The 57,671-nt window shown below is 70.4% G+C and carries 49 protein-coding genes and 2 pseudogenes (1 of these 51 running past the window's edge); 34 read left to right on the forward strand and 17 right to left on the reverse strand.

Going from position 1 to position 57,671, the window contains the following annotated elements; translation table 11 throughout:
- Positions 1-208: 208 nt before the first annotated feature.
- From OTB19_RS21125 to OTB19_RS21140, 4 genes are all read right to left on the reverse strand, one after another.
- Positions 209-1,816: a glycerol-3-phosphate dehydrogenase/oxidase gene (locus OTB19_RS21125; protein ID WP_267799917.1), complete on the reverse strand. Its 1,608-nt coding sequence runs from the start codon at positions 1,814-1,816 to the stop codon at positions 209-211.
- Positions 1,817-1,860: 44 nt separating this feature from the next.
- Entirely contained in the window at positions 1,861-3,387 is a 1,527-nt protein-coding gene (gene glpK / locus OTB19_RS21130) for a glycerol kinase GlpK (RefSeq protein WP_267799918.1), read from the reverse strand.
- Positions 3,388-3,464: 77 nt separating this feature from the next.
- Complete coding sequence (locus OTB19_RS21135) at positions 3,465-4,247, reverse strand: MIP/aquaporin family protein (RefSeq protein WP_267799919.1); 783 nt, start codon at positions 4,245-4,247, stop codon at positions 3,465-3,467.
- Between the two features lie 314 nt (positions 4,248-4,561).
- Positions 4,562-5,329 (reverse strand): IclR family transcriptional regulator, encoded by a 768-nt coding sequence (locus tag OTB19_RS21140; RefSeq protein WP_267799920.1) that lies wholly within the window; start codon positions 5,327-5,329, stop codon positions 4,562-4,564.
- Between the two features lie 252 nt (positions 5,330-5,581).
- On the opposite strand from OTB19_RS21140, the gene metH reads away from it, so the two are divergent.
- The 4 genes from metH (at position 5,582) to OTB19_RS21160 (ending at position 13,645) form a co-directional block, all read left to right on the forward strand.
- On the forward strand, positions 5,582-9,094 hold the full coding sequence (gene metH / locus OTB19_RS21145) for a methionine synthase (RefSeq protein ID WP_267799921.1): 3,513 nt from the start codon (positions 5,582-5,584) through the stop codon (positions 9,092-9,094).
- Between the two features lie 111 nt (positions 9,095-9,205).
- Complete coding sequence (locus OTB19_RS21150) at positions 9,206-9,907, forward strand: HAD family hydrolase (RefSeq protein WP_267799922.1); 702 nt, start codon at positions 9,206-9,208, stop codon at positions 9,905-9,907.
- Positions 9,908-10,388: 481 nt separating this feature from the next.
- Positions 10,389-11,993, forward strand: coding sequence for an ABC transporter substrate-binding protein (locus tag OTB19_RS21155; protein ID WP_267799923.1), 1,605 nt, complete (start codon positions 10,389-10,391; stop codon positions 11,991-11,993).
- 74 nt (positions 11,994-12,067) lie between these two features.
- Complete coding sequence (locus OTB19_RS21160) at positions 12,068-13,645, forward strand: ABC transporter substrate-binding protein (protein ID WP_267799924.1); 1,578 nt, start codon at positions 12,068-12,070, stop codon at positions 13,643-13,645.
- A 79-nt stretch (positions 13,646-13,724) separates the two neighbouring features.
- Here the strand turns inward: OTB19_RS21160 and OTB19_RS21165 are convergent, their stop codons facing one another.
- Positions 13,725-14,399 carry a response regulator gene (locus tag OTB19_RS21165; RefSeq protein WP_267799925.1) on the reverse strand — a complete coding sequence of 225 codons (675 nt, stop codon included), beginning with the start codon at positions 14,397-14,399 and terminating at the stop codon, positions 13,725-13,727.
- A gap of 65 nt (positions 14,400-14,464) precedes the next feature.
- Positions 14,465-15,397: a RecB family exonuclease gene (locus OTB19_RS21170; RefSeq protein WP_420716880.1), complete on the reverse strand. Its 933-nt coding sequence runs from the start codon at positions 15,395-15,397 to the stop codon at positions 14,465-14,467.
- A gap of 166 nt (positions 15,398-15,563) precedes the next feature.
- Between OTB19_RS21170 and OTB19_RS21175 the strand changes: the two genes are divergently transcribed.
- The 3 genes from OTB19_RS21175 to OTB19_RS21185 all read left to right on the forward strand — a co-directional run bounded on the left by OTB19_RS21175 (position 15,564) and on the right by OTB19_RS21185 (position 18,508).
- Positions 15,564-16,763, forward strand: a complete 1,200-nt coding sequence (locus tag OTB19_RS21175) for a site-2 protease family protein (protein ID WP_420716879.1) — start codon at positions 15,564-15,566, stop codon at positions 16,761-16,763.
- 18 nt (positions 16,764-16,781) lie between these two features.
- Positions 16,782-17,696, forward strand: coding sequence for a tRNA (adenine-N1)-methyltransferase (locus OTB19_RS21180; protein WP_053678760.1), 915 nt, complete (start codon positions 16,782-16,784; stop codon positions 17,694-17,696).
- Between the two features lie 149 nt (positions 17,697-17,845).
- On the forward strand, positions 17,846-18,508 hold the full coding sequence (locus tag OTB19_RS21185) for a hypothetical protein (protein WP_385646531.1): 663 nt from the start codon (positions 17,846-17,848) through the stop codon (positions 18,506-18,508).
- Positions 18,509-18,512: 4 nt separating this feature from the next.
- Here the strand turns inward: OTB19_RS21185 and OTB19_RS21190 are convergent, their stop codons facing one another.
- On the reverse strand, positions 18,513-18,833 hold the full coding sequence (locus OTB19_RS21190; RefSeq protein ID WP_267799928.1) for a ferredoxin: 321 nt from the start codon (positions 18,831-18,833) through the stop codon (positions 18,513-18,515).
- 264 nt (positions 18,834-19,097) lie between these two features.
- Between OTB19_RS21190 and arc the strand changes: the two genes are divergently transcribed.
- From arc to prcA, 6 genes are all read left to right on the forward strand, one after another.
- On the forward strand, positions 19,098-20,864 hold the full coding sequence (arc, locus tag OTB19_RS21195; protein ID WP_267799929.1) for a proteasome ATPase: 1,767 nt from the start codon (positions 19,098-19,100) through the stop codon (positions 20,862-20,864).
- A 252-nt stretch (positions 20,865-21,116) separates the two neighbouring features.
- Entirely contained in the window at positions 21,117-22,628 is a 1,512-nt protein-coding gene (dop, locus tag OTB19_RS21200; RefSeq protein WP_267799930.1) for a depupylase/deamidase Dop, read from the forward strand.
- 192 nt (positions 22,629-22,820) lie between these two features.
- On the forward strand, positions 22,821-23,033 hold the full coding sequence (locus OTB19_RS21205; protein WP_030233608.1) for a ubiquitin-like protein Pup: 213 nt from the start codon (positions 22,821-22,823) through the stop codon (positions 23,031-23,033).
- A gap of 291 nt (positions 23,034-23,324) precedes the next feature.
- Complete coding sequence (locus OTB19_RS21210; RefSeq protein WP_267799931.1) at positions 23,325-23,558, forward strand: endonuclease VII domain-containing protein; 234 nt, start codon at positions 23,325-23,327, stop codon at positions 23,556-23,558.
- Positions 23,510-24,349, forward strand: coding sequence for a proteasome subunit beta (prcB, locus tag OTB19_RS21215; protein ID WP_267799932.1), 840 nt, complete (start codon positions 23,510-23,512; stop codon positions 24,347-24,349). Before OTB19_RS21210 ends, prcB begins: the two co-directional genes overlap by 49 nt.
- A gap of 46 nt (positions 24,350-24,395) precedes the next feature.
- The gene (gene prcA, locus OTB19_RS21220) at positions 24,396-25,160 is read left to right on the forward strand and encodes a proteasome subunit alpha (protein ID WP_267799933.1); all 765 of its coding nucleotides are present in this window, start codon (positions 24,396-24,398) and stop codon (positions 25,158-25,160) included.
- Positions 25,161-25,219: 59 nt separating this feature from the next.
- Here prcA and OTB19_RS21225 read toward each other — a convergent pair whose 3' ends face one another.
- Positions 25,220-26,215 carry a LacI family DNA-binding transcriptional regulator gene (locus OTB19_RS21225; RefSeq protein ID WP_267799934.1) on the reverse strand — a complete coding sequence of 332 codons (996 nt, stop codon included), beginning with the start codon at positions 26,213-26,215 and terminating at the stop codon, positions 25,220-25,222.
- Positions 26,216-26,349: 134 nt separating this feature from the next.
- Between OTB19_RS21225 and OTB19_RS21230 the strand changes: the two are divergent.
- The 13 genes and pseudogenes from OTB19_RS21230 (at position 26,350) to OTB19_RS21290 (ending at position 38,796) form a co-directional block, all read left to right on the forward strand.
- A pseudogene (locus OTB19_RS21230) lies at positions 26,350-27,661 on the forward strand (MFS transporter).
- A gap of 9 nt (positions 27,662-27,670) precedes the next feature.
- A complete protein-coding gene (pafA, locus tag OTB19_RS21235) occupies positions 27,671-29,032 on the forward strand; it encodes a Pup--protein ligase (protein WP_053678744.1) in 1,362 nt (453 codons plus the stop codon).
- Between the two features lie 130 nt (positions 29,033-29,162).
- Positions 29,163-30,167 (forward strand): FKBP-type peptidyl-prolyl cis-trans isomerase, encoded by a 1,005-nt coding sequence (locus tag OTB19_RS21240; RefSeq protein ID WP_267799936.1) that lies wholly within the window; start codon positions 29,163-29,165, stop codon positions 30,165-30,167.
- Between the two features lie 51 nt (positions 30,168-30,218).
- Complete coding sequence (locus OTB19_RS21245) at positions 30,219-30,614, forward strand: FKBP-type peptidyl-prolyl cis-trans isomerase (RefSeq protein ID WP_267799937.1); 396 nt, start codon at positions 30,219-30,221, stop codon at positions 30,612-30,614.
- Positions 30,615-30,766: 152 nt separating this feature from the next.
- A complete protein-coding gene (locus OTB19_RS21250) occupies positions 30,767-31,726 on the forward strand; it encodes a helix-turn-helix transcriptional regulator (RefSeq protein WP_267799938.1) in 960 nt (319 codons plus the stop codon).
- A 45-nt stretch (positions 31,727-31,771) separates the two neighbouring features.
- On the forward strand, positions 31,772-32,740 hold the full coding sequence (locus tag OTB19_RS21255) for a helix-turn-helix transcriptional regulator (protein ID WP_267799939.1): 969 nt from the start codon (positions 31,772-31,774) through the stop codon (positions 32,738-32,740).
- Between the two features lie 15 nt (positions 32,741-32,755).
- Positions 32,756-33,028, forward strand: a complete 273-nt coding sequence (locus OTB19_RS21260; RefSeq protein WP_267799940.1) for a hypothetical protein — start codon at positions 32,756-32,758, stop codon at positions 33,026-33,028.
- Positions 33,029-33,053: 25 nt separating this feature from the next.
- Positions 33,054-33,254 (forward strand): hypothetical protein, encoded by a 201-nt coding sequence (locus OTB19_RS21265; protein WP_266972279.1) that lies wholly within the window; start codon positions 33,054-33,056, stop codon positions 33,252-33,254.
- Positions 33,255-33,451: 197 nt separating this feature from the next.
- Complete coding sequence (tatA, locus tag OTB19_RS21270; RefSeq protein ID WP_267799941.1) at positions 33,452-33,757, forward strand: Sec-independent protein translocase subunit TatA; 306 nt, start codon at positions 33,452-33,454, stop codon at positions 33,755-33,757.
- Between the two features lie 56 nt (positions 33,758-33,813).
- Positions 33,814-34,770, forward strand: a complete 957-nt coding sequence (gene tatC / locus OTB19_RS21275; RefSeq protein ID WP_267799942.1) for a twin-arginine translocase subunit TatC — start codon at positions 33,814-33,816, stop codon at positions 34,768-34,770.
- An 88-nt stretch (positions 34,771-34,858) separates the two neighbouring features.
- Positions 34,859-35,116: pseudogene (locus OTB19_RS21280) on the forward strand (sphingosine kinase); the annotation flags it as partial.
- Between the two features lie 100 nt (positions 35,117-35,216).
- On the forward strand, positions 35,217-38,054 hold the full coding sequence (locus OTB19_RS21285) for a DEAD/DEAH box helicase (RefSeq protein ID WP_267799943.1): 2,838 nt from the start codon (positions 35,217-35,219) through the stop codon (positions 38,052-38,054).
- A 91-nt stretch (positions 38,055-38,145) separates the two neighbouring features.
- Complete coding sequence (locus OTB19_RS21290) at positions 38,146-38,796, forward strand: TetR/AcrR family transcriptional regulator (protein ID WP_267799944.1); 651 nt, start codon at positions 38,146-38,148, stop codon at positions 38,794-38,796.
- 69 nt (positions 38,797-38,865) lie between these two features.
- Here OTB19_RS21290 and OTB19_RS21295 read toward each other — a convergent pair whose 3' ends face one another.
- The 4 genes from OTB19_RS21295 to OTB19_RS21310 all read right to left on the reverse strand — a co-directional run bounded on the left by OTB19_RS21295 (position 38,866) and on the right by OTB19_RS21310 (position 43,501).
- Entirely contained in the window at positions 38,866-39,840 is a 975-nt protein-coding gene (locus OTB19_RS21295; RefSeq protein WP_267799945.1) for a pseudouridine synthase, read from the reverse strand.
- 39 nt (positions 39,841-39,879) lie between these two features.
- The gene (locus tag OTB19_RS21300) at positions 39,880-41,424 is read right to left on the reverse strand and encodes a serine hydrolase (protein ID WP_267799946.1); all 1,545 of its coding nucleotides are present in this window, start codon (positions 41,422-41,424) and stop codon (positions 39,880-39,882) included.
- A gap of 276 nt (positions 41,425-41,700) precedes the next feature.
- A complete protein-coding gene (locus OTB19_RS21305) occupies positions 41,701-42,546 on the reverse strand; it encodes a siderophore-interacting protein (RefSeq protein ID WP_267799947.1) in 846 nt (281 codons plus the stop codon).
- Positions 42,547-42,595: 49 nt separating this feature from the next.
- A complete protein-coding gene (locus OTB19_RS21310) occupies positions 42,596-43,501 on the reverse strand; it encodes a 5'-3' exonuclease (RefSeq protein WP_267799978.1) in 906 nt (301 codons plus the stop codon).
- Between the two features lie 161 nt (positions 43,502-43,662).
- Between OTB19_RS21310 and OTB19_RS21315 the strand changes: the two genes are divergently transcribed.
- Together OTB19_RS21315 and OTB19_RS21320 are read left to right on the forward strand one after the other, a co-directional pair.
- The gene (locus tag OTB19_RS21315; RefSeq protein ID WP_267799948.1) at positions 43,663-44,295 is read left to right on the forward strand and encodes a helix-turn-helix domain-containing protein; all 633 of its coding nucleotides are present in this window, start codon (positions 43,663-43,665) and stop codon (positions 44,293-44,295) included.
- A 5-nt stretch (positions 44,296-44,300) separates the two neighbouring features.
- Positions 44,301-45,044, forward strand: coding sequence for a helical backbone metal receptor (locus OTB19_RS21320; protein ID WP_267799949.1), 744 nt, complete (start codon positions 44,301-44,303; stop codon positions 45,042-45,044).
- A 15-nt stretch (positions 45,045-45,059) separates the two neighbouring features.
- Here OTB19_RS21320 and OTB19_RS21325 read toward each other — a convergent pair whose 3' ends face one another.
- A complete protein-coding gene (locus OTB19_RS21325; RefSeq protein ID WP_267799950.1) occupies positions 45,060-46,184 on the reverse strand; it encodes a TDT family transporter in 1,125 nt (374 codons plus the stop codon).
- Positions 46,185-46,254: 70 nt separating this feature from the next.
- Here OTB19_RS21325 and OTB19_RS21330 point away from each other — a divergent pair, with 70 nt between their 5' ends.
- Entirely contained in the window at positions 46,255-47,172 is a 918-nt protein-coding gene (locus OTB19_RS21330; RefSeq protein WP_267799951.1) for a LysR family transcriptional regulator, read from the forward strand.
- Between the two features lie 198 nt (positions 47,173-47,370).
- On the opposite strand, the gene OTB19_RS21335 is transcribed toward OTB19_RS21330, so the two are convergent.
- The 3 genes from OTB19_RS21335 to OTB19_RS21345 all read right to left on the reverse strand — a co-directional run bounded on the left by OTB19_RS21335 (position 47,371) and on the right by OTB19_RS21345 (position 50,517).
- A complete protein-coding gene (locus tag OTB19_RS21335) occupies positions 47,371-48,087 on the reverse strand; it encodes a gamma-glutamyl-gamma-aminobutyrate hydrolase family protein (protein ID WP_267799952.1) in 717 nt (238 codons plus the stop codon).
- 73 nt (positions 48,088-48,160) lie between these two features.
- Entirely contained in the window at positions 48,161-49,630 is a 1,470-nt protein-coding gene (gene eat / locus OTB19_RS21340; protein ID WP_267799953.1) for an ethanolamine permease, read from the reverse strand.
- Positions 49,631-49,770: 140 nt separating this feature from the next.
- On the reverse strand, positions 49,771-50,517 hold the full coding sequence (locus OTB19_RS21345) for a FadR/GntR family transcriptional regulator (protein WP_267799954.1): 747 nt from the start codon (positions 50,515-50,517) through the stop codon (positions 49,771-49,773).
- A 77-nt stretch (positions 50,518-50,594) separates the two neighbouring features.
- Here OTB19_RS21345 and OTB19_RS21350 point away from each other — a divergent pair, with 77 nt between their 5' ends.
- From OTB19_RS21350 to OTB19_RS21365, 4 genes are all read left to right on the forward strand, one after another.
- Positions 50,595-51,965, forward strand: coding sequence for a glutamine synthetase family protein (locus OTB19_RS21350; protein WP_267799955.1), 1,371 nt, complete (start codon positions 50,595-50,597; stop codon positions 51,963-51,965).
- 48 nt (positions 51,966-52,013) lie between these two features.
- On the forward strand, positions 52,014-53,393 hold the full coding sequence (locus tag OTB19_RS21355) for an aldehyde dehydrogenase family protein (protein ID WP_267799956.1): 1,380 nt from the start codon (positions 52,014-52,016) through the stop codon (positions 53,391-53,393).
- A 7-nt stretch (positions 53,394-53,400) separates the two neighbouring features.
- Positions 53,401-54,192 (forward strand): 3-oxoacyl-ACP reductase, encoded by a 792-nt coding sequence (locus tag OTB19_RS21360; protein WP_267799957.1) that lies wholly within the window; start codon positions 53,401-53,403, stop codon positions 54,190-54,192.
- Between the two features lie 127 nt (positions 54,193-54,319).
- Positions 54,320-55,621 (forward strand): haloacid dehalogenase-like hydrolase, encoded by a 1,302-nt coding sequence (locus OTB19_RS21365; protein WP_267799958.1) that lies wholly within the window; start codon positions 54,320-54,322, stop codon positions 55,619-55,621.
- A 24-nt stretch (positions 55,622-55,645) separates the two neighbouring features.
- Here the strand turns inward: OTB19_RS21365 and OTB19_RS21370 are convergent, their stop codons facing one another.
- Positions 55,646-56,839: an amino acid deaminase/aldolase gene (locus OTB19_RS21370; protein ID WP_267799959.1), complete on the reverse strand. Its 1,194-nt coding sequence runs from the start codon at positions 56,837-56,839 to the stop codon at positions 55,646-55,648.
- A 231-nt stretch (positions 56,840-57,070) separates the two neighbouring features.
- Here OTB19_RS21370 and OTB19_RS21375 point away from each other — a divergent pair, with 231 nt between their 5' ends.
- Positions 57,071-57,671, forward strand: the 5' portion of a protein-coding gene (locus tag OTB19_RS21375) for a hypothetical protein (RefSeq protein ID WP_267799960.1). It continues 179 nt past the right edge of the window; the window shows 601 of its 780 coding nt (coding positions 1-601); its start codon is at positions 57,071-57,073; its stop codon lies beyond the right edge, outside the window.

Consider the following 57,671-nt stretch of genomic DNA (forward strand, 5'->3'; position numbering starts at 1 on the left):
GGCACCCCCGAGGACGCACTCGACACCGCCTGCCACCTCCACCTCACCGGTCTCGACACCTGACACGGGCAAGCGCACGCCAAGCCCGACGTCAACCCCCGAAGGATTTACGACGCAGACCACTAAGCCTTGAAACGACACCAACCACAGCCCACGACAGAGGGGCGGTTCCCCTCGGAACCGCCCCTCTGCCCACCTGCCGAGCCGGCTATGCCTTGTCGGCCAGCATCTCCTGGACACGGGCGCGCACCGCGTCGTCGTCCAGGCCGCGGACCGTCACCGTGGTACGGCGACGCAGCACGTCGTCGACCGTCTCGGCCCACTCGTTGTCACGGGCGTAGGCGACCTGCGCCCAGATCTCCGGACCGTCCGGGTGGATGCGCTCGGCGAGCGCCGCGTCCTCGTTCGCCAGGCGCGCGATGTCGAAGGCGAGCGAGCCGTAGTGCGAGGCGAGGTGCCGGGCGGTCAGCGGGTCCATCCGCGTCCCGGGCTCCCGGTCCACCAGCAGCCGGTGCGCCACCGCGTTGGGGTTGGCGACACCGGGCAGGGCGATCCGGCGTACGAGCGACTTCAGCGGCTCCATGTCCTCGGTCAGCGGGCTGCCCGGGAGCTTCGCCAGCTTCTCCATCACGACACGGCCGATGTGGCGGTAGGTGGTCCACTTGCCGCCGGCCACCGACAGCATGCCGCCCGCGCCCTCGGAGACCACGGTCTCCCGCTTGGCCTTCTCCACCCCGCCGGGGCCGCCGGGCAGCACCCGCAGGCCCGCGAAGGCGTACGTCATCAGGGAACGGTCGAGGTCCGCGTCCTTCACGGAGAACGCCGCCTCGTCGAGGATCTGCTGGATGTCGGCCTCGGTGGCGCGCACGTCCGCCGGGTCGCCCTCGTACACCTCGTCGGTGGTGCCGAGCAGCAGCTGGTCCTCCCACGGCAGCGCGAAGGTGATGCGGTACTTGTCGATCGGGGTGGCCATGGCGGCCTTCCAGGGCGACTTGCGCTTCATCACGATGTGCGCGCCCTTGGACAGGCGGATCGACGGCATCGAGTGCTTGTCTTCCATGCGCCGCAGGTGGTCCACCCACGGGCCGGTGGCGTTGAGCACGACGCGCGCGTCGACCCCGAACTCGGTGCCGTCGAGACGGTCCTTGAGCTCGGCGCCGCTGACCCGGCCGCGCGTCATGCGCAGACCGGTGACCTCGGCGTGGTTCAGGACGACCGCGCCCGACTCGACGGCCGCGCGGACCGTCATGACGGCCACGCGGGAGTCGTTCATCTGGTGGTCGTAGTAGACGGCGACGGCCTTCAGGTTGTCCGTCTTGAGACCGGGGTTGTCGGCGACGGCACGGGCGGGGGATATGACCTTGCCGATGCCGTCACCGAAGGCGGAGAGCGCCGAGTACGCGAACACGCCCGCGCCCAGCTTCGCGGCGCCGACCGGACCGCCCTTGTAGACCGGGAGGTAGAACGTGAGCGGGTTGACCAGGTGCGGGGCCACGTCCTTGGCCAGCACCCGGCGCTCGTGGTGGTTCTCGGCGACCAGCTTGACCGCACCGGTCTGCAGGTAGCGCAGGCCACCGTGGACCAGCTTGGACGAGGCGGAGGAGGTGGCGCCGGCGAAGTCGCCGGCGTCCACCATGGCGACCCGCAGCCCCGACTGCGCGGCGTGCCAGGCCACCGAGGTACCCAGGATTCCACCGCCGATGACCAGCAGGTCGTACGTGGCCTTGGCCAACTGCTCGCGGGTCTCGGCGCGGCTCGGGTTCGAACCGGCGGTCGGGTGCGTGCCCAGGGCGGGAACGCTCTGCGGGCTGCTCATATCGCTTGACTCCTACTTACTCGTCGATTGCGCCGGCTGAGCGGTCAGCTGGCGTCTTCGTCGTCGACCCAGCCCATGGACCGCTCGACGGCCTTGAGCCAGCTCTTGTACTCGCGGTCCCGCTGTTCGGCGGGCATCCGCGGGGTCCACTCCGCCGCGCGGCGCCAGTTGGCGCGCAGGGCGTCGGTGTCGGGCCAGAAGCCGACGGCCAGGCCGGCGGCGTAGGCGGCGCCGAGGCAGGTGGTCTCGGCGACCATGGGGCGCACCACCGGCGCGTCCAGGAAGTCCGAGAGCGTCTGCATCAGCAGGTTGTTGGAGGTCATGCCGCCGTCGACCTTGAGGGCGGTGAGCTCGACGCCCGAGTCCTTGGTCATGGCGTCGGTGATCTCACGGGTCTGCCAGGCGGTGGCCTCCAGTACGGCACGGGCGATGTGCGCCTTGGTGACGTACCGGGTGAGGCCGGCGATCACACCGCGGGCGTCGGAGCGCCAGTACGGGGCGAAGAGACCGGAGAAGGCGGGCACGAAGTAGGCCCCGCCGTTGTCCTCGACGGAGGAGGCCAGGGTCTCGATCTCGGCGGCGGACTTGATCAGGCCCATCTGGTCGCGCATCCACTGGACGAGCGAGCCGGTGACGGCGATGGAGCCCTCCAGCGCGTAGACCGGCTTCTGGTCGCCGATCCGGTAGCCGACCGTGGTCAGCAGGCCGCTGTAGGAGTTGATGATCTGGTCGCCGGTGTTCATCAGCATGAACGTGCCGGTGCCGTAGGTGGACTTGGCCTCGCCCTCGGCGAAACAGGTCTGCCCGAACAGGGCGGCCTGCTGGTCACCGAGCGCCGAGGCGACCGGGACGCCGGCGAGGACGCCCTCCTTGACGTGGCCGTAGACCTCGGCGGAGGACTTGATCTCGGGGAGGACGTTGGTCGGGACCCCCATCGACTCCGCGATCTTCGGGTCCCACTCCAGGGAGTGCAGGTTCATCAGCATGGTGCGCGAGGCGTTGGTGACGTCGGTGACGTGCACACCGCCCTGGGCGCCGCCCGTGAGGTTCCAGATGACCCACGAGTCCATGGTGCCGAAGAGGATGTCGCCGGCCTCGGCGCGCTCGCGCAGGCCCTCGACGTTGTCGAGCAGCCAGCGGACCTTGGGGCCGGCGAAGTACGAGGCGAGCGGGAGGCCCGTCTCGCGGCGGAAGCGGTCCTGGCCGACGTTGCGGCCGAGCTCCTTGCACAGGGCGTCGGTGCGGGTGTCCTGCCAGACCAGCGCGTTGTGGACCGGCTCGCCGGTGTTCTTGTCCCACAGGAGGGTGGTCTCGCGCTGGTTGGTGATGCCGACGGCCTTGACGTCCGCGGAGGTGATCTCGGCCTTGGCGATGGCTCCGGCGACGACCTCCTGGACGTTGGTCCAGATCTCGGCGGCGTCGTGCTCGACCCAGCCCGGCTTCGGGAAGATCTGCTCGTGCTCCTTCTGGTCGACGGCGACGATGCGGCCGTCGCGGTCGAACACGATGCAGCGGGAGGAGGTGGTGCCCTGGTCGATCGCGGCGATGAAGGGGCCGGTGCTGCTGGTCATGGTGGGTGCTCCTGGCAGGTCTCTGGGTTGGCGGAATCAGGGGGCGGTGCGGATCTTGCGATTCGTGCCGGTACTGATCAGGCGAACGCGATGTTGTACAGACCACCGGCGGCGGCGGCACCGACGAGCGGGCCGACGACCGGGATCCAGGAGTATGCCCAGTCGGAGCCGCCCTTGTTGGGAAGCGGCAGCAGGGCGTGGACGATGCGCGGACCGAGGTCGCGGACCGGGTTGATGGCGTAGCCGGTCGGACCGCCGAGCGAGAGGCCGATGCCGACGACCACGAACGAGGTGATCAGGACGCCGATGACGCCGAGTCCCTTGCCGTCGTCCTGGAGACCCTGGGTCAGGATGGCCAGGACCAGGACGGCGGTGCCGATTATCTCGGTCGCCAGGTTCTGGACGGTGTCGCGGATCTCCGGACCGGTGGAGAAGACGCCGAGGACCGGGCCCGCCACGTCGTGCGGGTGCGGGTCTTCCGGGCCGAGCTTCGCGTCCCGGATGTGCTCCGGGTCCGCCAGGTGCACACGGAACTGGCCGTAGTACGTGACCCACATCAGCACCGCGCCGAGCATCGCGCCCAGGAGCTGACCGGCGAAGTACACCGGGACGTTGCCCCAGTCGCCGTCCTTGATCGCGAGGCCGACGGTGACCGCCGGGTTGAGGTGGGCGCCGGAGAGGGGCGCGGAGACGTAGGCGGCGATCAGTACGGCGAAACCCCAGCCGAACGTGATGGCGAGCCAACCCGCGTTGCGGGCCTTGGAGCTCTTCAGCGTGACGGCGGCGCAGACGCCGCCACCGAGCAGTGTGAGCAGGGCGGTACCGATGGTCTCGCCGATGAAGATGTCGGAGCTGGACACCCGCGACTCCTTTGTCTTACGTCCAGGGGTGCGTGGACACCGGGTCCCTCCGATGGCCCACGCACTCGGTGAGTGCTGCACCGGTCCTTGGCCCTGCCCCACCCTAACGCGTATTGCCGGTAGGTGTTCGACAATGCCGACCGATGAACGGCAGTTTTCCGCCCGGGTGAAGAAGGCGTCAAGGGTTGACCAGGTCAAGAGTCGGATCGTTACCAGTCGGTGTGATCGACCAAATTCGGCCATCTGAAGATCAAAAAATGGCGCAATGCACCCAGATAGCGGTGAAAGCGCGTTCGGATGCGATCAATGCAAGGTCAGAACCGGCCCGCGCCAAGGTCGCGCGAAACCGACCGTGCGCAGTCGCGGACCGACGCCACCAGCGTCGCGCGGGGCTCCCCGGACTCCGTGCACACCCGCTCCACGGCGCCCACGACCGCCACCGCGCCCACCGGCATCCGGCGCCGGTCGTGGATCGGAGCCGCCACCGAGGCCAGACCCTCCCAGGTCTCCTCGACGTCCGAGGCCCAGCCGCGGGCCCGTGTCAGGTCGAGGATCTCCTCGAAACCGGCGGGGTCCGTGACCGTGCGGGGCGTGAACGTCTCCCGCTCGACCTCCACGGCCTCGGTGTGCGCCACCGGGTCGTACGCGGACAGCACCTTGCCCAGGGCGGTGGAGTGCAGCGGCTGCATGGCCCCCACCTCCAGCACTTGACGGCTGTCGTCCGGACGGAACACGTGGTGCATGATCAGCACCCCGCTCTTGTGGAGCACGCCCACGTACACGCTCTCGCCGCTCGCCCGGGCCAGGTCGTCCGTCCACACCAGGGCGCGGGCCCGCAGCTCGTGCACGTCCAGGTAGCTGTTGCCCAGGCGGAGCAGCTCGGCGCCCAGCTGGTAGCGGCCCGAGGCGGGGTCCTGCTCCACGAAACCCTCGGCCTGCAGGGTGCGTAGGATCCCGTGCGCGGTCCCCTTGGCCAGGCCCAGGGACGTCGCCACGTCCGACAGTCCCAGCCGGCGCTCGCCGCCCGCCAGGAGCCGCAGCATCGCAGCGGCTCGTTCGAGCGACTGGATGTTCCGTGCCATCGCGCAGCCTCCTGCTGACGTAGTTCGACAATGCTGAACAGTATCGGTCGATGCCGACCTCGTGCATGGTCGGGGGAATCTTCAGGACAGCATCGATCAGGACAGCCGGCACAGACCCCCGCGCACAGAATGCAGTCCGCCACGTGGGACGGCCCCACCGGGGTTGCCACCGCGCGGTTACCCTGACCGCGTGCACCCTTGACACAGAAGGGGTGCAAAGCCGACAGCCGTCGCATCCCAGGGAGCACACCCATGGCCTCGTTGCCGAACCCGCCCGCAGACACCCAGACCCGGGCCGACGCCCTTCGGGAGGCGCTCGCCACCCGCGTGGTCGTCGCCGACGGAGCCATGGGAACGATGCTCCAGGCACAGGACCCCTCCCTGGAGGACTTCCAGCAGCTCGAAGGCTGCAACGAGGTCCTGAACGTCACCCGCCCCGACATCGTGCGCAACGTGCACCAGGAGTACTTCGCCGTCGGCGTGGACTGCGTCGAGACGAACACCTTCGGCGCGAACTTCGCCGCCCTCGCCGAGTACGACATCGCCGAGCGCAACCACGAGCTGTCCGAGTCCGGCGCCCGCATCGCCCGCGAGGTCGCCGACGAGTTCACCGCCTCGACCGGACGCCAGCGCTGGGTCCTGGGCTCCATGGGCCCCGGCACCAAGCTGCCCACGCTGGGCCACATCGACTACGCGACGATCCGCGACGCCTACCAGATCAACGCCGAGGGTCTGATCACCGGCGGCGCCGACGCCCTCCTCGTCGAGACCACCCAGGACCTCCTCCAGACCAAGTCCTCCGTCATCGGCGCCCGCCGCGCCATGGAGGCCCTCGGCGTGTCCGTGCCGCTGATCTGTTCCGTGACCGTGGAGACCACCGGCACGATGCTGCTCGGCTCGGAGATCGGCGCCGCGCTCACCGCGCTGGAGCCCCTGGGCATCGACATGATCGGCCTGAACTGCGCCACCGGCCCCGCCGAGATGAGCGAGCACCTGCGCTACCTCGCGCGCAACTCCCGCATCCCGCTCTCCTGCATGCCCAACGCCGGCCTGCCCGTCCTGGGCAAGAACGGTGCGCACTACCCGCTCTCCGCGAGCGAGCTGGCCGACGCCCAGGAGACCTTCGTCCGCGAGTACGGCCTCTCCCTCGTCGGCGGCTGCTGCGGCACCACCCCCGAGCACCTGCGCCAGGTCGTCGAACGCGTCCACGCCCTCAGCCCGGCCGCCCGCGAGCCCCGGCCCGAGGCCGGCGCCTCCTCGCTCTACCAGACGGTCCCGTTCCGCCAGGACACCTCGTACATGGCGATCGGGGAGCGCACCAACGCCAACGGCTCCAAGAAGTTCCGCGACGCCATGCTGGAGGCGCGCTGGGACGACTGCGTGGAGATGGCACGCGATCAGATCCGCGAAGGCGCGCACATGCTGGACCTGTGCATCGACTACGTGGGTCGTGACGGCGTCGCCGACATGAAGGAACTCGCCGGCCGTTTCGCCACCGCCTCCACCCTGCCGATCGTGCTGGACTCCACCGAGGTCCCCGTCCTCCAGGCCGGCCTGGAGAAGCTCGGCGGCCGCGCCGTCATCAACTCGGTCAACTACGAGGACGGCGACGGACCGGAGTCCCGCTTCGCGAAGGTCACCCGCCTCGCCCGGGAACACGGCGCCGCGCTCATCGCGCTGACCATCGACGAGGAGGGCCAGGCCCGCACCGTCGAACACAAGGTGGCCATCGCGCAGCGGCTCATCGCGGACCTCACGGGCAACTGGGGGATCCACGAGTCGGACATCCTCATCGACACCCTCACCTTCACCATCTGCACCGGCCAGGAGGAGTCCCGCAAGGACGGCATCGCCACCATCGAGGCGATCCGCGAGCTGAAGCGCCGTCACCCGGACGTGCAGACCACGCTGGGCCTGTCGAACATCTCCTTCGGCCTCAACCCCGCCGCCCGCGTCCTGCTCAACTCCGTCTTCCTCGACGAGTGCGTCAAGGCGGGCCTGGACTCCGCCATCGTCCACGCCAGCAAGATCCTGCCCATCGCCCGGTTCGACGACGAGCAGGTCGGCACCGCCCTCGACCTGATCTACGACCGGCGCGCCGAGGGCTACGACCCGCTGCAGAAGCTCATGGCACTGTTCGAGGGCGTCAACACCAAGTCCCTCAAGGCCGGCCGCGCCGAGGAACTCATGGCGCTCCCGCTCGACGAGCGGCTCCAGCGCCGCATCATCGACGGCGAGAAGAACGGCCTGGAAGCCGACCTCGACGAGGCGCTCCGCACCCGTCCGGCCCTCGACATCGTCAACGACACCCTCCTGGAGGGCATGAAGGTCGTCGGCGAGCTCTTCGGCTCCGGCCAGATGCAGCTGCCGTTCGTGCTGCAGTCCGCGGAGGTCATGAAGACCGCGGTGGCCTTCCTCGAACCGCACATGGAGAAGACCGACGCCGAGGGCAAGGGCACCATCGTGCTCGCCACCGTCCGCGGCGACGTCCACGACATCGGCAAGAACCTCGTGGACATCATCCTGTCCAACAACGGCTACAACGTCGTGAACATCGGCATCAAGCAGCCGGTCTCCGCGATCCTCGAAGCCGCGCAGGAGCACAAGGCCGACGTCATCGGCATGTCCGGTCTCCTCGTGAAGTCGACCGTGATCATGAAGGAGAACCTGGAGGAGCTCAACCAGCGCAAGCTGGCGGCCGACTACCCGGTGATCCTCGGCGGCGCCGCCCTCACCCGCGCCTACGTCGAACAGGACCTCCACGAGATCTACGAGGGCGAGGTCCGCTACGCCCGCGACGCCTTCGAGGGCCTGCGCCTGATGGACGCCCTCATCGCCGTCAAGCGCGGCGTGCCCGGAGCCACCCTGCCCGAACTCAAGCAGCGCCGCGTCGCCAAGCGCACCGCGCCCCTGCCCGAGCCGGACGAGTCCGAGGAGCCGGGCGGCCGCTCCGACACCTCCACCGACAACCCGATCCCCACCCCGCCGTTCTGGGGCACCCGCGTGGTCAAGGGCATCCCGCTCAAGGACTACGCCTCCTGGCTGGACGAGGGCGCCCTGTTCAAGGGTCAGTGGGGCCTCAAGCAGGCCCGCGCCGGCGGGGCGACGTACGAGGAGCTCGTGGAGTCCGAGGGCCGGCCGCGGCTGCGCGGCCTCCTCGACCGGCTGCACACCGAGAACCTGCTGGAAGCGGCCGTCGTCTACGGCTACTTCCCCTGCGTCTCCAAGGGCGAGGACCTGATCATCCTCGACGAGCAGGGCAACGAGCGGACCCGCTTCACCTTCCCGCGCCAGCGCCGCGGCCGCCGCCTGTGCCTCGCGGACTTCTTCCGCCCGGAGGAGTCCGGCGAGACCGACGTCGTCGGCCTCCAGGTGGTCACCGTCGGGTCGAAGATCGGCGAGGCCACGGCCAAGCTGTTCGAGTCCGACTCCTACCGGGAGTACCTGGAGCTGCACGGACTCTCCGTCCAACTCGCCGAGGCCATGGCCGAGTACTGGCACGCCCGCGTCCGCGCCGAACTCGGATTCGGCGGCGAGGACCCGGCGAAGGTCGAGGACATGTTCGACCTCAAGTACCGCGGCGCCCGCTTCTCGCTGGGCTACGGAGCCTGCCCCGACCTGGAGGACCGCGCCAAGATCGCCGACCTCCTCCGGCCCGAGCGCATCGGCGTCCACCTCTCGGAGGAGTTCCAGCTCCACCCGGAGCAATCCACCGACGCGATCGTGATTCACCACCCCGAAGCGAAGTATTTCAACGCACGCTGACGCGGATCGACGTACACTTGTCGGTCCCATACAGGCCGGTCGCCTGCTCCCCGGGGTACGCCCCGAGGAGAGAGGTGGCCGGCCTTGTCGTCCCTTCAGAGAGGTGCGCGCATGACGAGTACCGTCCCCGCCCCCGTCGCCCGTACGGCCGACGACTCGGCCCTCCAGGCGGTGCTGCTCGACATGGACGGCACGCTGGTCGACACCGAGGGCTTCTGGTGGGAGATCGAGGCGGAGATCTTCCGCGAGCTCGGCCACCTGCTGGAGGACTCCTGGCGGGACATCGTCGTCGGCGGCCCGATGAGCCGCAGCGCGGCCTTCCTCATCGAGTCCACCGGGGCGGCCATCGGCCTCGCCGAGCTGAGCATCCTCCTCAACGAGCGCTTCGAGGCCCGCATCGCCGACCAGGTGCCCCTGATGCCCGGCGCCGAGCGGCTGTTGACCGAGCTGGCCCGGCACAACGTGCCCACCGCCCTCGTGTCCGCCTCCCACCGCCGCGTCATCGACCAGGTGCTGCTCACCCTCGGCCGGGACCGCTTCACCATGACGGTCGCCGGCGACGAGGTGCCCCGCACCAAGCCGCACCCCGACCCGTACCTGTTCGCCGCCCGCTCCCTGGGCGCGCACCCCTCGCGCTGCGCGGTCATCGAGGACACCGCCACGGGCGTCGCGGCGGCGGAGGCCGCCGGCTGCCGGGTCGTGGCCATCCCCTCCGTCGGCGTGATCGCGCCGGCACCCGGCCGCACGATCGTCCGGTCCCTGGAGGAAGTCGACCTTCCGTTCCTGCGGTCCCTCATCACTCCGATGAACTGATCGCATACGCTGCGTACCGAACAGAACACTGGTGTGACGCAGGTCCCACAAGAGGATCTCTCGTGCCCCGCACCGGAGGCCGAAATTCCATCCCCTCCGGCGTAGTTGCGCCGGGTGACGTTGGTCACCCACGAAGCCCCCGAGAAGCCCCCACAGGCCCTCCGGGGGCTTCCCTTGTGTCCGGATTGATCAGCTCCTGACCGCATCTGCGGAGACACCAGCAGATGCGGTCAGTCCGCTCCGATCACCGTCCGATTACGCCCCAACTCCTGCCAGTTCCAGCCATCCCGTCCCGGGCCACTAGTGTCGATCCGGGCACCGCGCCGCACCTCAGCCGTACCGGACACACACCCCTGTGCCGATACCGCGTGGACCGATCGTCACACCACCGGCCCGATCGTTCCGCCCTGAACGGGCGACCGTCGCGAAGTGCCCTTCAAGCCGCTTTGAGCAAGTGCCGGGTCGAGGGAGTACTTCCAGCATGAACCGCAAGACCATGGTGCTGACGGCCGCCGCAGGCCTGCTCGCCCCCGCGTTGTCCGCATGCGGCAGCGCGAGCGGCGGAGGAGCAGGAACCGGAGCGATCGTCGTCGGAACCACCGACCGGTTCGAGGCCGCCGACTACGCCCCCGCCCCCTTCGACCCCGCCTACGCCTACGACGCCGGCGCCTGGAACGTACTGCGCCAGACCGTCCAGACGCTGATGCACACCCCGCGCGGCGGCGGACAGCCCGTCCCCGAAGCGGCCTCCGACTGCCGCTTCACCGACACCGGCAACGAGAGCTACCGCTGCACCCTGCGCCCCGGCCTGAAGTTCGCGAGCGGCGACCCGCTCACCGCACAGGACGTCAAGTTCTCCATCGACCGCGTCCTCGCGATCAAGGACGAGAACGGCCCCTCCTCCCTGCTCTCCACCCTCGACACCGTCGAGGCCAAGGGCGAGGACACCGTCGTCTTCCACCTCAAGACCGCCGACGCGACCTTCCCGTCAAAGCTCTCCACCCCCGCCGCGGGCATCGTCAGTGCCAAGAACTACGACGCCAAGAAGCTCCGCACCGGCTTCGCCGTCGACGGCTCCGGCCCGTACACGATGAAGGCCGAAGTCAAGGACGGCCACCTCGTCCGCGCCGTCTTCACCAAGAACCCGAACTACAAGGGCGACATCAAGCTCCAGAACGACAAGGTCGAACTGCGCACCTTCGCCGACTCCGAGAGCATGGGCAAGGCCCTCACCGACGGCGCCATTCACATGGTCTCCCGCACCCTTTCGCCCGCCCAGATCGCCGAGCTCTCCGCCAAGCCCCCCAAGGGCGTCAAGCTCGTCCCGATGCCCGGCCTGGAGATCCGCTACCTCGGCTTCAACACCGAGGCCCCGGTCGTCAAGGACAAGGCCGTACGCCAGGCCCTCGCCGCCGCCGTCGACCGCAACCAGCTCATCTCCAAGGTCTACGGCAAGGCCGCGCAGCCCCTGTACTCCCTGGTCCCCACCACCGTCACCGGCCACGTCAATTCGTTCTTCAACAAGTACGGCGAGGCCAACACCGCCAAGGCCGCCGACATCCTGAAGGCCGCCGGCATCAAGACCCCGGTCAAGCTGACCCTGAACTACACCGCCGACCACTACGGCGACGGCACGGCCGCCGAGTTCGAGACCCTCAAGACCCAGCTCAACTCCACGCGACTGTTCGACATCACCGTCCAGGGCAACGAGTGGAACGACTTCCGGCCCGCGCAGAAGAAGGGCGACTACGCCGCCTACGGGCTCGGCTGGTTCCCCGACTACCCCGACGCCGACAACTTCCTCGCCCCGTTCCTGGAGCAGGACAACTTCCTGGGCACGCCGTACGCCAACGCCGCCGTACGCACCCGTCTCATCCCCGAGTCCCGACGGGCCGCCGACCGCAACGTCGCCGCCCCCGCGATCACGGAGATGCAGGAAATCGTCGCCGAGGACGTACCCGTCCTGCCCCTGTGGCAGGGCAAGCAGTACGTCGCCGCACGCGACGGCATCACCGGAGTGGAGTGGTCCGTCAACGCCATCTCCGACCTCCAGCTGTGGGAACTCGGCCGGGGCGTCAGCGGCTGAGCAAGGCAGGAACCGGCAGCGGGTGTCGCAGGCCGGCGCAACGAAACAGTTCGACTGTGAAGGACGTTCGCGTGATGAGACGTAACCAGTGGCTGGCAGCCCCGCTCGGCGCCGCCACCGCCGCCGCGCTGCTCAGCGGTTGCGGTGCGCAGGATGGCTCCGCCGCCGGAGACGGCAAGGGCGTGGTCATGGGCATATCCGACAAGGTCAAGGCCACCGACCCCGCCTCGGGCTACGACCCGGGCTCCTGGCTGCTCTTCAACAACGTCTTCCAGTCGCTGCTGACCTTCCCCAAGGGCGGCACGACCCCGGAACCCGACGCCGCGCAGAGCTGCGACTTCCAGGGCAACGACAGCAAGGTCTACAAGTGCGTCCTGCGCGCCGGCCTGAAGTTCAGCAACGGCAACAAGCTGACCTCCCAGGACGTCAAGTACTCCTTCGAGCGCACCCTGAAGATCAATGACGAGAACGGCCCCGCCGTCATGCTCTCGTCGATCGCCGGCATCGACGCCCCCGACGAGAAGACCGTCGTCTTCCGCCTGAAGACCTCCGACGCGACCTTCCCCAGCAAGATCGCCGCCGGCGCGGGCTCCATCGTCGACCACACCGAGTACCCCGCCGACAAGCTCCGCACCGACGGCAAGGCCTTCGGCTCCGGCGTCTACAAGCTGGACTCCATCAACGAGAAGGCAGCCAACTTCTCCGTCAACGAGTCCTACAGCGGCAAGGCCAAGCCGAAGAACACCGGCGTCACCATGAAGTTCTTCAACGAGGACCAGGCCGCCCTCAAGAAGGTCCTCGAAAGCGGCGACGTCGACTTCGCCTTCCGCGGCCTCGCCGCCAAGGACATCGCGGGCCTCGCCGGCAACACCGGCAACCAGAAGGTCGAAGTCGTCCAGGGCACCGGCGCCGAAGTCGAGCACCTCGTCTTCAACATGAACGACCCCGTCGCCGGCAAGCTCCCCATCCGCAAGGCCATCGCCTACCTCGTCGACCGCGAAGCGCTCGTCAAGGAGGTCTACAACGGGACCGCCGTCCCGCTGTACTCGATCGTCCCGGCCGGCATCGGATCCCACACCACCCCGTTCTTCGACCGCTACGGCGGCAGCCCCCAGGTCGACAAGGCGAAGGCCGTCCTGCGCGCGGCCAACATCAAGGACAAGGTGAAGGTCACCCTGTACTCGACGCCCTCCCGGTTCGGCCCCTCCACCGACCAGGAATTCCAGCTGATCGCCAAGCAGCTCAACGACAGCGGCCTGTTCGACGCCGACGTCAAGTCCGTCGAGTTCGAGCAGTACGACAAGGACATCCAGGCCGGCAAGTACGGCGTCTACGTCAAGGGCTGGGTGCCCGACTACCCGGACGCCGACAACTTCACGCAGCCCTTCTTCGGCCCGGACAACGTCCTGCACAACAACTACGACAACAAGGAGATCAGCGGGACCATCATCCCGTCGACCTCCGCGAAGTCCGACCGCACCGCGGCCACCACCGACTTCACCCGCCTCCAGGACATCGTCGCCGACGAGGTCCCGATCCTCCCGCTCTGGCAGAGCAAGCAGTACGCCGTCACCCGCCCCAACGTGACCGGCCTCCAGTGGTCCCTCGACGCCTCCACCGTCTTCCGCTTCTGGGAGATCGCCAAGGGCTAGAACCCACTCCGGGACACCCCGGACACACGACGGCCCCCCGCCCTCACGGGCGGGGGGCCGTCGTGTGTCCCGGCGGAACCTACTGACCCGCCCCCGGACGCACCAGACCGCTCTCGTACGCGTACACCGCCGCCTGCACACGGTCACGCAGACCCAACTTCGTCAACACGTGCCCCACATGCGTCTTGACCGTCGTCTCGCTCACGAACAGGTCCGCCGCGATCTCCGCGTTCGACAGACCCCGGGCCACCAGCTTCAACACCTCGACCTCACGCTCCGTCAACGTCCCCAACGTGTCCGGCACGTTGTCCTCGCCCGACGGCAGATGCCCCGCGTACTTGTCCAACAACCGCCGCGTGATGCTCGGCGCCAACATCGCCTCACCCGCCGCGACCACCCGGATCGCCTGCACCAGCTCGACCGCCGGCGCGTCCTTCAACAGGAACCCGCTCGCCCCCGCCCGCAACGCCTCCACCACGTACTCGTCCAGATCGAACGTGGTCAACACCAGCACCTTCGCCGGCCCGTCCCGCCCCGGACCCGTGATCTGACGCGTCGCCTCCACCCCGTCCATCCGCGGCATCCGGATGTCCATCAACACCACATCGGGCTGCAAGGCCCGCACCTGGTCCAACGCCTGCAGACCGTCCCCGGCCTCACCGACCACCGCCAGGTCCTGCTCCGCCTCCAGGATCATCCGAAAACCGGTACGCAGCAGCGGTTGGTCATCGACCAGCAGTACGCGGATCGCCACGGGGTCTACCTCGAATTCGTACGACGGCTTCGACGGACGCCGCCCATTCTGCCCTGATCCACCGATCAGGATCCCTCCGGGCGTACCGCCTCGACCTCGACCTCGACCCGGGCCTCGGCCCTCGGACCGATCACCAACGGATAGACCGGGGGAGTACCCCCGAACTCCGGACACACCGCCTGATGATCACACCAGCCGCACAGTTTCGTCGGCCGCGGCCGCCAGTCACCCGTCTCCGTCGCCTCCCTGATCGCCTCCCACAGCGCCAGCAGCTTGCGCTCCACCCGCTCCAGATCCGCGATCACCGGGTCGTACGTCACCACGTCCCCGCTGCCCAGGTACACCAACTGCAACCGGCGCGGCACCACCCCCTTCAGCCGCCACACCACCAACGCGTAGAACTTCATCTGGAACAACGCACCCTCGGCATACTGCGGCCGCGGCGCCTTGCCCGTCTTGTAGTCCACGATCCGGACCTCACCCGACGGCGCCACGTCCACCCGGTCGATGATCCCCCGCAACCGCAGCCCCGACTCCAGCTCCGTCTCCACGAAGAACTCCCGCTCCACCGGCTCCAGCCGCGTCGGGTCCTCCAACGTGAACCAGCGCTCCACCAGCGCCTCGGCCTCCGTCAACCAGCCGGCCAACCCCGCCCCGTCGTCCCCCTCCGGAAACAGCTCCGTCAGCTCCGGCCTCGCCTCCAGCAACCGATCCCACTGCCCCGGAATCAACGCCTTCGCCCGCGGCGCCGTCCGCTCCGCCGCCGGATGATCGAAGAGCCGCTCCAACACCGCGTGCACCAACGTGCCCCGCGTCGCCGCCGCACTCGGCTTCTCCGGCAACTTGTCGATCACCCGAAACCGGTACAGCAACGGGCACTGCATGAAATCGCTCGCCCGCGAAGGCGACAGCGAAGCGGGCCGCACCGCACCACCACCCACAGAGGGCGTCACACCGGCAGCGGCCGCGTCCGGACCGGGGTCAGGGCTCGTCGTCATGCGTGAAACCCTACGACCCGCCGCCGACAGCACACGCATACCATCGACGCCGAGCCCCCTCGCACTGCATGATCGGAGCATCACACCGCGCCACCACACCGCGACGAACCCCCACGAACCGCCGGCGCCCCCCACCACGCCGGACAGCACCGAACGAAGGACAGCCGTGGCAGACACCGACGAAACCGGCGAGCGCGGAGCCAAGCGCTCCGACCCGGGCGGCGGACTCCTCATGGGCCGCCCCTTCGGCGTACCCGTCTACGTCTCGCCCAGCTGGTTCCTCGTCGCCGCCCTCATCACCTGGGTCTTCGGCGACCAGCTGGACCAAGCACTCCCCGACCTCGGACCCGTCCGGTACCTCGTCTCCCTCTTCTTCGCCGTCGCCTTCTACGCCTCCGTCCTGGTCCACGAACTCGCGCACACCGTCGCCGCACTCCGCTTCAAACTCCCCGTGCGCCGCATCCAACTCCAGTTCTTCGGCGGAGTCTCCGAGATCGAGAAGGAATCCGAGACCCCCGGCCGCGAATTCGTCCTCGCCTTCGTCGGCCCCCTCCTCTCCCTCCTCCTCGCCGGCGCCTTCTACCTCGGCATGAACGCCGTCGACCCCGCCACCGTCCCCGGCGTCCTCCTCGGCGGCCTGATGATCTCCAACCTGCTCGTCGCCGCCTTCAACCTCCTCCCCGGCCTCCCCCTCGACGGCGGCCGCATGCTTCGCGCCCTCATCTGGGGCATCACCGGCAAACCCATGACCGGCACCGTCGCCGCCGCCTGGGTCGGACGCGGCCTCGCCGTCGCCGTCCTCATCGGCCTGCCCCTGATCACCCACACCGGCGTCATCGGCAACCGCCCCCAGGAAATCGGCGGCATGAACACCGTCATGGACGCCCTCCTCGCCGCGATCCTCGCCGCCATCATCTGGACCGGCGCCGGCAACAGCCTGCGCATGGCCCGCCTGCGCGAACACCTCCCCGACCTCCAGGCCCGCACCCTCACCCGACGCGCCATCCCCGTCGAGAACACCACCCCCCTCTCCGAGGCCCTGCGCCGCGCCAACGAAGCCGGAGCCCGCGCCCTCGTCGTCGTCGACGGCCACGGCGACCCCATCGCCCTCGTCCGGGAGAGCGCCATCGCCTCCGTCCCCGAACACCGCCGCCCCTGGGTCGCCGTCAGCACCCTCGCCCAGGACCTCACCGACGGCATGAAGGTTTCCGCGAACCTCATCGGCGAAGAACTCCTCGACCACCTCCGCACCACCCCCGCCACCGAGTACCTCGTCGTCGAAACCGGCGGCGCGATCTACGGCGTGCTCTCCGCCCTGGACGTCGAGAAGGCCTTCGTGAAGGCCATGGCGCGGCCCCAGTCCTAGAGCCAATACACTGGTCACATGTCCGAACCGACCGGTGCCGCCCGCCGACGCGGGCCCTTCGAGGTCGGGGACCAGGTTCAGCTCACCGACCCCAAGGGCCGCCACTACACGTTCACGCTCGAAGCCGGGAAGAATTTCCACACCCACAAGGGTTCCTTCCCGCACGACGAGCTGATCGGTGCTCCCGAGGGCAGTGTTGTCCGTACCACGGGCAACGTCGCGTACCTCGCGCTGCGTCCCCTGCTCCCCGACTATGTCCTGTCCATGCCCCGCGGTGCCGCCGTGGTCTACCCCAAGGACGCCGGCCAGATCCTGGCCTTCGCCGACATCTTCCCCGGCGCCCGCGTCGTCGAGGCAGGCGTCGGATCCGGCTCCCTGAGCAGCTTCCTGCTGCGCGCCATCGGCGACCAGGGCATGCTCCACAGCTACGAGCGCCGCGCGGACTTCGCCGAGATCGCCACCGCCAACGTCGAGCGCTACTTCGGCGGCCCGCACCCCGCGTGGCAGCTGACCGTGGGCGACCTCCAGGACAACCTGTCCGACACCGACGTCGACCGCGTGATCCTCGACATGCTCGCCCCCTGGGAATGCCTGGAGGCCGTCTCCAAGGCCCTCGTCCCCGGCGGCATCCTGTGCTGCTACGTCGCCACCACCACCCAGCTCTCGCGCACCGTCGAGTCCATCCGCGAGTTCGGCTGCTACGCCGAACCGCAGCCCTGGGAATCGATGATCCGCAACTGGCACGTCGAGGGCCTGGCCGTCCGCCCGGACCACCGGATGATCGGCCACACCGGCTTCCTCGTCACCGCCCGCCGCCTCGCGGACGGAGTCGAACCGCCCATGCGCCGCCGCCGCCCCTCCAAGGGCGCCTACGGCGAGGACTACGACGGTCCCGGCAGCCAGTCACGCGGCGGCGCCGCCGACCGCGACTGACCCCGGCTCACCGCCGACCCAACAGCAAGGCGCGGTGGGGAAGTACCCTAACCTACTCGGTAACTGCGCCACGGCGCCTTTTCGTTGTACCGGACATCGTGCGACCCGTCCGGACCCACCCGTTCCACCCCGGTGTGAGGTGTGGCACGATGCTGGCTCCCCGTCACCCGTCGTCCGTCACCCAGGAGACACCCCGCGTGCTGCACAGCCCCACCGAGCCGGCCCCCACGCTGGAACTCCCGGCGCACCACCGCGCCGGGCCCCTCCACTGGATCGCCACGGCCTCGGCCATGGCCGCCGTCATCGCCGGAGCGGGCCTCCTGCAACCGGACCCCGCCACCGGAGCCCCCGCGGCGCCGTCCGCCGCCGGGAACCCCGGGACCCGAAGCGCCCCCCGGGAGCCCGCCCCCGACGCGCACGCCCTCACGTACCCACTGGACTGCAGGGGCGTCCCCCAAGCCGTCACGGCCACTGCCGAGGGCGATCTCGACGGGGACGGACACCCCGAGACCGTGGCCGCCGTACGCTGCGACGCCGGCTCGGGCACCCCGCCCCACGCGATCTACGTCCTCACCCGGGGCGCCGCGACCGGTTCCGCCCCCCGCGTCGTCGCCACCCTGCTCGACCCCGCGCGCCGACAGAACGCCACCGACCTCACCGTGAGCGACGGCCAGGTCACCGCGCTGCTCCTCGGCTACTCCTCACGCGAGGTACCGCGCTCGAGCCCCGATGTGAAGCAGCTCTCCAAGTGGCGCTGGGTGGGCGGAAAATTCCGCCAGGAGCTGACGGACTCGACTGCCAGAAGTGTTTGAACCGTCACTCGGCGTCGGGACCGTAGACCTCGACCCTGTCCGAAACGCGCCTTACGTGGATGCAGTCACCCGGACATTCCTTCGCGGAGTCGACCACGTCCCGCAGCAGTGTCAGAGGAACCGGAGTGGTCGCCCCCACGTCCTGCAGAAGCTCGTCCTCGGGGCTCTTCACGTACGCCAGACCATCGATGTCCAGCTCGAACACCTCCGGGGCGTACTGCACGCAGATGCCGTCCCCGGTGCAGAGGTCCTGGTCGATCCAGACCTCAAGCGACGCATCCGTCTCGCCGGCGCCGCCCTCGGGAGCCTCCTGCTGCACGGTCATATCTCCTGCCGTTCCCTGCACTGAGTGATCCATCCCGGTCGCATCTCGCAGCAAGTCGCGCGAGCCCTGACGGGTGTTGAACACTTCGACCTTACAACCGGCTGCTTTCCGATGCTGCTGGGTGGGTATTTCCTTGGCGTGAGGGAGTACGCAAGGGTGAAGATCGGACACACCCCTACCGTCTTTGTGATCTAGGGGTTTCAATCACCACCAGCCCAGGTAGGGTCAGGAAGCGTCCAGCTCCCCTTGGAGGAGGTGAGGACCGTGGCAGCCCACGACGACGACAACAACCGCGGCATCCGGCCCGGGCGAGGGTCTGATGACCCCGCCGGCCAGGTTGCCTATCTCGAGCAGGAAATCGCCGTCCTGCGACGAAAGCTCGCCGACTCTCCGCGGCACGCGAGGATTCTCGAAGAGCGGATCGTCGAGCTCCAGACGAATCTGGCAGGCGTATCCACGCAGAACGAACGACTGGCGAATACCCTCCGTGAGGCCCGCGACCAGATTGTGGCCCTCAAAGAAGAAGTCGACCGGCTCGCCCAGCCGCCGGCCGGATTCGGTGTCTTCCTTCAGGCGAACGAGGACGGCACCGTCGACATCTTCACCGGAGGCCGAAAGCTTCGCGTGAACGTGAGCCCCAGCGTCGAACCGGAAGACCTCCGGCGCGGCCAGGAGGTCATGCTCAACGAAGCGCTCAACGTGGTCGAGGCCATGGAGTTCGAACGGGCCGGGGACATCGTCACCCTCAAGGAGATCCTCGAGGACGGCGAGCGCGCCCTGGTGGTCGGGCACACCGACGAGGAAAGGGTGGTGAGGCTCGCCGAGCCGCTCCTGGACATCACCATCCGACCCGGCGACGCCCTCCTGCTCGAACCCCGCTCCGGCTACGTCTACGAAGTGGTGCCGAAGAGCGAGGTCGAGGAACTCGTCCTCGAAGAGGTCCCGGACATCGACTACGACAAGATCGGCGGTCTGGGCGACCAGATCGAGCTGATCCGCGACGCCGTCGAGCTCCCGTACCTCCACCCCGACCTCTTCAAGGAACACGAACTGCGGCCCCCCAAGGGCATCCTGCTCTACGGGCCTCCCGGCTGCGGCAAGACGCTCATCGCCAAGGCCGTCGCCAACTCCCTTGCCAAGAAGGTCGCCGAGGTCACCGGCCAGCCCGCCGGGAAGTCCTACTTCCTGAACATCAAGGGCCCCGAACTCCTCAACAAGTACGTCGGCGAGACCGAGCGGCACATCCGCCTCGTCTTCCAACGTGCCCGGGAGAAGGCGAGCGAGGGCACCCCCGTCATCGTCTTCTTCGACGAGATGGAATCCCTCTTCCGCACCCGCGGATCCGGTGTCAGCTCGGACGTGGAGAACACCATCGTCCCCCAGCTGCTCGCCGAGATCGACGGCGTGGAAGGCCTGGAGAACGTCATCGTCATCGGCGCCTCCAACCGCGAGGACATGATCGACCCGGCCATCCTGCGCCCCGGCCGTCTCGACGTGAAGATCAAGATCGAGCGTCCCGACGCCGAGGCCGCCAAGGACATCTTCGCGAAGTACCTCAAGGCCACCCTGCCCCTGCACACGGACGACCTGTCCGAACACCAGGACTCCAGGGCCGGCACCGTCCACAGCATGATCCAGACCGTCGTCGAGCAGATGTACGCCGAAACCGAGGAGAACCGCTTCCTCGAGGTCACGTACGCCAACGGCGACAAGGAAGTCCTCTACTTCAAGGACTTCAACTCGGGCGCGATGATCCAGAACATCGTGGACCGTGCGAAGAAGATGGCCATCAAGGCCTTCCTCGAACACAAGCAGAAGGGCCTCCGGGTCTCCCACCTCCTCCAGGCCTGCGTGGACGAGTTCAAGGAGAACGAGGACCTCCCGAACACCACCAACCCCGACGACTGGGCCCGCATCTCCGGAAAGAAGGGCGAGCGGATCGTATTCATCCGCACGCTCGTCACCGGAAAGCAAGGCGCGGACACAGGACGTTCCATCGACACGGTGGCAAACACCGGTCAGTACCTCTGACGAAGCGGGGCGGCTGCGGATGCCCGGCCAAGGGCACCCGCAGCCGACTGCTTTATGCCGACTGCTTTTCAGCCGGTGACAAGGCAAATTCAATGACTGAAATGATCTCCCCACCAGCGCGCAGTGGTTCTAGGCTCTTCCGTACCGCCGGTCGCGCAGTGCGGGGACGGGCACCGCACCAAACGCACCGGAGCACCAGCGGTACTTGAGCGCCGCTCCCGAACGGGAGCGCCGCCGGGCAAGGAGGGCCGCATGACCGTACGGCGAGTAATGGGGATCGAGACGGAGTACGGGATCTCCGTCCCGGGGCACCCGAACGCCAATGCCATGCTCACCTCGTCCCAGATCGTCAACGCCTACGCGGCGGCGATGCACCGGGCGCGCCGCGCCCGCTGGGACTTCGAGGAGGAGAATCCGCTGCGGGACGCCCGCGGCTTCGACCTCGCCCGCGAGGCCGCCGACAACAGCCAGCTGACCGACGAGGACATCGGCCTCGCCAACGTCATCCTCACCAACGGCGCCCGGCTCTACGTCGACCACGCGCACCCCGAGTACAGCTCCCCGGAGATCACCAATCCGCTCGACGCCGTGCTCTGGGACAAGGCCGGCGAACGGATCATGGCCGAGGCCGCCGAACGGGCCGCACAGCTCCCCGGAGCCCAGCCGATCCACCTCTACAAGAACAACACCGACAACAAGGGCGCCTCCTACGGCACGCACGAGAACTACCTGATGAAGCGGGAGACCCCCTTCTCGGACATCGTGCGCCACCTCACCCCCTTCTTCGTCTCCCGGCAGGTCGTCACGGGCGCGGGACGCGTCGGCATCGGCCAGGACGGCCGCGAGCACGGCTTCCAGATCAGCCAGCGCGCGGACTACTTCGAGGTCGAGGTCGGCCTGGAGACCACCCTCAAGCGGCCCATCATCAACACCCGCGACGAACCCCACTCCGACGCCGAGAAGTACCGCCGGCTCCACGTGATCATCGGCGACGCGAACCTGTCGGAGATCTCCACCTACCTCAAGCTCGGCACCACCGCCCTGGTGCTGTCGATGATCGAGGACGGCTTCATCAACGTGGACCTGGCCGTGGACCAGCCGGTGCGCACGCTCCACCAGGTCTCCCACGACCCCGACCTCGGCCACCTGATCACGCTGCGCAGCGGGCGGACACTGACCGCCGTGCAACTCCAGATGGAGTACTTCGAGCTGGCCAGGAAGTACGTGGACGAGCGTTTCGGCTCGGACGCGGACGAGCAGACCAAGGACGTCCTCGCTCGGTGGGAGGACGTACTGGGCCGGCTGGAGACGGACCCGATGAGCCTGTCCGGCGAGCTGGACTGGATCGCGAAGCGGGAGATCCTGGAGGGCTACCGCCGACGGGACAGCCTCGAATGGGACGCGGCCCGCCTGCACCTGGTGGACCTCCAGTACGCGGACGTACGGCCGGAGAAGGGCCTGTACAACCGTCTGGTGGCCCGCGGCAAGATGAAGCGCCTGGTGGACGAGACGGCCGTGGAACGGGCCGAGGGCAAGCCTCCGGAGGACACCCGGGCCTACTTCCGGGGCCGGTGTCTGGAGCAGTATGCCGACGACGTGGCCGCGGCCTCGTGGGACTCGGTGATCTTCGACCTGCCGGGTCACGACTCGCTCCAGCGGGTCCCCACCCTGGAGCCGCTGCGCGGCACCAGGGCCCATGTGAAGGAACTCCTGGACCGCTGCCGGACGGCGGAGGAACTGGTGCGGGTGCTCTCGGGCCGCTGAGGCCATTCCGGTACCGGGAAGGGGCCTGAAAAGGCCCCGCCGAGGGAATCATGAAGTCACCCGGATGTTGTGAAAGTACCGGGACGAATGTCGGGGCCTCCTTGTAGGGTCCGACGTAGGGTCTGATCTTGAGAGATCCCGAATCCGGGGTCTCTCGACATGAGCGTGCGAACCGAGCGGGGTGAGGTAGACATGGCGACCAAGGACACCGGCGGCGGACAGCAGAAGGCGACGCGCTCGACCGAGGAGGTCGAGGAGGCGGCGGTCGAGGAATCGACGGACCTCAAGGAGCGCCAGGAAAAGCTCTCCGACGACGTCGACTCGGTACTCGACGAGATTGACGATGTCCTCGAGGAGAATGCCGAGGATTTCGTTCGGAGTTTCGTACAAAAGGGCGGCGAATAGCCTTCGAATCCAAGGTGAACTCGCCAGTATTGGGGACATGTCCCAAGGGGCCAGGTGGTGTCGTGGCCGTGGCCGCGATGTACCGCTGAGTGGATTCGCTTCGGATCGCGATCGTGGAGACGGCCTTCAGTCGAGTTGTCGAAAGTGTGTGGCCGCACACGGGGCCACACGCTGTCGGCGCCGTCAGGCCGTCATGGGCAAGGGCGTCAAGACAAGGCGTGTCGTGCCATCCAGGGCCGTGCGGGCCACCTGAAGCGTTCGTACGGAATCACCGAGGCGCAGCGCGACGAGATGATCGCCTCTCAAGACGGGGTCTGCGTGATCTGCAGATCGGCTCCGGCCGAGCATGTGGATCACGATCATCAGACGGGTAGGGTCCGAGGCGTGCTGTGCTTCAGCTGCAACGCGGCCTTGGGGCAGTTCAAGGATCGGCCGGACGTCACAAGGCGTGCAGCCGCTTACGTGGAAGGAAACCTGTGGAACCCAACACTCGTAGCACAGGGCGTCTACCGGCAGCCTTCCTGACGCCGGGGTCCTCGTCCTTCATGGACTTCCTCGGGGCGCACCAGCCCGAGATGCTGCCGGGGAACCGCAAGCTCCCCGACGGCGTCGTCGAGGCGCCGCACGGGACGACGATCGTCGCGACGACGTTCCCCGGCGGTGTGGTGCTCGCCGGTGACCGGCGGGCGACCATGGGGAACATGATCGCCCAGCGAGACATCGAGAAGGTGTTCCCGGCCGACGAGTACTCCGCGGTGGGCATCGCGGGTACGGCCGGCCTCGCCGTCGAGATGGTGAAGCTGTTCCAGCTGGAGCTGGAGCACTTCGAGAAGGTGGAGGGGACGACCCTCTCGCTGGAGGGCAAGGCGAACCGCCTGTCCACCATGATTCGCGGCAACCTCGGCATGGCGATGCAGGGGCTGGCCGTCGTGCCGCTCTTCGCGGGCTACGACGAGGTCAAGGAGAAGGGGCGGATCTTCTCCTACGACGTGACGGGCGGTCGCTCCGAGGAGCACGGGTTCGCCGCCACCGGATCCGGTTCGATCTTCGCTCGCGGGTCCATGAAGAAGCTGTACCGCCCCGACCTGACGGAGGAGCAGGCCACCACGCTGGTCGTGCAGGCGCTGTACGACGCGGCCGACGACGACTCGGCGACGGGTGGTCCGGACCTCTACCGTCACATCTATCCCATTGTCACCGTCATCACCGATGAGGGCTTCCGCCGGCTGACCGACGACGAGTCGCAGGCGCTGGCCCGTTCCGTGACCGACCGTCGGCTGGAGCAGCCCGACGGTCCGCGCGCCGCCCTGCTCTGACCATCCGTCGTCTCTTAGGAGCCCAGAAGAAAGGGACGGTCAGCCGGTGTCGACTCCGTTCTATGTTTCACCTCAGCAGGCCATGGCCGACCGGGCGGAATACGCCCGGAAGGGCATCGCCCGCGGTCGCAGCCTGGTCGTGCTGCAATACGCCGACGGCATCGTGTTCGTGGGGGAGAACCCGTCCCGCGCGCTGCACAAGTTCAGTGAGATCTACGACCGGATCGGCTTCGCGGCCGCCGGCAAGTACAACGAGTACGAGAACCTGCGGATCGGTGGCGTGCGCTACGCGGATCTGCGCGGATACACCTATGACCGCGACGACGTGACGGCCCGTGGGCTCGCCAACGTCTACGCGCAGACGCTGGGCACCATCTTCTCCAGTGCGGGCGAGAAGCCGTACGAGGTGGAGCTGGTCGTGGCCGAGGTCGGTCCGACGGCCGCGGGTGACCAGATCTATCGGTTGCCGCACGACGGTTCGATCGTGGACGAGCACGGCTCGGTCGCGGTCGGCGGCAGCGCGGAGCAGATCAGCACGTTCCTGGATCAGCGCCACCGGGACGGGATGACGCTGTCCGAGGCGTTGAAGCTGGCGGTGCAGGCGCTGTCGAGTCAGGCGAACGGCGCCGACAAGGCGATTCCGGCGGAGCGGCTGGAGGTCGCGGTGCTGGACCGTACGCGGGCGCAGCAGCGGAAGTTCAAGCGGATTCGTGGTCGGCAGTTGGCGCGGTTGTTGGAGGCTGACGTGCCGGCGGCGGCGCAGGCGGATGCCGTGTCGAACGACGAGGTGCCGGAGGACGACGCCGAGTAGGTCGTGTGTGTAAAGGGGCCCCGGTCTGCCGTTCGCGGTGGGTCGGGGCCCTTTCGCGTTCAGGCGGGGGCGGGGCCGGTGGAGTCGCGGACGACGAGTTCGACGGGGATGTCGGGGGCGGACCAGGGTGTGCCGTCGAGGACGGCGAGGAGGGCGCTCATGCCCTGCTCGCCGACGCGTTCGGCGGGCAGGCGGACGGTGGTGAGTTCGGGTTCGACGGCGGTGGCCAGGGCCAGGTCGTCGAAGCCGGTGACGGAGAGGTCGTCGGGGACGCGCAGGCCGAGGCGGCGGGCGGCCTTGCAGGCGCCGGCGGCGAGGATGTCGTCGTCGCAGATGACGGCGGTGGGTCGGGGCCCGGGGGCCTCCAGGAGGGCTTCCATGGCGGTGCGGGCGCCGTGGACGGTGAGGGGGGCCCGGATGGTGCGCAGTTCGGTGGAGGGGCCCAGGAGGGCCGGCAGGGCCTTGGCGCGGATGTCGAAGGTCCAGGAGTCGACGGCGGAGGCGAGGTGGAGGAAGCGGCGGTGGCCGTGGTCGAGGAGGTGGGTGACGGCTTGGCGCATGCCGTCGGCCATGGCGAGGTTGACGTGGGCGGCGGCGGTGCCGGAGGTGGGGTCGCTGTCGAGCATGACGAGGGGGAGGCCTTCGCGGCCGAGGGCGTCGAGGGCGTCGGCGGCCATGGAGGAGGCGATGACTCCGTCGAGGGCGGCGCGGGCGGAGGCGAAGGGGTCGCGGGCGGGTCCGGTGCCGTCGGGGGAGGGGTAGAGGACGACGCCGAAGCCGTGCGCGGCGGCGACGCGGGCGGCGCCGGTGTAGACGCGGGCGAAGAACTCGTTGGTGAGGGCGGGGACGACGAGGAGGGCCGTGCGGGTGGAGCCGAGGCGGAGGTTGCGGGCGGCGAGGTTGGGGCGGTAGCCGAGGGCGGCGGCGCTCTCGCGGACGAGGTCGGCGGTGCGTTCGGAGACGCGGCCGCGCCATTTGTCGCCGAGGACGAGGGAGACGGTGGCCTGGGAGACCCCGGCGGCGGCGGCGACGTCCCGGCTGGTGGGTCTCGTCACAGGGGGCTCCCGACGTCGCAGGTCATGGGGGTGGGGGGTGGTTCGGCGGTGGACTCGCGGACTGGGGACATGGTACGTATGACGCGTCAAGTTATACGTATTACCCCGGCTGGTCCGGGCAGGAGGGGGCGGACATGGCCGCGGGTTACGCGGAGCTGCTCAAGACCAGGCATGCCGCGAGGCTGTTGGTGGGCACGCTCATAGGGCGGTTGCCCAATGGCACCGCAGCCATCGCGATCGTGCTGTTCACCCGGGCGGAGGGGGGCAGTTACAGCCTGGCGGGTGCGCTGGCGGCGGCGTACGGGGTGGCCAACGCGGTGGGGCAGCCCCTGCTGGGGCGGGCCGTGGACCTGTACGGGCAGCCGCGGGTGCAGTTGCCGGCCGCGGTGGTCTCCGCGCTGGGCATGGCCTGGCTGGCGCTCGCCGGGACCGGGTCCGCGGTGGTGGCCTACGCGGCCGTGGTCGTGGCGGGGTTGTTCACGCCTCCCCTGGAGGGTGGGCTGCGCGCGTTGTGGCCGGGGGTGCTCGGCGGCAAGGAGGAGCGGGTCCACGTGGCGTACGCCCTGGACGCGGTGGCGCAGGAGGTCATGTTCACGGTCGGTCCCCTGCTGGTGACGCTCTTCGTCGCGTTGTGGGATCCGGCGGTGGCGCTGCTGGTGATCAACGGCATCGGTGTGTTGGGCGCGCTGTCGGTGGTGGTCTCGGAGCCGTCCCGTGCGTGGCGTTCCGCTCCGCGTGAGGCGCACTGGCTGGGGGCGCTGCGCTCGCGGGGATTGCTGGCGCTGTTGGGGGCGTTCTTCTTCGTGGGTACGGCGCTGGGTTCGATCACGGTGGCCGGTGTGGCGTACGCCGACGGGCACGGTGGTCAGGCGGTGTACGGCTGGTTGATGGCGGCCCTGGGTCTGGGCGCGCTGGTGGGCGGTGTGATCTACGGGGCCCGGCAGTGGGCCGGCGCGGCGGAGCGGCGGCTGCGGATGCTGGTGGCGCTGCTGGCGGTCTGCTATCTGCCGTTGATGCTGACGCCGGGGCCGGTGGGCATGACGGCGTTGGCGGCGTTGGCGGGGGTGTTCCTGGCGCCCGCGATCGCGTGCGCGTTCATCGTCGTGGACCGGCACGCTCCGCGGGGCACGGTGACGGAGGCGTTCTCCTGGCTGGTGACGTTCTTCGGGGTGGGTGCGGCGATCGGTACGGCGGTGGCCGGGCCTGCGGTGGAACTGGGTGACACGAGGGCCGGTTTCGCGGTGGCGAGCGTGGCCGGCGCGGCGGCGTTGGTGGTCCTGATGGCCACTCAGCGGGTGCTGGCCGCACCGGTGCGCGGCGGGGTCGAGGCGGGCGTCGGCGGGGCTGCCGCGGAGGGGTCGGAGGAGGGCTCCGCGGACCCTCTGATCAGAAACTGATCGGAACGGCGCCGGCGAACCCGGTTTCAGAAGAGGGCAGAAGGCGTAATGTTCAGTCATGGACCGCCGCATTTTCGGGCTGGAGAACGAGTACGGCGTCACGTGCACGTTCAGGGGACAGCGCCGACTGTCTCCTGACGAAGTGGCGCGCTACCTCTTCCGCCGTGTTGTGTCATGGGGCCGCAGCAGCAATGTCTTCCTGCGGAACGGCGCCCGCCTCTACCTCGACGTGGGTTCGCATCCGGAATATGCAACTCCCGAATGCGACAACCTGATCGAACTGGTCACCCACGACAAGGCCGGCGAGCGCATTCTCGAAGGCCTGCTCGTCGACGCCGAACGCCGCCTGCACGAGGAGGGAATCGCGGGCGACGTCTACCTCTTCAAGAACAACACCGACTCGGCGGGCAATTCTTACGGCTGCCACGAGAACTATCTCGTGGCGCGGCACGGAGAATTCTCCCGTCTGGCGGACATCCTCATTCCCTTCCTCGTCACGCGCCAGCTGATCTGTGGCGCGGGCAAGGTGTTGCAGACCCCGCGGGGCGCGGTCTACTGCGTCAGCCAGCGGGCCGAGCACATCTGGGAGGGTGTCAGCTCCGCCACGACGCGTTCGCGGCCGATCATCAACACCAGGGACGAGCCGCACGCGGACGCCGAGCGGTACCGGCGGCTGCACGTGATCGTCGGTGACTCGAACATGTCCGAGACGACCATGCTGCTCAAGGTCGGGGCCACCGATCTGGTGCTGCGCATGATCGAGGCGGGCACCGTGATGCGGGACCTGACCCTGGAGAACCCGATCAGGGCGATCCGCGAGGTCAGTCACGACATCACGGGGCAGCGCAAGGTGCGCCTGGCGAGCGGTCGCGAGGCCTCCGCCCTGGAGATCCAGCGCGAGTACTACGACAAGGCCGTGGACTTCGCGGAGCGCCGGGGCATCCGCACGGGTGTCGTCGACCAGGTCCTGGAGCTGTGGGGCCGCACGCTCGACGCGATCGACGCGGAGGACCTGGACCGGATCGGGACCGAGATCGACTGGGTCATGAAGTACCAGCTGATCGAGCGGTACCGGGCCAAGCACAACATGACCATGTCGAACCCGCGGGTCGCCCAGATAGACCTCGCCTACCACGACATCCACCGTCGGCGCGGTCTGTACTACCTGCTGGAGCGCAAGGGGCAGGCGGCGCGGATCTGCAACGACCTCAAGATCTTCGAGGGCAAGTCGGTGCCCCCGCAGACGACCAGGGCGCGGCTGCGCGGCGACTTCATCCGCCGGGCGCAGGAGCAGAGGCGGGACTTCACCGTCGACTGGGTGCACCTGAAGCTGAACGACCAGGCGCAGCGGACGGTGCTGTGCAAGGACCCGTTCCGGTCGGTGGACGACCGGGTGGAGAAGTTGATCGCCGGGATGTGATGTCCGGCGGTGGAGGGCCCCGTGCGCCGTGGCGTGCGGGGCCCTTCGCACGGCGCCGCCTTGTCGGTGAGGGGGTTGGCCGTAGAGTGGGCCGCTACGACGGACCATTCCAGCGACCCTGAGGACCACTGTGCGACGCCGACTTGCTGCCGCGCTCATCGTGCCGGCTCTGATGCTCACCGCGGCCTGTGGAGGGGGCGACGACAAGGACAAGAAGGATTCCGCGTCCCCGTCGGCCGATGCCTCGCAGCCCGCGGTACCGAAGGCCGTCGCGTCCGCGGACCCGATGCCCACCGTCGCGGGTGAGGCCGGGAAGAAGGCGGAGATCACCGTTCCCAAGGGCGACCCGAGCGGCAAGTTCGTGGTGAGCACCGTCAAGGAGGGGTCGGGCGCGGAGATCAAGAAGGGCGATCTCGTCGTCACGAAGTACACGGGCAAGGTCTGGAAGGGCGGCAAGGACCTGAACGGGTCCTACGACGAGGGCGGCGCGCCGATCGTCGTCACCGCGGGTTCCCCGGAGATCCTGCCGTTGTTCAGCGAGTCCGTGGTGGGCAAGAAGGTCGGCAGCCGTGTGCTGGTCGTCGCGCCTCCGGCGGCCGCGTTCGGTGACAAGGGTCAGCCGCAGCTGGGGGTCGGTCCGACCGACAACCTGGTCTTCGTGATGGACATCGACTCGACCCTGCCGAAGAAGGCCGAGGGCACGCAGGCGCCGATCCCGTCGGACCTGCCCCAGGTCAAGGCGGACAAGGACGAGGCCGCCACGATCACGATCCCGAAGAACGACCCTCCGAAGGAGCTGGTCGACAAGGTCCTGATCGAGGGCAAGGGTCCCGAGGTCAAGAACGGCCAGACCGTCTACATGCAGTACAGCGGTGCCGCGTGGGCGCCGAACCAGGGCAAGGACGCCGCGAAGCTGTTCGACACCTCGTGGAAGACCGGTTCGCCGTTCTCCACGGCGATCGGCAAGGGGCAGGTCATCGAGGGCTGGGACAAGGGGCTGGTCGGCAAGAAGGTCGGCAGCCGCGTCCTGCTGGTGATTCCGCCGGAGATGGCCTACAAGGACCAGGCCAAGGGTGAGGACCTGCCGGCCAACTCCACGCTCGCCTTCGTCGTGGACATCGTCGGAGCAGTGTAAGACTGGTTCGTTCCTTCCCGGCCCGGTCGGGAGGGGCCCCGGTTCGAAGACATGAGGAGCAGTTCCGTGAGTGACCAGCTTGAGAAGCCCGAGATCGACTTCCCCGAGGGCGACGCCCCCGCCGACCTCGTGATCGAGGACATCTGGGTGGGCGACGGCGCCGAGGCCAAGGTGGGTGCGTTCATCAAGGTCCACTACGTGGGCGTGGCGTTCTCCACCGGCGAGGAGTTCGACGCCTCCTGGAACCGCGGTTCCGCGCTGGCGTTCCAGCTCGGTGTCGGCCAGGTCATCAAGGGCTGGGACCAGGGCGTGCAGGGCATGAAGGTCGGTGGTCGCCGCAAGATCACCATTCCCGCGCACCTCGCGTACGGGGACAGCGGCGCGGGTGGCGGCCTGATCGCCCCGGGCGAGACGCTGATCTTCGTCTGTGACCTGATGGACGCCTGATCCCTCGGTCGTGATGGTTGGAGGGCCCCCGCCGGACGGCGGGGGCCCTCGCTTTTTGCGGGGGACCGCCGGGGCGGTACGGTCAACGGTCACGAGGCCGTACGCGTACGCGTACGTCGGGGGTGTACGTCGAGAAGGGCGGAAGGGCGTCGATGGCGATTGCCAAGGCCGAGCGGCTGATGAATCTGGCGCTGTGTCTGCTGGGGACCCGACGGCCCCTCAGCAAGCGCGAGCTGCGCGGTTCGATCGAGGCCTACATGGAAGCCGGCAACGACGAATCCTTCAACCGGATGTTCGAACGGGACAAGGACGACCTGCGGGAACTCGGCCTGGTCATCGAGACGGTGGAGAACCTGGACGGTGACACGGGCTACCTGGCCCGTCGGGACAGCAACCGGCTGCCGCCCGTCTCCCTGGACGCCGAGGAGGCCGCCGCCCTCGGGTTGGCGGCGAAGGTCTGGCAGCAGGCCCGTCTGGCGGGCGCGGCCAGCGGCGCCCTGCAGAAGCTGCGCGCGGGCGGGATGCCCGAGGCGGGCGACCCGTACGAGGGTCAGCACAGCGCGATCGAGCCGCGGATCCCGGTGCACGAGGCGGCGTTCGAGCCGCTGATGTTGGCGTGCCGGGACCGGCGGCCGGTGGTCTTCGACTACCGCAAGTCCACCGCGGCGAGGCCCGAGACCCGCCAGGTCGAGCCGTGGGCGTTGGAGTGCTGGCGGGGTCACTGGTACCTGGCCGGCTTCGACCGGGACCGCGGCGCGGAGCGGGTGTTCCGGCTCTCCCGGATCACCGGCAAGGTCCGCTCCCGGGCGGCCAAGTACACCGCGGAGGTGCCGGACGTGGTGACCGTGCGGGAGACCGTCGCGAGCTGGGCCGGCGAGAGCGCCGACCGGTCCGCGTCGATCCGGCTGCGCACCGGGGCCGGGTATCCGCTGCGGGCCAAGGCCACCGAGGTGCGCGAGGGCGTGGCCGAGGGCTGGGACGAGCTGGAGATCCCGTACGGGCACGGGCTGGACGCCTGGCTGGTCGAGTTCGGCCCGGACGTCGTGGTGGTGGGACCCGCGGACCTGCGGGCCGACGTGGTGGACCGGCTGCGCGCCGTCGCCAAGGGCTGAACCGCAACATTCGCCAGAACCGCCCTGAGGGGGAGACGTACCAGCATGGCTGCGAACGCCATTGACCAGACCCGCCGGATGCTGTCCCTGGTGACGTATCTGCGCGAACGCCCGGGAGCGCACGTGGCCGACGTCGCGCGCGCCTTCGGGATCACCGAGGACGAGCTGATCTCGGACCTCGACGTGCTGCCCATGTGCGGCACCAGCTTCCGGGGCGGGGACCTCCTCGACATCGACACCGATGGGGAGCGCATCTGGTGGCGCAACCCCGACGCGTCGGGGGAGTCCACCGCCGAGCCGCTGCGGCTGGCCGCCGACGAGGCGACCGCGCTGCTGGTCGCCGCCCGCGCGGTGGCCACCCTGCCGGGGCTGCGCGAGAGCGACCGGGACGCGTTGCTGCGGGCCACCGCCAAGCTGGAGGCCGCGGCGGGCGAGGTGGCCGGGGCGAGTTCCCGGCTGTCGGTGACCTTCGAGTCGGAGGGCGGGGTCTTCGCGGACGTCGACCGGGCGATCGCCGAGCGGCGCCGGGTCCGGCTGCGGTACTACTCGCCCGCGCGGGACGAGCTGACCGACCGCACCGTGGACCCGATCCGGCTGTTCGCGGTGGGTCACACGTACATGGAGGGGTGGTGCCACCTCTCGGAGGCCCGGCGGACCTTCCGTCTGGACCGGGTGGCCGAGATCACGCTTCTGGACGAGCGGTCCGACCCGCCCGCGATCGAGCCGCGCGACCTGTCCGAGGGGCTGGTCCAGCCGGCCGCCGAGGACCCGGAGGTCGTGGTCGAGGTGGGCCCCGGCGGGCGCTGGGTCGCCGAGTACTACCCGCACGACAGCGCCGAGGAGCTGGCGGAGGGCGGTCTGCGGATCACCCTGCGCAGCCCGGACCCCGCCTCGCTGCGCCGGCTGGCGCTGCGGCTGGGCCGGGAGGGGCGCATCGTGTCGCCGCCGGAGCTGGCGGACAGCGCGCGCAAGGCCGCTGGAGAGGCGCTCGCGGGGTACGGGGAACAGGGCTAGGGGGAGCGGGGAGCGATGGCGCCATCTTCGGGGCCGGTGCCGGGGTCCGGCCCGGCGGATTCGGCGGCGGCGCCCGCCGCGGTCACCTTCAAGGCGGGCTGTCCGCAGTGCCGGGCCCGGTTCGAGCTGGGGGCCGGCGCGCTGAGGCTGGCCATCGGGGGCAGTCGGCGGACCACCTTCTACTCCTTCACGTGCCCGGAGTGCGGCGCTTCCGTGCGCAAAGCCGCCGGTGAGCGGATCGTGGAGCTGCTGACGGGTGGCGGAGTGAGCACCCTGCGCAGTGTCTGAGCCGGTCGTGGCCTAGGCTCGTCCCATGCTGTGGCCGATGCTCGCAATTGCCCTGGGTTTCCTCGGTGTCGCCGTTCTCGGCGTGCTGGCCGTACGGGTCTTCGTACAGGTCCGGCGGTTGTCCGGCCAGGTGGCCGACGCCAGCCGCCGGATCACCGAGGCCTCGGGCGACCTCGAACGGGCCGCGAGCGACCTGGCCCGCACGGGACGCGCCACACTCCCGTAACCCCTGCCCATGGAAACCGCGGGTCGCGACCCGTACCGTCGGTCCCGTCACCCGTGCGCACGGATGCGGGGAGACGCCGGGGGATTGCCGGGCGTTAACCCCCGGGGGTTACGATCGTTGCAGGAGGGCGTGCCGGATCTTCGTCCGGCGTGACCCGCCACCACAACCAGCCGTTTCGGTGAGTAAGGAAGACACACATGATCGGCAATCTGAAGCCCCTTGAGATCCTTCTGATCATCGCTGTCATCGTGTTGCTGTTCGGTGCCAAGAAGCTCCCCGAGATGGCTCGCTCCCTCGGCAAGTCGGCCCGCATCCTCAAGAGCGAGGCGAAGGCCATGAAGAAGGACGGCGAGCCCGACGACGCGGCCGGCACGGCCACCGCGGCCAACGTCGCCGACCAGGCCGGCGCCCAGCCGGTCGCCCCGCGCACGATCCAGGCCGCGCCCGGTGACGTCACCAGCTCGCGTCCGGTCAACGAGCCGAACCGCACCACCCAGGGCTGACGGCCGACGGCCACACCGGTCACGCCAGTCATCTGCATCGAGACGAGGGACGTGGGTTGCTCAAGTCTGCCCGCAAGCAGGAGAAAGCGGACAAGGACGCCGAAGGGCGCATGCCTCTTGTCGAGCACCTGCGTGAGCTGAGAAACCGCCTGCTGAAGTCGGTCCTGGCGATCATCCTGATCACCGGCGTCGCGGCCTTCTTCTACAAGGACCTCATCGACTTCATGCTGAAGCCGATGCTGGACTCCGTCGGCTGCACCGACGGGGTGGTGTCGCAGCGCAACGGCCGCCCCTGCGCCGACATGACCGTGAACGGCCTCATCGCGCCGTTCTCGATCGCCCTCAAGGTCTCCCTCACCGCGGGCATCGTGCTCTCCGCCCCGGTGTGGCTCTACCAGCTGTGGGCCTTCGTCGCCCCCGGCCTGCACGGCCACGAGAAGAAGTACGCGATCAGCTTCGTCGCGGTCGGCGCGCCGCTCTTCGGCGCCGGCGCGGTCCTCGCGTACAAGATCCTTCCGCAGACCGCGACGATCCTCCTCGAATTCACCCCCGATCACGCGCGCAACCTGCTGCCGGTCGACGACTACCTCGACCTGGTCACGCGGATGGTCGTCGTCTTCGGCCTCGCCTTCGAACTGCCGCTGCTGCTGATCCTCCTGAACTTCACCGGGGTCCTCACCGCGAAGCGACTGGCGAGCTGGTGGCGGGTGATGGTCCTCGGCATCACGGTCTTCTCCGCCTTCGCGACGCCCACCGGTGACCCGCTCACCATGCTGTCGCTGGCCGCCCCGATCGTCGCCCTCTACTTCATCGCGCTCGGCATCTGCCTGATCAACGACCGCAGGCGCCGGCGCAACAACCCCGACGCGGGTCTCGACGACGACGAGGCGGCCGAGCTGGACCTGACCCCCGCCCCCATCGGCGCGGTGGGCTCCGCGCCCGCCCCCTCCGCACTGCCGGAGCAGGCCGACGGTGGACGCCGACAGATCAACGGCTACGACGACGCGACCTGACGGGCACGCGAGCCGACGGGGGCGCGACCTGACGGGGGCGCCCCCGGATCATCGGCGGGGCACGCCCCTCCCGGTACGGGCGCGTGCCATCTGCGCGGACGCGGTGCCCGACGACGGACTGTTCGACGTCACCGTGGTCGGCGACTGCGGCCGGGGCACCCTGCTCAAGGTGTTCCCGCCGGTCTACAAGGGGACGCATCTCGGCCACACCAAGGTGTCCGTCCACGGGGCCTCCAAAGTCACCCTGGAGGCCGCCGGCATCACCGCCTACGCGGACGGCGAGCCGCTCGGGCCGCTGCCGGTGACGGCCGAGTGCGTACCGGCGGCCTTGCGGCTCTTCGCGTAGCGGGTCTCCCGCCGATCGGACCGGGCCCGTTTCCGGCCACCCGTACTCGTCGTAAAGATCGCGACTGTTGTCAGGGCCGGCGGGTAGGCTCGACGACAAGATGACCGAAGAACTCTCACCCGCGGAGCGCTACGCCGCTGCCCGGATCCGCGCCGCCGAAGAGGCCACCGCCCTGGCTCCCTTCCGCGAGATGTACGAATTCGGCCTGGACCCCTACCAGGTCGAGGCCTGCAAGGCACTGGAATCCGGAAAGGGCGTCCTCGTCGCCGCGCCGACCGGCTCGGGCAAGACGATCGTCGGCGAGTTCGCCGTGCACCTCGCCCTGCGGCAGGGCCGCAAGTGCTTCTACACCACGCCCATCAAGGCCCTGTCGAACCAGAAGTACGCCGACCTCGTCAAGCGCTACGGCGCCGACAAGGTGGGCCTGCTGACCGGCGACAACAGCGTCAACTCCGAGGCACCCGTGGTCGTCATGACCACCGAGGTGCTCCGCAACATGCTCTACGCGGGTTCCCAGTCGCTGCGCGGCCTCGGCTACGTCGTGATGGACGAAGTGCACTACCTCTCCGACCGGTTCCGCGGAGCCGTCTGGGAGGAGGTCATCATCCACCTCCCCGAGTCGGTGACCCTGGTCTCCCTCTCCGCGACCGTGTCCAACGCCGAGGAGTTCGGCGACTGGCTCGACACCGTGCGCGGCGACACCGAGGTGATCGTCTCCGAGGAGCGGCCCGTACCGCTGTGGCAGCACGTCATGGCCGGCCGCCGGGTCTACGACCTCTTCGAGGAGGAGTCCGACCACGGCGGCCGCGGCTCCACCCGCCGCGAGGTCAACCCGGACCTGCTGCGCATGGCGCGCGAGGAGAACAGCCGCACGTACAACCCGAAGGACCGGCGGCGCGGCAAGATGGTCCGCGAGGCCGACCGCGAACGCGAGCGACGTTCCCGCAGCCGGATCTGGACCCCGAGCCGGCCCGAGGTCATCGGCCGGCTCGACAACGACGACCTGCTCCCCGCCATCAACTTCATCTTCAGCCGGGCCGGCTGCGAGGCCGCCGTCCAGCAGTGCCTCTACGCCGGGCTGCGGCTCAACGACGAGGCCGGGCGCCTGCGGGTGCGCGAGATCGTCGAGGCGCGGACCGCCACCATCCCCAGCGAGGATTTGCACGTCCTCGGCTACTACGAGTGGCTCGAAGGCCTGGAACGCGGCATCGCCGCCCACCACGCGGGCATGCTGCCGAAGTTCAAGGAGGTCGTCGAGGAACTCTTCGTCCGCGGCCTCGTGAAGGCCGTCTTCGCCACCGAGACCCTCGCGCTGGGCATCAACATGCCCGCCCGCACGGTCATCCTGGAGAAGCTGGTCAAGTGGAACGGCGAACAGCACGCCGACATCACCCCGGGTGAGTACACGCAGCTCACCGGGCGCGCCGGCCGGCGCGGCATCGACGTCGAGGGCCACGCGGTGGTGCTCTGGCAGCGGGGCATGGACCCGGCGGCCCTCGCCGGGCTCGCCGGCACCCGCACCTATCCGCTGCGCTCCAGCTTCAAGCCCTCGTACAACATGGCCGTGAACCTGGTCCAGCAGTTCGGGCGGCACCGCTCGCGCGAACTCCTGGAGACCTCCTTCGCGCAGTTCCAGGCGGACCGCTCGGTCGTCGGCATCTCCAAGCAGGTGCAGCGCAACGAGGAGGGACTCCAGGGCTACCAGGAGGGCATGACCTGCCACCTGGGGAACTTCGAGGAGTACGCGCGACTGCGCCGCGACCTCAAGGACCGCGAGACGGAACTCGCCAAGCAGGGCGCGGCGCAGCGTCGGGCGCAGGCCGCCGGATCGCTGGAGAAGCTCAAGCCGGGCGACATCATCCACGTGCCGACCGGCAAGTTCGCCGGGCTGGCGCTGGTCCTCGACCCGGGCGTGCCGGCCGGACGTTCCAACGGGCACCGCGGGCACGAGTACACCGAGGGCCCGCGCCCGCTGGTGCTCACCGCCGAGCGCCAGGTCAAGCGGCTCGCCGCCATCGACTTCCCGGTGCCGGTCGAGGCGATCGACCGGATGCGGATCCCGAAGACCTTCAACCCCCGCTCGCCGCAGTCCCGTCGGGACCTGGCGACCGCGCTGCGCAGCAAGGCCGGGCACGTCAACCCGGAGCGTCAGCGGCGCGGCCGCGCGGCCGCGGCCGACGACCGCGAGATCGCCAGGCTGCGCACCGAACTGCGGGCGCACCCCTGCCACGGCTGCGACGAGCGCGAGGACCACGCCCGTTGGGCCGAGCGCTACCACCGGCTCCAGCGGGACACCCAGCAGTTGGAGCGGCGGATCGAGGGGCGGACGAACACCATCGCCCGCACCTTCGACCGGATCCACGCGCTGCTCACCGAGTTGGACTACCTGCGCGAGGACGAGGTCACCGTGCACGGCAAGCGGCTCGCCCGGCTGTACGGGGAGCTCGACCTGCTGGCGTCGGAGTGCCTGCGCGAAGGGGTCTGGGAAGGCCTCTCTCCGGCCGAACTGGCCTCCTGCGTATCTGCGTTGGTGTTCGAGTCGCGGCAGGCCGACGACGCGGTGGCGCCCAAGGTGCCAGGCGGCGCGGCGAAGGCGGCGCTCGGCGAGATGGTCCGGATCTGGGGCCGGCTCGACGCGCTGGAGGAGGAGCACCGCATCAACCAGGCGGAGGGGGTGGGCCAGCGCGAACCGGATCTCGGCTTCGCGTGGGCGGCCTACCAGTGGGCCTCCGACAAGAGCCTGGACGAGGTGCTGCGCGAGGCGGAGATGCCGGCCGGCGACTTCGTGCGCTGGTGCAAGCAGGTCATCGACGTGCTGGGGCAGATCGCCGCCGCGGCCCCGTCGTCCTCGGACAGCGGGAGTACGGTGGCGCGAAACGCCCGTAAGGCCGTGGACGCACTCCTTCGGGGTGTAGTGGCATACAGCTCCATCAGCTAGACACTTTTGGGGCTTCCTCCGAGAGTCGGGATGGCCGGATGTCATCTCTTGCCATGATCGATTCGACGTGTGCTGTGCGACGATCGGTCGCATGAGTGGGGGAACGGACGAAGGACCGAGACGGGTCGGTCGGCCTCGCGCCGATCAGCTGAGACCGGAAAGCGGCCGGCCGCCGCGCGAGGAACTCCTGCGCGCGGCGGCCGAGTTGTTCACGGTGCGTGGGTACGGGGCCACCACCACACGGGCGGTGGCCGAGCGGGCCGGGATGCGCCAGGCCACGATGTACCACTACTTCGGCGGCAAGGAGGAACTCCTCGCCGAACTGCTGGAATCCACGGTGGCGCCCTCACTGGCGCTGGCCCGCCGACTGTCGGCCGAGAGCGGCCGGCCCGCCGCCCGCCGGCTGTGGGAGCTGTGCCGCTCGGACGTGATGCTGCTGTGCGGGGCGCCGTACAACCTGGGCGCGCTGTACCTGCTGCCCGAGGTCGCCGGGGACCGGTTCGCGAGGTTCCATCGGATGCGCGGTGAACTGCGCGACGTCTACCTGGAGTTGCTGTACGCGGCCTCGTCCGACACGGAACTCGTTGACGACAGGGACGAGTTGACCCTGCGCAACGACCTCGTCTTCGGGCTGATCGAGGGCGTCATGCTCATCCGCCGCTCCGATCCGGCGCGCCCGATGGCCACCTTCGCGGAGGCCGCGGCCGATGCCGCCCTGCGGATCGCCGGGGTCGCGCGCTGAACGCTCGCGCGGGCCGGGCGACGCGGCTTGGGCGGTCGGGCGTGTGTGGTGGTCGGTGCGGCGGCCCGGTCAGGTGCCCGGAGCGGCTCCGGGGTCGGATTCCCAGCCGGCCCGGTCGTCCCAGGCGCGCAGGCTCAGACCGCTCTCCAGGCGATGGGCCGTGCCGGTGACGGGATCGGTGAACTCCAGCTTCCGGGCCAGGAGTTGGAGTGGGCGGCGGTAGTCGGCCGGGTCCGCCGCGGCGGCGACCACCGGATAGACCGGGTCCCCGAGGATCGGCAGGCCCAGGCGGTTCATGTGCACGCGCAGCTGATGGGTCCGACCGGTGTGCGGGGTCAACCGGTAGCGGCCCAGGTCACCCCGGACGGCGACGAGCTCGACGCGGCTCTCGGCATTGGGTTCCATGTCCGGGAGTTCCACGGCCGCCATCACCCCGCGGACCTTCTCGATGTGGCTGCGGACGGTCCTCGGCAGCTCCACCGAGGGATCGTGCGGGGCGAGGGCCTCGTACTCCTTGGCGACCTTCCGCTGCTCGAAGAGCGACTGGTACGCGCCGCGGTCCTCGGGACGGATGCTGAACATCACCAGTCCGGCCGTCATCCGGTCCAGCCGGTGCGCCGGGCTCAGCTCCGGCAGGTCCAGCTCCTCGCGCAACCGCGCCAGGGCGGTCTGGGTGACGTGGCTGCCGCGCGGGGTCGTCGCCAGGAAGTGCGGCTTGTCCACGACCAGCAGGTGCGCGTCCCGGTGCACGACCCGGATCGGGAACGGCACCACGGGCTCGGTCGGCATGTCCCGGTGGAACCACAGGAAGCCGCCCGCCTCGTACGGGTCCTCGGGGCTCAGCACCCGCCCGCCGGCGTCGAGCACCCGGCCGTCGCGCAGCAGCCGCGCCATCGACTCGGCGCCGCGGGTCCCCGCGTACCGCGCCGTGAGGTAGCTGCCGAGGTCCGGCCACATCCCCTCCGGGTCAGGGGGGAGCCGCAGTCGTACCGGATCGATGCCGGAGACCTGGGGCAGGGGCGCGGGCGGGATGTTCCGTTTCATCGGGCTCCAGCCTAGGCCGTCCGACGTGGTCGTCCGCCGCTACCGCTTGGTGAAGGTGCCCAGGTGGTCGGCGTCCAGGTACTCGACGCGGAGCGTGCCGTCGGAGAACGTCACCCCGGTACGGCCCACGGCGTTCTCGCCGACGGTCTCGAAGCTGAACACGTCGCCGTCGTAATGGGTGAGCGGGAAGCGCAGGGGCTTCGGCCCGAGGGCGAGGGTCAGCCCGTCGCCGTCCGGGTTCGCGGTGATGCTGGCCTTGCCGTAGTAGGGGTTGTCGTACGTCCCGGTGTACGCGCCGTCCTCCCGGGCGGGCTTCGCGCCGGCGGGCGGGTGGGCGTAGTCGGTGGGGGAGCGGCCCGCGGCGTCCATCTGCGCGTACAGCGACCCGGTCAGGCCCAGCCAGTCGGTGGTGGCCTTGCCGTGCTCGGCGAAGTCGAAGAAGTCCAGGGCGACGGCGTCGGCGAGACCGACCGGGGCGCCGTTGGTCAGGACGACGATCCCGAGCCGCTCCAGCGGAAGCATCGTCACGTTGGTGTTCGCGCCGAGCTCGAAGGCGCCCGAGTGACTCAGGCGCAGTCGACCGGCCTGGTCGTAGGAGACGTTCCAGCCGAGACCGTAGAAACCGGTCGTAGCGGTGGGCGTGGCGGGGGGCTGCGAGACGATCTCGGGGACATGGGTGCGGGCCAGGGTGTCCTGCGGGACGATGCGCCGGCCGTCCAGGGTGCCTTCGGCCAGTTGGAGGCGCAGCCAGCGGGACATGTCACGGGCCGTCGAGCTCACCCCGCCCGCCGGGGACTGGGCGTCCGGGTCGCGGACGAAGCGCGGGCTCCAGGTGCCGTCTGGATTCCGCACGTGGGTGACGGCCTTGTCCGTCGCCCGCTCGAAGGCGGCGAACTCCGTGCTGGTGCGCGTCATGCCCGCCGGCTTGAAGAGGGTGTCCTGGGCGAGCTTCTGCCAACTGGTGCCGTGGGCCCGGGCGATGGCCTCGGCGGCGGCCGTCAACCCGAAGTTGGTGTACGCGTAGCTCGCGCGGAAGGGGGTGAGGGGCAGCAGACGCAGGTGGTCGAGGATGTACGGCCGGTCGTAGCCGAGGTCTTCGAGGAGATCGCCCGCGTGGTCGGGGAGGCCGCTGCGATGCGAGAACAGGTCGGCCGTGGTGACGTGCCCGGTGACCCAGGGGTCCTTGAGGGAGAAGCCGGGGAGCGGTACGTGCCTGTCCCATTCGTCGGGGGAGGTCAGGGCGCCGGCCACCACCGTCGAGGAGACCGGCTTGGAGAGGGAGGCGATCTGGAAGACCGTGTCGGGGTCGACCCGCGCGCTCTCGCCGGTCCGGCGCAGCCCGAAACCCTTGAGGTGGACGACCTCGTCGTCGTGGACCACGGCCACGGACACCCCGGGGACACCGGTGCGCTTCATCATGGCCGTGACGGTCGCGTCGAGACGGTCCACCGCCTTGTCGACGGCTGCGTCCGTGAGTCGGGGCTGCGGCGTCGGAGGGGCCGGTGCGGCCGTCGCTCCGGCGGTGGCCGCGGCGGTCAGCATCATGGCAGCCCCTGCCGAGCCGAGCGCGCGGAGCGTACGCATGGGGTCATTGTCCCGCCGGACGGGCGGGGGCGCGCGGTGGCCTGGCGGCCGGCCCTTGGGGGCGGGCGGTTCGGCGTGCGGAGTGGTTGCGCGGGGCCGGTTCGGTGCGGGGCCGTTGCGCGGAGCGGCCCCGGCTGCGCCGGGCTTTCGGGGCTCCGCCCCGGACCCCGCGCCTCAAACGCCGGCGGGGCTGGATGTGGCCGGGGTCCGGCGGGGCTGGAATGGTCCCCGCGCCTCAACCGCCGGCGGGGCTGGATGGGCCGGGGTCCGCTCGGGTCAGACCGTGGCGGGGGTGGGGACTTCCTGTTCGGCTTCCACCTTCGCGTTCCAGTCGCGCTTGATCGCGCGCCAGCCCTCGTCGGTCTCGCCCAGTCGCCAGTAGCCGGAGATGGAGAGACGTTCCCTCGGGATGCCGCGTTCGACGCGCAGGTGGCGGCGGAGCTCCTTCACGAAGCCCGCCTCGCCGTGGACGAACGCGTGGACGTCGGCGGAGGGGAACCGCAGGGAGGAGACCGCCTCGACCAGGGCCTCGCCGACGGGGCGGTTCCCGCGGTGCAGCCAGATCGGGACGACTCCGTCGGGGGTGGCGATCGTCTGCTCGTCGTCCGGGCCGTCGATCTCGATGAAGGCGTGCACGACGGCCCCGGCCGGCATCCGCTCCATCGTCGCGGCGATCGCCGGCAGGGCGCTCTCGTCGCCCGCGAGGAGGTGCCAGCCCGCGTCCTCGGCCGGGGCGTAGGCGCCGCCCGGCCCGAGGAAGCGGACGAGTTCGCCCGGCTGGACCCGGGCGGCCCAGGGGCCGGCCAGACCCTCGTCGCCGTGGACGACGAAGTCCAGGGTCAGCTCGCGGTGCGTCGGGTCCCAACAGCGCACCGTGTACGCGCGCTGGCGCGGCCACTCCGCGCTGGGGTGCGCCGCCCGGATCCGGTCCAGGTCCCACGGCACCGTGTACGTGACGCCGTCGGGGGCGAACAGGAGTTTCACGTAGTGGTCGGTGAACTCGCCCGCGCCGAAACCGGCCAGACCCGCACCGCCCAGCACGATGCGCACCATGTGCGGCGTGAGCCGTTCGGTGTGTACGACGACGGCGGTGCCGACGGTGCGGGCGCGTCCTTCTGCCACGGCGTCTCCCCTGACTCCCCAGAAACTTAGGATTACCTAAGTTAGCACCTCAGGAGCGCAGCGCGCCTCCCAGGCGCGATACGGCTCCACCAAGACCCCAGCGGTGGGCCAACGCGTCGACCATCTCCGGATCCGCCGCGGCCGCCGGGAGCGCGGGGTCGAAGGCGGGCAGCGGCACGTCCGAGGCGACCTGGACCACCTTCGGGGCGACCGCCAGATACGGCCGGGATTCATCCAGCCGCCGGCGCTGGGTGGGGGTGAGGCCCGACGTCGGGTCGTCGATCGCGGCGATGATCCCCGCGAGGTTCCCGTACGCGTCCAACAGCTTGGCCGCCGTCTTCTCCCCGATCCCCGGCACGCCCGGCAGGCCGTCGCTCGGGTCGCCGCGCAGCAGCGCCAGGTCCGCGTACCCGGGGCCGTCCACCCCGTACTTCTCGCGCAGCCAGGCCTCGTCCGTGACCTGGAGGGTGCCGACGCCCTTGAGCGGGTACAGCACGCGGCGCCGCTTGGCGTCGTCCACCAGCTGGTAGAGGTCCCGGTCGCCGGTGACGATGTCCACCGGGCCGGTCGCCCGCGCCGTCAAGGTGCCGATGACGTCGTCGGCCTCGTAGTCGGCGACCCCCACCCGGGCGATCCCGAACGCGTCCAGCGCCGCCTCGATGATCGGCACCTGCGGGGCGAGGGTGTCCGGGGTCTCCTCCACGTCCGGTCCGGTCTCGGTCTCCCGTGCCACCCGGTGGGCCTTGTAGGACGGAATCAGTTCCACCCGCCAGTGCGGTCGCCAATCGGCGTCCATGCAGGCCACCAGGTCGTCGGGGCGGTGGTCCTGGACCAGCCGGCCGATGAAGTCGAGCAGCCCGCGCACGGCGTTGACCGGGGTGCCGTCGGGGGCCTTCACGGAGTCCGGCACACCGAAGTAGGCGCGGTAGTAGAGGGAGGCGGTGTCCAGGAGCATCAGGCGTCGTGTCGTCACGCTGACGATGATGCCGCAGCCGTCCGACGGCCCGCGGCCGAGGACGGGTCGAGCCGTGCACGCGAATCCGGGGGCGGTTGCTGCGTAAGGTGCTTACAGCACACCGATGTGCGTCCGACGGACAAGGGGAGGGCAGCCCCGCCATGAACGACAAGGACGGCAAGGTCGACACGGACGGCAAGGACGAGAAGGACAAGGACAAGGACTCCAAGGACCAACCGCTCCGGGTGGGCGTGGCCGTGCGCAAGCGGCGCCGCGCGCTCCAGCTCACCCTCGCCGCGGTGTCGGGGCGCAGCGGCCTGTCGGTCCCCTTCCTCAGCCAGATAGAGAACGAGCGCGCCCGACCCAGCATGCGCTCCCTGGAACGGGTCGCCGACGCGCTGGAGACCACGGCCGTGGAACTGCTGGCCGCCTCCGACACCGCGCGCACGGTGGACCTCGTACGGGCCGGTGACGACTCCGCCCTCACCCCGATCCAGGGCGTCCGTCCGCTCGTGCGCGGGCACCACCAACTGCACGCGCTGGAGTTCACCGGGGACCAGGACGCGGGCCGGGAGTACCAGCACCGCAACGACGAACTGATGTACGTGGTCGCGGGCGCCTGCCAGGTGGAGGCCGAGGGGCGGGCGTACCGGCTGGAGAGCGGCGACGCGCTGTTCCTGTCCGGCGGGGTGCGCCACCGCTGGCGGGCCGTCACCGAGGACACCCGGATCCTGGTCGTGGCGGTGGGCGAGCACATCCACGCCACCTCCGAGCCGCCGTCCCCGGGGCGCTGAAGCCGGTGGGCGTGTCCCGCGGGATCTCGCGTGTCGTCTCGCTCGTGCCCTCGCTGACCGAGGCCGTGGCCGTGAGCGCGCCCGGACGCCTGGTGGGGGTCACGGACTGGTGCACGCACCCCGACGACCTCGACGAGGCGGGCGTGGTGCGGATCGGGGGAACCAAGAACCCCGACGTGGCCAGGATCGTCGCGCTGCGCCCGGACCTGGTGATCGCCAACGAGGAGGAGAACCGGGCGCCGGACCTGGCCGCGCTGCGGGCCGCGGGGGTGCCCGTGGCCGTCACCGAGATCCGCGACCTCCCGCAGGCGCTGCGCGAACTGGACCGGCTGCTGGTCGGGACGCTGGGCCTGGCCCGGCCGCGGTGGTTGACGGACGCGGAGGCCGCGTGGGCGAGGGTGGAGCCCGTGGGGCGCTGGACGGCCTTCGTGCCGGTGTGGCGCAAGCCCTGGATGGTGCTGGGGCGGGACACCTTCGCCGGGGACCTGCTGGCCCGGCTCGGGGTGCGCAACGCGTACGCGGGACACGCGGACCGGTACCCGCGGGTGCCGGTCGAGGACCTGGCCGGGGCCGGCTGCGATCTGGTGGTGCTGCCCGACGAGCCGTACCGCTTCACCGCGTCCGACGGGCCCGAGGCTTTCCCCGCTCTGCCCGCCGCACTGGTCAGCGGACGGCACCTGACCTGGTACGGGCCCTCCCTGGCCGAGGCGCCGGACGTACTGGCGCGGGCCCTGCGCGCCGCGCGCTGACCGGCCGGGCCGGGCTCAGCGCGGGGCGCGGAGCAGGCGGCCGGAGTGCAGGCCGCGCAGCGTGTGGACCGCAGCCGCGGCCCAGGCGATCAGCAGGACCAGGAACAGGGCCGCGGCCAGCCAGGCGAAGGCGGTCAGCCCGGTGTGGCGGGCCAGGCCGGCGGCGCCGGTGACACAGGTGCCGACCGGGAAGGTCAGGGCCCACCAGGTCATCGCGAAGCCCATGCCGCCCCGGGCGGCCCGGACCAGCATCGCCGCGGCCAGGGCCAGCCACAGCAGGGCGAAGCCCATGACGGGGACCCCGTAGACGACGGCGAAGGCCCCGAGGGCGCCCGCGTACGGGGCGCCGATCGCCCCGGGGGCCATGTCCGCGAGCTGGTTGACGGCGGTGGTGGACTGGCCGAGGGGACCCAGGACCAGGAACAGGGTCGGGGTCAGCAACAGCGGCAGCGGACCGCTCGTGATCAGTCGGCCGAGGATCAACGGCAGCATCAGCAGGGTGGCCAGCAGACTGAGGCCGAAGAGCGCGTAACAGCCCAGCAGCATGGCCTCGCGGGCCTGCCCGGCGGGCAGGTGGGGTATCAGCAGGGGGCCCAGCGCGGCGGAGACCATCGGGGCGACCAGGGGGAGCAGCCACACGGGGGTGGCCTGCCGGGCCTCGACCTTGTGACGCACCACCATCAGGTACGGGACGAGCACCGCCATCAGCAGGCCGATCGCCGTGCCGGCGGTGAACAGCACGGCGTCCACGGCGACGGCCGCCTCCGTCCCGATCAGGTCCTTGCCCACGATCAGGGTGCCGCCGCCCACCGCCAGCAGTGCCATCGACAGACACCCGTAGAACGGGGCGACGGCCGGGTCCAACAGATGGGCGCGGGCCTGGTCGCGGTGGTACAGCCAGTGCCCGGCCCGGGCCGTGAGCAGCACGACCAGGGCCGCGGCCGACAGGGCCCAGACGAGTTGGCAGGCCACGCGCTGCCCGGGGAGCTGGTAGGGCAGGGTCGCGCCGGCGTTGGCGATGATCGCCGTACCCATGACCGAGGCGTACCAGTTCGGGCCGAGGTGCCGGAGCGCGGGGGCCTTGTGGGCCCGGGGTGCGGGAGCGGCGGTGGTGCGGGGACGTACGAGGGTGGTGACCATGGGTCCAGCGTCGTGCCGGGCGGGACCGACCGGCAGAGGTCGCTGTCCTATGAGGCCATAAACTGACCTTATGGGTAATGACGAGTGGGTTCCGCTGGCGCACCGCGTACCGGACCTGGGCGCGCTGGAACTGCTGCTCGCGGTCGCCCGCGTCGGCAGCCTGAGCGCGGCCGCCCGGCGGCTGGGCATCACCCAACCCGCCGCCAGCAGCCGCATCCGGGCCATGGAGACCCGCCTGGGCGTGGCACTCGTCGACCGGTCCCCGCGCGGGTCCACGCTCACCGCCGAAGGCGCGCTGGTCACCGACTGGGCGCGGCGGGTCGTCGAGGCGGCCGAGGCCTTCGACGCGGGCGCGCAGGCGCTGCGCGGGCGGCGGGACTCGCGCCTGCGGGTGGCGGCCAGCATGACCATCGCGGAGTACCTGCTCCCCGGTTGGCTCATCGCACTGCGTGGGCAGCGCCCCGGGACGGCGGTGTCGCTGCACGCCGGCAACTCGGCCGACGTCGCGGAACGGGTCCTCGCGCACGAGGCCGACCTGGGGTTCGTCGAAGGGCTGTCCGTACCGGACGGACTGGACTCCGCCGTCATCGCGCAGGACCGGCTGGTGGTCGCGGTGGCACCGCGACACCCCTGGGCACGGCGCACCAGGCCGGTGCCGGCGCAGGAACTGGCGGCGACCCCGCTGATCCTGCGGGAGCGGGGCTCCGGGACGCGGCAGGTGCTGGACGCCGCGCTGGCCGGATGCGGGGGGCTGGCCGCGCCCCTGCTGGAACTGGCGTCCACGACCGCCGTGAAGGCGGCGGCGCTCAGCGGGGCCGGGCCGTGCGTGCTGTCCGAGCTGGCGGTGGGGGACGAGCTGGGGGCGCGGCGGCTGGTGGAGGTGCCGGTCGCCGGGGCGGCGCTGGACCGGGCGCTGCGGGCCGTGTGGCCGACGGGGGCGCGGCCGGCGGGGCCCGCGCGGGATCTGCTGTCGCTGACCCGGGCCTGACCCCTGGCCGGGGGTGCGGGGGCCCTGGCCGGGGGGTGCCCTCCCCGGCCAGGGCCCGGCCCCCGGGGTGCGACCCCCGGACGCGGTGCCGGGGGTGCCCTCGGCGCGGCGCCGTTGCGGGGGCTCCGCCCCCGGACCCCCGCGCCTCAAACGCCGGCGGGGCTGGAGATGGGCCGGTGTCGGTGGAGGGATCGGGCCTCAGACGTGGGCCAGGGGGGCGGGTGCGGGGTGGGTGGCCGCCGCCGTGATCAGGGCGGCCATGACCCGGGTGTCCTTGTCGCGTTCCGGGTGCCACTGGACGCCCAGGACCCAGCGGTCGGGGTCGGGGAGTTCGATGGCCTCCACCGTGCCGTCCAGGGCGTGGGCCGAGACGATCAGGCCCCGACCCAGGCGGTCCACGGCCTGGTGGTGGTAGGTCGGCACGTCCGCCTCCTCCGGCACCAGCTCCGCGTACCGGGTGCCCGCGACCGGGCGGACCGGGTGCGAGGAGATGGCGCCCGGGGTGTGGACGTGGCCGTCGAGGTGCTGGATCAGGCTGCCGCCCAGGGCCACGTTGAGCGCCTGCATGCCCCGGCAGATGCCCAGCAGCGGGAGGTCCGCGGCCAGGGCGGCCCTGATGAGGGCCAGTTCCCACGCGTCGCGGACCGTGGCGGGTGCGCCCGTACGGGGGTCGCGCGGGGCGCCGTAGTGGACGGGGTCGACGTCCGGGCCGCCCGCGACCACCAGGCCGTCCACCCGGCTCAGCACCTCCGCGGCGCGTCCCGGTTCGTCCGGCGGCAGCAGGACCGCGGCGCCGCCCGCCGCCTGGACGAGTTCGTAGTACCCGGAGGGGACGAGGGCGGTCGGGAGGTCCCACACGTTGTAGCGGGTGGATTCCTCGACGTAGGTGGTGATGCCGATGAGCGGCCTGGGCACGGGTGCTACCTCCAGGGTGGTTCCGGGGTGTTCCGACGGACCCGTACCGGCGAACCGGTACGGGCCCAGGATTTCAGTCGCGGGTCAATTCCGCCTCGGCGGCCGCCAGTGCCGCGAACTCCTCCTCGGGCGCGGAGGCCACCAGGTGGTGGCGGCTGTAGAGCGCGAAGTAGGCCAGGGCGACGGCGTACACGGCCAGCGCGATGAAGGCCGCGTCCTTGTCCACCAGGAAGGTCGCGACGAGCGCGGAGAGGGCCAGGACGAAGGCCACCGAGGAGGTGACGATGCCGCCCGGGGTGCGGTACGGCCGCTCCAGACCGGGCTCCCGCCGGCGAAGCACGATGTGCGAGAGGGCCATCAGGGCGTACGAGATGGTCGCGCCGAACACGGCGATGTTCAGCATGCGCGGACCGTTGCCGGTGGCGGCGGCCAGGGCGAAACCGATCGCGCCGGGGATCAGCAGACCCAGGTAGGGGGCCTTGCGCTTCGAGGTCAGGGACAGGAAGCGCGGCAGGTAGCCCGCCCGGGAGAGGGCGAACAACTGGCGCGAGCCGGCGTAGATGAGGGAGAAGAACGACGCCACTAGCCCCGCGAGCCCGGCGTAGTTGACGAACGTCTTCAGCCAGGACAGGCCCGGGTTGCCGTCCAGGGCGACCACCAGCGGGTTCCCGGCGTCCTTGAGGGCGTCGGCGCCGCGGGCGCCCGTCGAGGCGAGGAAGGTGATCAGGGCGAGCAGGACGAGGATGCCCATGGAGATCGACAGGGCCCTGGGCATCGAGCGGACCGGGTCCTTGGCCTCCTCGGCCGCGAGGGGGACGCCCTCCACGCCCAGGAAGAACCACATGCCGAAGGGGAAGGCGGCCCAGATGCCGAGGACGCCCAGCGGGAGCCAGGAGCCCGCGCCGAAGGCCTCGGTGTCGACGGCGATGTCGTTCAGGTTCGACGCGTCGAACTCGGTGAACGCGCCGAGCGCGAAGACGATCAGCGCGACCACGGCGACGGCGGTGACGACGAGGGAGAAGCGCAGGGCCTCGCCGACGCCCCAGAGGTGGATTCCGATGAAGATCGCGAAGCAGGCGAGGTAGACCGGCCAGCCGGACGTGAGGCCGAAGAGGTTCAGGGACTCGACGTAGTCGCCGATGAAGATGGAGATCGCGGCGGGGGCCAGGATGTACTCGATGAGGATCGCGGTACCGGTGAGGAAGCCGCCCCACGTGCCCAGTGCCCGGCGCGCGAAGCCGTATCCGCCGCCCGCCGTGGGCAGGATCGCGGAGAGTTCCGCGAGGGAGAAGACCAGACAGGCGTACATCGTGCCCATCAGGACGGTGGCGATGGCCAGGCCGCCGAAGCCGCCCTGCGCCAGACCTATGTTCCAGCCGGAGAAGTCGCCGGAGACGACGTACGCGACCCCGAGACCGGTGAGCAGCAGCCAGCCGGCGCTGCCGCGGCGGAGCGTGCGGCGTTCCAGGTAGCCGTCGCCGCCCTCGGGGGACTTGGTGGGATCGGCCGCGGCTGTCAGCCGGGCCTCGATGTCGTCGGCCATGTGCGCTCCTGCCTAGGGCAATGGTTGTGAGGCGTACCTTTGCGTCATGGGAGTGGAGCGCGCAAGACCCCTGCGTTAAACAGGGGTTACGAAACGCTCTCGGTCCGAAACCTGGCCGAACCCGCCGTAAAGCGGTGCTTTCAGGCCAGAAATCCCCGCAGGAGTGCCGCCGTCCCACAGCAGTGTTCGCGCATCGTCTCCCGCGCCGCGTCCGCGTTCCCCTCCAGGACCGCCTCCACCAGCGTCGAGTGCTGCTGCTGCGAGTGCTCCAGGTTGCGCACCAGTAGCGGAATGCAGTCCAGCAGCTCGTTCACGGTGGCGCGGACGGCCGCGTACTGCGCCGTCAGCGTGGCCGATCCGGCGAGTTCGCACAGGGTGAGGTGGAACAGGGTGTCCTGGCGGCGGTAGTCCGCGAGCGGGGCGTCGTGGGTGGCGGTCAGCGCGCCGAGCAGTCGCTCGGTCCCCTCCTCGGTCAGCCCCTGCGAGGCGCACAGCCCGGCCGCGCCCACCTCCAACACCTCGCGGAAGCGCAGCGCGTCCTCGATGTCCACACCCGCCACCCGCCGCCGCAGCTCCTGCTCGGCGCCGCCGGCGGGGGTGTCGGGGCGGTGCAGCACGAACGTTCCGCCGTACCGGCCGCGGCGGGCCTCCACCAGGCCCTGGTCCTGGAGCACCTTCAGCACCTCCCGCAGGGTCACCCGGCTGATCCCCATCCGCTCGGCCAGCTCGCGCTCGGCCGGAAGCCGCTCCCCGCCCGGCACCAGACCCAGCCGGACGACCTGGAGGATCTGCTCCAGCGCCTCCTCGAAACCGTTGCCCGCCCGCACCTGTCTCAGCACGGGATTCAGCCGTGCGATCGCGTCGCCTTCACTCGCCGTGTCGGTCATCTCGGCTCCTCCCCTTCCCAAGCAATGGTTCTATTCAATACCTTAGGCGCACTCGGCTCACCGAAGGAGAGATTCCAGTGGTAGACCGCAAGCCGCCGCTCGCGATCGAGGAGCTCCGCTCCCTCGTCGCCAGCGGTGAGATCGACACAGTCGTCCTGGCCTTCCCCGACATGCAGGGACGCCTCCAGGGCAAGCGGTTCGCCGCACAGTTCTTCCTCGACGAGGTACTCGCCCACGGCACCGAGGGCTGCAACTACCTGCTCGCCGTCGACACCGACATGAACACCGTCGACGGATACGAGATGTCCTCCTGGGACCGCGGCTACGGCGACTTCGCCATGCACCCCGATCCGGCCACCCTGCGCCGCCTCCCCTGGAACCCCGGCAGCGTCTTCCTCCTCGCCGACCTGGCCTGGAACGACGGCTCGCCGGTGGTCGCCGCCCCGCGCCAGATCCTGCGCCGCCAACTGGAGCGCCTCGCCGACCTCGGGTACACCGCCATGGTCGGCACCGAACTGGAATTCATGGTCTTCCAGGACACCTACGAACAGGCCTGGAACGCCAACTACCGTGACCTGACACCGGCCAACCAGTACAACATCGACTACTCCGTCCTCGGCACGGGCCGCGTCGAGCCCCTGTTGCGCCGCATCCGCAACGAGATGCAGGCCGCCGGCCTCGTCGTCGAGTCCGCCAAGGGCGAGTGCAATCTCGGGCAGCACGAGATCGTGTTCCGCTACGACGAGGCGCTCACCACCTGCGACCAGCACTCCGTCTACAAGACGGGAGCCAAGGAGATCGCGGCCCAGGAAGGCGTCTCGCTCACCTTCATGGCCAAGTACGACGAGCGCGAGGGCAACTCCTGTCACATCCACCTCTCGCTGGGTGACGCCGACGGACACAACGCGATGGCCGGCGGACCCGACGACCCCGACGGCATGTCGCCGGTGATGCGTCACTTCCTGGCCGGCCAACTGGCCGCGCTGCGGGACTTCTCCCTTCTCTACGCCCCGAACATCAACTCGTACAAGCGTTTCCGCCCCGGATCCTTCGCACCGACCGCCGTCGCCTGGGGCGTGGACAACCGGACCTGCGCCCTCCGCGTGGTCGGCCACGGCCGCTCCATGCGCTTCGAGAACCGCCTGCCGGGCGGCGACGTCAACCCGTACCTCGCCGTCTCCGGTCTCGTCGCCGCGGGCCTGTACGGCATCGAACACGGCCTGGAACTGCCCGAGGCCTGCGCCGGCAACGCGTACACCGCCGACTACGCCCACGTCCCCACCTCCCTGCGCGAGGCCGCGGAACTCTGGGAGAACAGCGAGATCGCCAAGGCCGCGTTCGGCCCCGAAGTGGTCGCCCACTACCGCAACATGGCCCGCGTGGAACTCGACGCCTACGACTCCGCGGTGACCGACTGGGAACTGCGCCGCTCCTTCGAACGCCTCTGACCGCTCCCACCCCGCACCCACCGCACCCGAACGTCTGAGAGGCACCACGTGTCCGATGAGCTGGCCCCCCTCGATCTGAGAGTGCTGAACCCGGCCACCGAGGAGATCGTCGCCACCGTCCCGACCGCCACACAGGACGACGTCGACGCCGCCGTCACCAGGGCCGCCGCGGCCCAACGGGCCTGGGCGGCGGCCTCACCCGCCGACCGCGCCCGACTGCTGCGCCGCTTCGCCGCGGTGGTCGACGGACACGTCGAGGAACTCGCCGCCCTGGAGGTCCGGGAAGCCGGACACACCATCGGCAACGCCCGCTGGGAAGCCGGGAACGTACGCGACCTGCTCGACTTCGCCGCCGGGGGAGTGGAGCGACTCTCCGGCCGGCAGATCCCGGTCGCGGGCGGCATCGACGTCACCTTCCTCGAACCCCTCGGCGTCATCGGCGTGATCGCCCCCTGGAACTTCCCCATGCCGATCGCCGCCTGGGGCGTGGCGCCCGCCCTCGCCGCCGGCAACGCCGTCATCCTCAAGCCCGCCGAGACCACCCCCCTCACCGCCCTGCGCCTCGCCGAACTCGCCCTCCAGGCCGGGATCCCCGAGCACCTCTTCCAGGTGCTCCCCGGCCGGGGAGCGGTCACCGGCGACGCACTGGTCGAACACCCCGGGGTCGCGAAGATCGTCTTCACCGGTTCCACCCCCGTCGGCAAGCGGATCATGGCCAAGTGCGCCGACCGGGTGAAACGGCTCACCCTCGAACTCGGCGGGAAGAGCCCCAACATCGTCTTCGCCGACGCCGACCTGGAGGCCGCCGCAGCGGCGGCCCCGATGTCCTTCCTCGACAACACCGGCCAGGACTGCTGCGCCCGCACCCGGATCCTCGTACAGCGCTCCGTGTACGACCGGTTCCTCGAACTCGTCACCCCGGGCATCGAAGGCGTGGTCGTCGGCGACCCGTCCGACGAGAAGACCCAGATGGGCCCGCTGATCTCACAGGTGCAACGGGAGCGCGTACGGTCCTACGTCACCGACGACCTCACCGCGATCCGCGGCACCGCCCCCGACGGCCCCGGCTTCTGGTACCCCCCGACCCTCGTCCTCGACGTCGACCCCGCCGCCCCCGTCGCCGCCGAGGAGGTCTTCGGCCCGGTCGCCGTCGTCCTGCCCTTCGACGACGAGGAGGACGCCGTGCGCCTGGCCAACGCCACCGCGTACGGGCTCTCCGGCTCTCTGTGGACCCGCGACATCGGCCGCGCCCTGCGCGTCTCGCGCGCCGTCGCCGCGGGCAACCTGTCCGTCAACTCCCACAGCAGCGTCCGCTACTCGACGCCCTTCGGCGGCTACAAGCAATCCGGCCTCGGCCGGGAGCTCGGACCCGACGCCCTCACCGCTTTCACCGAGACCAAGAACGTCTTCATCAGCACGGAGGCCTGAACCCACCATGACCACTTCCGACAACGAGATCGTCTGCCGCCGCCTGGTCGGCCGTACCGCCGTCATCACCGGAGCCGGCAGCGGCATCGGTCTCGCCACCGCGCGCCGCCTCGCCTCCGAGGGCGCCAACATCGTCTGCGGGGACATCGACGAGACCGCCGGCAAGGCCGCGGCCGAGGAAGTCGGCGGGACCTTCGTCAAGGTCGACGTCACCAGCCCCGAGGAGGTCGAAGCGCTCTTCAAGACCGCCTTCGACACCTACGGCTCGGTCGACATCGCCTTCAACAACGCGGGCATCTCACCCCCCGACGACGACTCGATCCTCACCACGGGCCTGGAGGCCTGGAAGCGGGTCCAGGACGTCAACCTGACCTCCGTCTACCTCTGCTGCAAGGCCGCCCTGCCCTACATGCAGCGCCAGGGCCGCGGCTCCATCATCAACACCGCCTCCTTCGTCGCGATCATGGGCGCCGCCACCTCCCAGATCTCCTACACCGCCTCCAAGGGCGGCGTGCTCGCCATGTCCCGCGAACTCGGCGTGCAGTTCGCCCGCGAGGGCATCCGCGTCAACGCGCTGTGCCCGGGACCGGTCAACACCCCGCTCCTCCAGGAACTGTTCGCCAAGGACCCCGAGCGGGCCGCCCGTCGCCTCGTGCACATCCCGCTGGGCCGGTTCGCCGAACCCACCGAGATCGCCGCGGCCGTGGCCTTCCTCGCCAGCGACGACTCCTCCTTCATCAACGCCACCGACTTCCTCGTCGACGGCGGCATCTCCGGCGCGTACGTCACCCCCCTGTAGCCGACCCGCCGGGGGCGCGCCGAACGCCCCGACCACACCCCCCGACAGCCGGGCGTCGCACGACGCCCGGCTGTCGTGCCCCACCGTCCGCGACGATCCCCGCAGGAAGCAGGAGTGTCCAACCCCGATGACCCGATCCGGTTCCGCGCGACGCCTCCGGGCCGCCCTGGCCGCCGCGGCGATGGCCGCCGGCTCCCTCGTGGCCGCCGCGCCCGCCGCCCAGGCCGCCCACCCCGGCGGCCACTGCACCACCCCCACGCTCGAAGCCGGCTGGTACGGGGACAACCAGGCCCGGCTCCAACGGCTCCTCGACACGTACGGCACCTGCCACCCGTACCGGCCGAACCGCGACAAGCCCGTCGCCGTCTTCGACTGGGACAACACCGTCGTCAAGAACGACGTCGGCGACGCCACCATGTTCTGGCTGCTGCGCAACGGCAGGATCCGCCGACCCGCCGACGGCGACTGGACCGGCACCAGCCGGCACCTCACCCCCGCAGCCGCCGAGGCCCTGGCCGCCGCCTGCGACCGGCTCGCCCGCCCCGGCGCCCCGCTGCCCACCGGCACCCCCGCCGGCGCCGACTGCGCCGACGAGATCAACGCCGTCTACGGCACCACCGCCACCCGGTCCGGCGCCGCCGCCTTCGCGGGCTGGGACCGCCGCACGACCGAGCCCGGGTACGCCTGGCTGTCCCAGCTCACACGCGGCTGGACCGCCCGCGAGGTCCGCGGCTTCGCCGCCGCCGCACGGGCCGAGAACCTCGCCGCGCCCGTCGGCGCCAAACAGCGGGTCGGCACCACGACGACCGCCACCGGCTGGGTCCGCTACCACGACCAGCAGAAGGACCTCATCGGCGCCCTGCGGAAAGCCGGCTTCGACGTCTGGATCAGCTCGGCCTCGCCGCAGCCGGTCGTCGAGGTGTGGGCCCGGGGCGTCGGCATCGCCGCCGACCACGTCATCGGCATCCGCAACACCACCACGCGCGACGGCCGGTACACCGCCCACCTCCAGGGCTGCGGCTCCGTCAAGGACGGCGCCGACACGATGATCACGTACATCGACGGCAAGCGCTGCTGGATCAACAAGGAGGTCTTCGGGATACGGGGAGCCGCCGCCGAGAAGGTCCAACCGGCCGCCCGACGCCAGGTCTTCGCCGCCGGCGACTCCGACACCGACATCTCGTTCCTGCGCGACGCCACCGCGCTGCGGCTCGTCCTCAACCGCAACAAGAACGAACTCATGTGCCGCGCCTACGACAACAGCGACGGCAAGTGGATCGTGAACCCGATGTTCATCGAGCCGAAGGGGCGCAAAGCCACCCCGTACCCGTGCGCGACAACGGGCTACACCGAGCGCGACGGCACCCCCGGACCCGTCCGCCGGGGCGACACGAGCGTCATCCCCGACCAGCGGGACACCGTGTACTGACCGACGAGATCCGAAGGAGACGGCTCAGAGGAACGTGCGGCCCTCGCCCCGGTACGTCGGGGCGGTGGCCGTCACCCGATCACCCTCGACGAGGTGCAACGTGTCGAAGCGCTCGCACAGTTCGCCCGCCTTCGCGTGCCGGAACCACACCCGGTCGCCGATCAGCAGATCGTCGGCCGGGCCGCCGAGCAGCGGCGTCTGGACCTCGCCGGCGCCCTCCTGCGGGTCGTAGCGCAGGCCCGCGGGGAGGTACGGCACGGGCAGCCGGTCGGGGCCGGGCGCACCCGAGGCCGGATACCCGCCGCCGAGCACGGTCACGACACCCACGCCGGGCCTGCGGACCACGGGCTGGGCGAACAGGGCGGCCGGGCGTCCCCGGAAGGACGTGTAGTTGTCGAACAGCCGCGGCACGTAGAGCCCCGAACCGGCGGCGATCTCCGTGACCGCGTCCTCGGCGGCGGTCTGCTGCACGCTGCCGGTACCGCCCCCGTTGACGAACTCCAGGTCGGGCACCACCGCGCGGACGGCCCGAACCGTCTCGGCGCGCCGGGCCGCCAGCTCCTTGCGCGCCGCGGCCTGCATCAGACGGATCGCCCGGGACCGCAACGGACGCCCGGCCAACGAGTCGCCGACACCGGCGACATGACCCTCGTAGCCCATCAGCCCCACGACCCGGAACCCCGCACGGGCCGTGACCGCACGGGCCAGGTCCGCGAGCTGCCGCGGCTCGCGCAGCGGCGAACGGCGGGCGCCCACCCGGACCCTGCCGCCGAGGAGGTGCAGCGCGGTGTCCAACTCCAGGCAGACCCGGATCTCCTGGGAACCGCCGTCGCGGGCCCGGTCGATGAGTTCCACCTGGGCGATGTCGTCCACCATCACGGTGATCGCCCCGGCCAGTTTGGGATCGTCCGCGAGTTCCGCGAAACCGGTGAGGTCGGCGGAGGGATAGGCGAGGAGCACGTCCTCGAACCCGGAACGGGCCAGCCAGATGCTCTCGGCGAGGGTGTACGACATGATTCCCGCGAACCCGGGTCGGGCCAGCACCCGTTCGAGCAGCACACGACACCGCACGGACTTGCTGGCCACCCGGATCGGCTTGCCGGCCGCACGGCGCACGAGGTCGTCGGCGTTGGCGTCGAACGCGGCCAGATCGACGATGGCCAGCGGCGCGTCGAGGTGGGCGGTGGCCTTGTCGTACCGGGCACGGTCGGAAGTCATGGCGGCAGCCTGCCATGCCGGTGTACCGGTGGGTAGGGGGTTCGAGTCACCACCCTGCGCGGCCGAGGACCGCCGCCGACCACCGGCGGCCCCGGCCGTCCGCCCCGCGCGTGGCCCCGGCGACCGGGGCGGGGAGCCCGCGGTCGACCGCGCACCCCTTCGACCCCCCTGCCGGAGCCCCCGTACAGTACGGGGAAGGCCGCAGCGTAAGAACGGGGGCGGAGCAGCCGGATGACGACGTCCACACCGCAATCGCCGGTCCTGGCCGAGACCGACCCGCCCCCGCGCCGACGCCCCGCCCGCGTGACGGCCGCCGTCCTGTTCGGGGTGCTGGGAGCCGGCCTCGTCGGCGGAGCCGCGTTCACCGCCTGGAACGAACACCGGGAAGCACACCGCCCCGTGGCCCCCGACGCCGCCTACCGCGAGGCGGCCACGCTCTGGCGCGACGCCCCCGTCGACCGCCTCTTCCCGCCCGCCCTCGACGGCCGCGACAAGGGCCCCGACGGCGCCGACCGGTCCTGGACCCGGATCGCCCTCGCCCCCGACGCCGACTGCCCCGCCGCGCTCGACGCCACCTGGCGGGCGACCCTGGCCGACACCGGCTGCACCCGCGTGCTCCGCGCCACCTACATCGACTCCACCCGCAGCTCCCTGATCGCCGTCGGCCTGGTCTTCACCACCGCGGACTCCACCACCATGGCCGGCTTCCGCGACCGGATGACCCTCCCCTCCGCCTTCGGGTTCTCCGACTCCCGGCGCGCCGCCTGGACCGCCACCCCGATCGCGGGCGCCCCGGCGATCGTCTACACCGTCTCCGCCTTCGCCGACGGCC

The organism is Streptomyces sp. H27-H5, assembly GCF_026627505.1.
Lineage (GTDB): Bacteria > Actinomycetota > Actinomycetes > Streptomycetales > Streptomycetaceae > Streptomyces.

Excerpts from the sequence above, each read along its gene's own strand:
- OTB19_RS21170 (WP_420716880.1), bottom strand. The coding sequence starts at position 15,397 with ATGACGACGAGCCCTGACCCCGGTCCGGACGCGGCCGCTGCCGGTGTG.
- OTB19_RS21185 (WP_385646531.1), top strand. The coding sequence starts at position 17,846 with ATGCTGGCTCCCCGTCACCCGTCGTCCGTCACCCAGGAGACACCCCGC.
- OTB19_RS21125 (WP_267799917.1), bottom strand. The coding sequence starts at position 1,816 with ATGAGCAGCCCGCAGAGCGTTCCCGCCCTGGGCACGCACCCGACCGCC.
- OTB19_RS21360 (WP_267799957.1), top strand. The coding sequence starts at position 53,401 with ATGACCACTTCCGACAACGAGATCGTCTGCCGCCGCCTGGTCGGCCGT.
- eat (WP_267799953.1), bottom strand. The coding sequence starts at position 49,630 with ATGGCCGACGACATCGAGGCCCGGCTGACAGCCGCGGCCGATCCCACC.
- OTB19_RS21210 (WP_267799931.1), top strand. The coding sequence starts at position 23,325 with ATGATCGCCTCTCAAGACGGGGTCTGCGTGATCTGCAGATCGGCTCCG.
- OTB19_RS21160 (WP_267799924.1), top strand. The coding sequence starts at position 12,068 with ATGAGACGTAACCAGTGGCTGGCAGCCCCGCTCGGCGCCGCCACCGCC.
- OTB19_RS21330 (WP_267799951.1), top strand. The coding sequence starts at position 46,255 with ATGGGTAATGACGAGTGGGTTCCGCTGGCGCACCGCGTACCGGACCTG.
- OTB19_RS21295 (WP_267799945.1), bottom strand. The coding sequence starts at position 39,840 with ATGAAACGGAACATCCCGCCCGCGCCCCTGCCCCAGGTCTCCGGCATC.
- OTB19_RS21245 (WP_267799937.1), top strand. The coding sequence starts at position 30,219 with ATGAGGAGCAGTTCCGTGAGTGACCAGCTTGAGAAGCCCGAGATCGAC.
- OTB19_RS21150 (WP_267799922.1), top strand. The coding sequence starts at position 9,206 with ATGACGAGTACCGTCCCCGCCCCCGTCGCCCGTACGGCCGACGACTCG.
- tatA (WP_267799941.1), top strand. The coding sequence starts at position 33,452 with ATGATCGGCAATCTGAAGCCCCTTGAGATCCTTCTGATCATCGCTGTC.
- OTB19_RS21345 (WP_267799954.1), bottom strand. The coding sequence starts at position 50,517 with ATGACCGACACGGCGAGTGAAGGCGACGCGATCGCACGGCTGAATCCC.
- OTB19_RS21180 (WP_053678760.1), top strand. The coding sequence starts at position 16,782 with ATGTCCGAACCGACCGGTGCCGCCCGCCGACGCGGGCCCTTCGAGGTC.
- OTB19_RS21205 (WP_030233608.1), top strand. The coding sequence starts at position 22,821 with ATGGCGACCAAGGACACCGGCGGCGGACAGCAGAAGGCGACGCGCTCG.
- OTB19_RS21190 (WP_267799928.1), bottom strand. The coding sequence starts at position 18,833 with ATGACCGTGCAGCAGGAGGCTCCCGAGGGCGGCGCCGGCGAGACGGAT.
- OTB19_RS21265 (WP_266972279.1), top strand. The coding sequence starts at position 33,054 with ATGCTGTGGCCGATGCTCGCAATTGCCCTGGGTTTCCTCGGTGTCGCC.
- OTB19_RS21255 (WP_267799939.1), top strand. The coding sequence starts at position 31,772 with ATGGCTGCGAACGCCATTGACCAGACCCGCCGGATGCTGTCCCTGGTG.
- OTB19_RS21310 (WP_267799978.1), bottom strand. The coding sequence starts at position 43,501 with ATGCTCCTGGACACCGCCTCCCTCTACTACCGCGCCTACTTCGGTGTG.
- OTB19_RS21290 (WP_267799944.1), top strand. The coding sequence starts at position 38,146 with ATGAGTGGGGGAACGGACGAAGGACCGAGACGGGTCGGTCGGCCTCGC.
- OTB19_RS21315 (WP_267799948.1), top strand. The coding sequence starts at position 43,663 with ATGAACGACAAGGACGGCAAGGTCGACACGGACGGCAAGGACGAGAAG.
- dop (WP_267799930.1), top strand. The coding sequence starts at position 21,117 with ATGACCGTACGGCGAGTAATGGGGATCGAGACGGAGTACGGGATCTCC.
- OTB19_RS21370 (WP_267799959.1), bottom strand. The coding sequence starts at position 56,839 with ATGACTTCCGACCGTGCCCGGTACGACAAGGCCACCGCCCACCTCGAC.
- OTB19_RS21260 (WP_267799940.1), top strand. The coding sequence starts at position 32,756 with ATGGCGCCATCTTCGGGGCCGGTGCCGGGGTCCGGCCCGGCGGATTCG.
- OTB19_RS21155 (WP_267799923.1), top strand. The coding sequence starts at position 10,389 with ATGAACCGCAAGACCATGGTGCTGACGGCCGCCGCAGGCCTGCTCGCC.
- OTB19_RS21300 (WP_267799946.1), bottom strand. The coding sequence starts at position 41,424 with ATGCGTACGCTCCGCGCGCTCGGCTCGGCAGGGGCTGCCATGATGCTG.
- OTB19_RS21365 (WP_267799958.1), top strand. The coding sequence starts at position 54,320 with ATGACCCGATCCGGTTCCGCGCGACGCCTCCGGGCCGCCCTGGCCGCC.
- glpK (WP_267799918.1), bottom strand. The coding sequence starts at position 3,387 with ATGACCAGCAGCACCGGCCCCTTCATCGCCGCGATCGACCAGGGCACC.
- OTB19_RS21250 (WP_267799938.1), top strand. The coding sequence starts at position 30,767 with ATGGCGATTGCCAAGGCCGAGCGGCTGATGAATCTGGCGCTGTGTCTG.
- pafA (WP_053678744.1), top strand. The coding sequence starts at position 27,671 with ATGGACCGCCGCATTTTCGGGCTGGAGAACGAGTACGGCGTCACGTGC.
- OTB19_RS21325 (WP_267799950.1), bottom strand. The coding sequence starts at position 46,184 with ATGGTCACCACCCTCGTACGTCCCCGCACCACCGCCGCTCCCGCACCC.
- OTB19_RS21285 (WP_267799943.1), top strand. The coding sequence starts at position 35,217 with ATGACCGAAGAACTCTCACCCGCGGAGCGCTACGCCGCTGCCCGGATC.
- OTB19_RS21140 (WP_267799920.1), bottom strand. The coding sequence starts at position 5,329 with ATGGCACGGAACATCCAGTCGCTCGAACGAGCCGCTGCGATGCTGCGG.
- metH (WP_267799921.1), top strand. The coding sequence starts at position 5,582 with ATGGCCTCGTTGCCGAACCCGCCCGCAGACACCCAGACCCGGGCCGAC.